Here is a 56,235-nt window from a genome sequence, read left to right on the forward strand (position 1 = left end):
CTCAGCGCCACCGCCCAATCAAAAACCTCAGATGCCCCCAGTCTCTCCCGAGCGTCTCCGCAGCTTCCACCGCGTCCCAGCACCTCAGCAGCGCCGGTGAAGGGCGTTCTAAGTATATCGCCCAAAAGCCGCAAGTGGAAAAATCAAAAAAACGCAAAAAAACGCAAAAACAGAATTTTATCTTACTAAAACAAACGGTTACGAAGAGCATCCAGCCATTCAACCCGGAAGTCGCGGACACAGACCATCGCAAATCAGCGCCATGGATATGTTATTCACACTGTTACCCACAGACTCGCCTGCGAGTCAGGCTGAATCGGCTTGCCTAAGCCGGATCAGGAATGATGTGACCGGCAGGCGCATGACCAGAAGGCCCAGAATAATAGCCAGGTAGACCAATGGCTCGATCTGAAACCCCTTCGCCAGCATCACATAATGAAGCGCGCCCAGAATTGCTGCCGGGTAGACCAGACGATGCAATTTGCGCCAACGAGGCCCCAAACGGCGAACCGCCCAGTTGTTAGACGTGATTGCAAGCGGCAGTAACAATACAAAAGCAGCCATGCCCACCGTGATATAGGGCCGCTTGATAATGTCCGCCCAGATTTGGCTGGGAATCTGAACATCCAGAACCAGCCAAATCAACAGGTGCAATGCGACATAGGAAAATGTCAGTACACCTATCGTGCGGCGGAACTTCATCAGATTTAGGCCAGCGAAGCGACGCAAGGGCGAAATCGCGAGACCCAAAATCAGAAGCTGCAGCGCCAGTTCGCCAAACTCGTGCTCGAGCGCCTCGATCGGCTCGACCCCGAGACCACCGGTCATGCCCTGATAAAACAACCAGGGCACAGGCAGTGCGCCCAGCAGATAAACAGCCCAATTGGGAAGCCGTCGCAAGAGGTCGTTGAGCCGCCGCATCATCTCAGTAGTTCTTCGCCAGATCCATGCCTTCGTAAAGGCTGGCGACCTCATCTTCATATCCGTTGAACATCAGCGTCGGGATTCGCTTGGCAAACAGACCTCCGCCGATTTGACGTTCCGAAGCCTGCGACCAGCGGGGGTGATCCACATTGGGGTTCACATTGCTGTAGAACCCATATTCCCTAGGACCTGCCATGTTCCAACTTGTCGGAGGCTGGGTATCCGTCAAGGTAATCCGCACGATCGATTTGATCGATTTGAAGCCGTATTTCCACGGTACCACCAATCGCAAAGGCGCGCCGTTCTGGTTCGGGATGTCCCTGCCGTAGATCCCAGTAGCCATAATGGTCAGCGGATGCATCGCCTCATCCAAACGCAGCCCTTCGCGATATGGCCAGTCTAGTACCGGATACGCCACACCCGGCATCTCATCGGGACGATAGGCGGTCTCAAACGCCACGTATTTCGCGCCGTCCTGAACGCCAGCCATGCCGAGTAGATCTGCCAGTTCAAACCCGTTCCAAGGTATCACCATCGACCAGGCCTCAACACAGCGGAACCGATAGATTCGCTCCTCAACAGTCATTTCAGACATGATGTCTTTGAAATCATAATCACCAGGGCGGTCGACCAGACCGTCGATGGTGACACTCCAGGGCTCGGTCACCAGTGTGTGTGCATATTTCGCCGGATCATCCTTGCGAGTCCCGAACTCATAATAATTGTTGTAGGAAGTAATCTCTTCCCATGTATTCGGTTCAAGCGCCTCGGCCGCCGCTGGCCGCGCCAGACTCGCCAGCCCGACACCCGCCAAACCGGCCATGACCTGTCGCCGGTTCAGAAACGCCGCCCTTGGGGTGACGTCCGCATGCGTCAGTTTGTTGGTCCAGCGATGCGCCATTTGGTTCTCCGTTATCCATTAACCTCGAAACTGAGGTAAGGTCTGATAGCACAGAGCCAAGGAAACAGGCGTCACGATTGAGCGAACAGATTGTAACGAAAATTAGGTACGCTTGGGCGCGAGGATAACGGTCACCCGATGTTCAAGCCGACAACACGGTTTATTTCGCATCCAAGATTGACCGCCTGATAGGTCGGAAAAGGCAGCCGGGCCGAAGTTTCGATATCGCGTCGCACCCAGTCCTGCTCCTCTAATTGCTTGAGCGAGGATGACAATGCGCGATCAGTGATCACCTGAAGATCCGACCTGAGCCCTGAAAAGCGCCGCGGTTGGCGGGTCAGCGCCAGAATAGGAACCGTCCAGCTGCGGCGCAGTAGCTTCAATTCAGTATCGTTCGGCACCAAGGCCAAGATTTCTGCCGCTACAGCCGCCGCCTGAACCCCGGCTTTGGTCAAACGGAATTCAGGTCTTAAAGGGTGGCCGTGGCCCGGGTTCCGTTCAAGCAATCCAAGGCTGACCAGATGTTCAAGACTTGCCGCAAATGCCGTCCGGCTTGCCCCGGTCGCGGCGAGCAATGGGGCCTGCCTGCCCGGAACCCCCTGGTGCAGCTGCGCAAGGATGTTCAGCGACCAGGCCCGGGAGGTAAGCTTGACAAGTAATTTTATGTCCATAATATATATTTACTTTATTTTAGGACAAAAGGAAAGTTCCATGGCCCTCGTTTCCTTAGAAAACACCATCACTCTTGCCATTTCGGTCAAAGATCGCCACGCCAGTGCGCGCTGGTATAATGACAAGCTCGGGTTTGAGTTGATCCATCATATTGATGAGGCGGGTTGGAGCGAGATGCTCACCAAAACCGAAGGCGTCACCCTTGGTTTGGGCGAGCAGGCAGAACCAGCGCCCGGAAACACCGTTCCGGTCTTTGGTGTTGCTGATATCGCAAGCGCACGCGATGCTTTGGAAGGGGCCGGAGTTCGGTTTGACGGCGAAACCGAGACGATTGAGGGGATGGTCAGCACTGCCACATTTTACGACCCGGACGGCAATGCAATGATGCTGGCGCAGGATCTGACCGGGCAGGTCTGAACGCTCTTAGTCGCAATACAAGCCACCAAAAAAAGACCCGCCTGGATGGCGGGTCTCTTCATTACCTGAGATTTAATGCACGACTGCATCATCCGGGCGCGGACGCTCGGACGTTCCCAGCCGGTCGCCGATGATCAAACCATCGGTTCCGGCGGTCACCGGAACGGTCTCACCATCCTTTATCTCACCGGCCAGCAGTGCTTCGGCCAACGGGTTCTGCAGGGCGCGTTGGATCACGCGTTTCAATGGGCGGGCACCGAAGACCGGATCATAGCCTTCATTGGCCAGCCATTCCTTCGCGCCATCGTCCAGTGCCAGCTCGATCTTGCGGGCAGCCAGACGTTTCTGCAGACGTGCCATCTGGATATCGACGATGCCATCCATATCGGCCCGTTTGAGCCGGTCGAAGATGATGGTCTCATCCAGACGGTTCAGGAACTCGGGCCGGAAATGCGCCCGGACCGCATCCATCACGTCGCGCCGCGCCTGCGCGCTGTCCGCTCCTTCAGGCAACTGGCTGAGCGCCTGAGAGCCAAGGTTCGACGTCAGGATGATCAGCGTCTGCTTGAAGTCGACGGTACGACCCTGACCATCGGTCAGGACGCCATCGTCCAGGACCTGCAGCAGCACGTTGAACACATCCGGGTGTGCCTTTTCGACCTCGTCAAACAGCACGACCTGATAGGGTCTGCGCCGCACGGCTTCGGTCAGCACACCACCTTCGTCATAGCCGACATAGCCCGGAGGGGCACCGATCAGACGGGCGACCGCGTGTTTCTCCATGAACTCGGACATGTCGATGCGCACCATCGCGTTGTCGTCGTCGAACAGGAAGTTCGCCACGGCCTTGGTCAGCTCGGTCTTGCCCACGCCGGTCGGGCCGAGGAACAGGAACGAGCCCAATGGGCGGTTCTCGTCATTCAGACCGGCACGCGCACGGCGCACGGCGTTGGCAACAGCAGTGACCGCCGCATCCTGACCGATCACGCGGGAATGCAGATCGTCTTCCATCCGCAGCAGTTTCTCACGCTCACCTTCCAGCATTTTCGAGGTCGGGATACCGGTCCAACGCTCTACGACGGAAGCGATCTGTTCAGGGCGCACCGTTTCCTCGGCCATCATGGCGTTGCTTTCGGCGTTTTCGGCTTCGGTCAGCTTTTTCTCAAGCTCAGGGATGACACCGTAGGACAGCTCACCCGCTTTGGCGAGGTTCCCTTCGCGCTTCGCGATTTCCAGATCAGCCCGCGCTTTGTCGAGCTGTTCTTTCAGATCGCGCGCACCGGCCAGCTTATCGCGTTCGGCCTGCCATTGGGCGGTCATCTCGGCGGATTTCTCCTGCAGGTCGGCCAAATCCTTTTGCAAGGTTTCCAGACGATCCTTGGAGGCCGCGTCATCTTCCAGCTTCAGCGCCTCTTCCTCGATCTGCATTTGCAGGATCTGACGATCCAGCTGATCGAGTTCCTCGGGCTTGGAATCCACCTCCATCCGCAAACGCGACGCCGCTTCATCTACAAGGTCGATGGCTTTGTCAGGCAGGAAGCGGTCAGTGATGTAGCGATGCGACAAGGTCGCCGCCGACACGAGCGCCGAGTCCGAGATGCGCACACCGTGGTGCAGCTCGTACTTTTCCTTGATACCGCGAAGGATGCTGATCGTGTCCTCAACTGTCGGCTCAGTGACCATCACCGGCTGGAACCGTCGTGCAAGGGCCGCGTCTTTCTCGACGTATTTGCGGTATTCATCCAGCGTCGTCGCGCCGATACAATGCAACTCACCCCGGGCAAGCGCAGGCTTGATCAGGTTGGCGGCATCCATCGCACCGTCGGATTTACCTGCACCTACCAGCGTGTGCATCTCGTCGATGAACAGTATGATCTCACCGGCGGCTTCGGTCACTTCGGTCAGAACAGCCTTCAGTCGTTCTTCGAACTCACCTCGATATTTAGCACCGGCGATCAGCGCACCCATGTCGAGCGCGAGAAGCTTCTTGTCCTTCAATGATTCCGGCACATCACCATTGACTATGCGCAGGGCCATGCCCTCGGCAATCGCGGTCTTACCGACGCCGGGTTCACCAATCAGTACCGGATTGTTCTTGGTGCGGCGCGACAGAACCTGCATCGAACGGCGGATTTCCTCATCCCGCCCGATGATCGGGTCGATCTTGCCTTCGGCTGCAGCCTCGGTCAGGTCGCGCGCATATTTCTTAAGCGCGTCGTAGCCTTCTTCCGCCGATGCGGTGTCAGCAGTGCGGCCCTTGCGGATATCGTTGATCGCTTCGTTCAGTTTCTGGGCCGATACAGCACCGGCCTCCAAAGCCTCTTTGGCTTTGGATTTCACCATACACAGCGCCATCAGAACGCGTTCGACCGGCACAAAGCTGTCGCCCGCCTTGGTGGCGAGCTTCTCTGCCTCGTCCAAAACCTTGGCGGTCTGGCCGTCCATATAGATCTGGCTGGCGTCGCCGCTGACCTTAGGGATTTTGCCCATGGCCGCGTCCAACGCCTCAACCACGCGGTTCGGTGCGCCGCCAGCGCGTGTGATCAGGTTGCTGGCCAGCCCCTGATCGTCGTCCATCAATGCTTTCAAGATATGTGTGGGCTCCAGCCTTTGGTGCCCCTCGCGCAGCGCAATGGTCTGCGCGGCTTGCACGAAACCCCGTGCCCGCTCGGTGAACTTGTTCAAGTCCATAGCATTCTCCTTTTCTTAAGCGCCCCGTATTGATGCGCCCGCTTGGCGGCACGCGTCGGTCTGGGCCTCACATTCAATTTGGGAAATGTCTTTTCCCATTCAAGAGGCTAGAGCATATAAAACGGCGTCATCCGCGCGGAATCGAGTAGACGGAATAACCGCCAGTTTCTCCCATCAATTCAGCGTTGTACATTTCGACCAAAGACTGCTCGGCACTGCTGCCTGTAGGGCATGAAACCAGATCTGCTGTATGATCGAGGAAGTTGCCGGTATAGGCTGTTTCCCCGGTCAATTGACACCAGTCGTCTTCCGATCGGTACCCACGCACTAACAGAAGATTGTCATTGGTTGGAGCCGGCGCGACACCGGTTTCGGGCGGATCGCTTTGAGGCGCGTCTTCGCATGCGGCCAACATCAGTGCCACGCCAAGTACTATTACCTTTTTCATCATTTCTATCCCTGTTCTGAACGTCGGTACTTTAGCACATTGCGCAAAATAGTGAGTGATCTGCGTCACCTCGGACTTCACACATGGACAGATCGCCCTGAACCCGTTAGGACGCAAACGTTTGCCAAAAAGGAGCGCCCCATGTCCGATGACCGCCTTATCGTAGCCCTCGACGTCCCAAACGCCCTGCAGGGTCTAGCCATGGCCGAGCGGCTGGGCGACTCGGTTTCGTTCTATAAGATCGGGCTGGGTATGTTGACTGGCGGCGGTCTGGCGTTGGCCAACGAGTTGAAACAGGATCACGGAAAGCGCATTTTCTTGGACATGAAGCTGTTCGATATCGGCAACACTGTAGAAAATGCAGTGCGTGGGTTGGCTCAGTTCGATCTGGACTTCTTGACGGTGCATGGTGATCCGCATGTCGTACGCGCCGCAAAGGAGGGCGCTGCAGGCAAGGACATGAAAATTCTGGCGGTAACCGTCCTAACATCACTGAACAGGGACGATCTGGATGCAAGCCTTCTGAAAGCGGGTGACGTGCAGGACCTCGTTGTAGAACGCGCGGCCAAGGCTTTCGAGGCCGGAGCTGATGGCGTGATCGCCAGCCCTCAGGAAGCCGCGCTAATCCGCGCCCTGCCCCAATCCGAAGGTCGTTTGATTGTAACCCCTGGGGTACGCCCTGCTGGTGCAGCTTTGGGCGACCAGAAGCGCGTCGCAACCCCGGCCAGTGCAATCGGCGATGGGGCCGATCATATCGTTGTGGGCCGCCCGATTTATCAGGCGGATGACCCCAAAGCCGCCGCACAAGCAGTTTTGAGCGAGTTAAATTCATTGACTCACCATTAGGCGAAAAGCCAAAAATTGCGGAAGGAACGGTGCTCAAGCAATTGACGTTAGGTCAATTTTTCGCGCCGCCGCGCCAAATCGTCCCTGTGCCCGAAAACACACATGAAAAACATGAGTTTTATGGCGTTCGGCTTGTGGCTATCGAAAAACGCCATTTTCGGCGATTCTACACACAAGACACTCCCCAACGGGCCATCTCTTCCTGAGGCTCGTTACCTCCCCCCGCAGGCGCGGGGGGTTTTCTTTCGAAGTCCCGTTCAAAGCTGCGCCGTTTCCGACAAATAATCCCGAAGGCGATCTGCAAAATTTGGAATGGCCAACGGATTCGACAGATAATCCTGCGGACAAATCAGCCTCCACCCCTGCCCTTCGTCCCCAAAACGGATCAGACCAACATCTTCCGGCGGGCGCAGGGCGACGTAGAACCAGCTTTGACCATATTGCCGTGACCAGACAAGATCGGTTGCGCACAGGCGCAGTCCAACCTCTTCATCTGTTTCACGCAACGCGCATTCGATCGGTGTTTCACCTGGCTCTTTCCCGCCGCCTGGAAAATCGAGATGACCTGGAAACGGAATATCTGATCGATCATCTCTTAGAATGACCAGCAGCTTGTGCCCCAGAAACAACGCTATTTTTGCCCCGGTGAAGTCCATCGGTCCTCTTTTTATCCTTATCCATTCGCGATACCTTTTAACCTATCGAATGTCTTGACCAATCCGCCGCTGGCCGGAAAGAAACTACATCATGCCCGCCATCTGTCGCGACTGCCTGAAGGAAATTAAGCAAGGGCCGCGCTGCCCAACTTGCAGCAGCCCGAGGGTCAAATCGCACCCAGAGCTGTTTGACCTGACGATCGCGCATATGGATTGCGATGCTTTTTATGCTTCGGTCGAAAAGCGCGACAATCCCGAACTTGCCGACAAGCCTGTGATCATTGGCGGCGGCAAGCGCGGGGTGGTTTCGACTGCCTGTTACGTGGCCCGCGTTCGCGGGGTTCGTTCAGCCATGCCAATGTTCAAGGCGCTTCAACTATGCCCCGAAGCGGTGGTGATCAAACCACGTATGTCGGTCTATGCCAGCGTCTCGCGCGAGATACGCACCATGATGGACGAGTTGACACCTGATGTTGAACCACTGTCGCTGGATGAGGCGTTCATGGACCTATCCGGCACCGAGCGGCTGCATGGTGCACCGCCAGCGGTCATGCTTGCACGTCTGGTCAAGAGGATGAAAGATGAGCTGGGCCTGACGGGATCGATTGGCTTGAGCCATAACAAGTTTCTGGCCAAGGTGGCCTCGGATCTCGACAAGCCTCGGGGTTTTTCAGTGATCGGCCAGGCCGAGACGGCTGATTTCCTGCATGACCGGCCGGTGCGATTAATCTGGGGAATTGGTCCGGCGGCGCAGGAATCACTGGATCGCGCAGGGATTCGCACATTTTCTGATCTTCTGCGCTGGGATCAGGAGGCGCTGACAGCGCGGTTCGGATCAATGGGCTACCGTCTGTGGCATCTGGCGCGAGGGCAGGACAAACGGCGCGTATCGGCCCATGAGCCGATGAAGTCGATCAGTAATGAGACCACTTTTTTCGAGGATACCGCCAGTCTTGAAATTCTGGACGGGCATCTGTGGCGTATGTCTGAAAAGGTAGCCGACCGGGCCAAAGCCAAGGGATTGGCTGGGCGAGTGGTGACGCTGAAGCTGAAACAGGCCAACCACAAGATCATCACCCGGCGGATATCGCTACGCGATGCGACTCAGATAGCGGATCGGATTTATCGCACCGCTCGTGGGCTATTTGATCAGGTTGGCGATCAGGGTCCCTATCGCCTTTTGGGATGCGGCCTGTCTGACCTGTGCTCAGAGGATCAGGCCGATATCTCGGGCGACCTTCTGGATCCCGGTGCAGAACGCCGATCACAGGCCGAACGTGCGACGGACGAAATCCGGCGCCGTTTCGGCAGTGATGCAATCGTAAAAGGTCGTGCGCTGCGCTAGGTCTATTCGGCGGCAAGTGACATTGGATCGGACCCGATACTGGTGATCTGCGCGGTGACCTGCCGCAACACATCACGCAACGCCTCAAAGTTGCCGTTCGGCTGGATCGTTTCCTCGTTCATATAAAGTGAACGATCGATCTCGATTTGAACCGCATGCTGATGGCGGGCAGGTCGACCATAGGTCTGGGTGACGTAGGCCCCTGCAAAAGGCGTGTTGCGCGCCACATTCAGACCCGCGTCGGCAAAAGCGGCCTCGATCTGATCAACGATCACACCGGAAGCGGCCGCACCGAACCGATCGCCCAAAACGATTTCCGGTCGGGCCCGGCGCGAGCCGCCGGCCAGCGCCACCGCCTCGTGCGGCATCGAGTGGCAATCAATCAGAATGGCCTGCCCAAACAACTGATGCGATTCCGCCAGCAGAGATTTCAGACGAGTATGGTATGGACGCCAATAGGTATCGATCCGCAGGCGCGCCTCATCCATAGTCAGCTTGCCGCTGTAGATCGCCCTGCCGTTGGCGACCACGCGGGGAATCACCCCGAGGCCCGAGGTAACCCGCGGATTATGTCCGTGACGACGCGCACCCTGTATCAAAGCGGGGTCCAATTCATCCGAATTGCGATTCAGGTCCAGATAGGCGCGCGGCATGGCCGCGGCGAGCAGCGGTGCACCGAATTCAGCGACTGAGGAAAAAAGCTGATCGACATACGCATCCTCGGAGGACCGAATCATATTGCGGTTCAAAACAGACCGCTTCAACAAAGACTCGGGATAGGTCCGACCGCTATGGGGCGAGGCAAATACCACGCAGGACGTACGCGTTGCGGGCATATCCAGAATATAGGCTGCATTGGTGGCGGCGTCGGGCATGGGCTCTCCGTTGTTCGCACTCAACATAGACCGTAAAATAGTTCTGCCAAACCCCTTGATCCCCCCAACGACTCCTTTTATAGACCCCGCTACCGGCGCGGGGTTCCGCGCCCCATTTCGTTATGGGGCAGGTCACGCAACGGTTTCATGGGCGGTTAGCTCAGCGGTAGAGCACTTCGTTGACATCGAAGGGGTCACAAGTTCGATCCTTGTACCGCCCACCATGAATTCATTGCTCTGGTCTTTCCGGGGCACCCGATTAACCCAGGCGCTGGCCACGTCTTTGATGAAGGCGCCGCAGATTGGAGACAGACCCATGAAGGTCAAGAACTCGCTCCGCTCGCTCAAAAACCGGCACCGTGATTGCCGGGTTGTGCGTCGCAAAGGCCGCGTCTACGTGATCAACAAGACGCAGCGCAAGTTCAAAGCTCGCCAGGGCTAAGAACTGCACGAACTTAATTCAAAAACCGCGCTTTCGAGCGCGGTTTTTTTATGCCCTGCTTCTAACGCCCTTTCATGTCGGCGGAAGCGCCGGAAATCGCTCCGAAAGTCCGGTTCTGAGATTTAGTATTGTTATGAGACGGTCTCGTGCTACGCTTTCCCTGTTTTTTATGACGGGAGGTCGGGTTGGCTAACGATGATCTGGATACGCTATTAGGAACAACCCTGACCGAGATGGTGGCCGATATAGGCCGAAGCGTGGCCCAAGCCGCCGAACAGCTTAGTCTGGATCAGTTGAACGCGCTGAAGAACTATCCTCAGGAACTGCGCGAGATGGGCATTCCGCCAGTCTTTTACCACATGCAGGATGTCGATGTAGAATTGAAGGTCGTCATGGAGATGACCAGTACCACAGAAGAAGGCAAACGCGGGATCATTGGCGCGTTTCTGTGTGGGCCAAAACTGACGCAGACAGATACGCTCGATGCAAGCAGCGCGTCGACCATGCGGATGCGGTTCGCGCCGGGACCGGTGGATGAAGGTGGTTCTGGTGGAGGGGTCGATGGCGACTAAAAAGGACAAGACCCCCAAAAAACAGCCTATAGATGTGCGCGTCACCGAACTGCCCGAGGCGTTCACCACACTGCTTCAGTCATTGGAAAACCGCCTGACCGCGCTGGAGGCGCGCGAGGTCGTGTTGCTGGAGACGATCCAGGACCTGCAAGACCAGATCGACGATCTGGAAGAAGGAGGCAGTGGCATGCTGATGGGCTCGGGTTCTCCGGTGGTGAACCCAATGGCCGGAGGCCAGAGCGGAATGGAGGTTGAAGACAAAGATACGCAGATCGTGGATGCACAGGTTTTTTCGCAGGCCCTGGGCGAACAGATCCTTGCAGGATCCGACGGCAGCGACGATTTCACCATCGACAATGTCCAGGTCGAAGCCTTTGTTGGGCTTGGTCGGGATGGCAATAAAGCCCAGTTCGCTACAAACGCGAAGAAACAGGCGGTCAGCCAGAACGCAGCGAAGGTCTCGTTCTCGGTCAAAAGACGGTCCGCAACGAAGATTATTGATAGAGACTGAATTCACAAAGGAGATTGGAAATGAGTATCGGGCAGGAACTGCTAAACGTCCCTTTCGCGGAAATGGTTCAGAAACTGGCGATTTCCGTGGCAGAGTCGCAAACTGAATTGGATAGACATTCGACTGATATCGCCAAATACATGGCGGATCAGAAGATCCAGCTTCCCGATCTATCCAACCCCGATGGTCCCCCAAAGGAATTCAGCCTCGTGTCGATGGGTTTCCTGCCCGCGTTCTATGCGGTGCAAGAGGCCGAGATCGAGGTAAAGATGGCGATCTCGATGACCAAACAGACCGAGAAATCAGGCAGCGCATCGGTCAAAGGTGGCTGGGGCCCCGTGGCGGCGCAGGTCAACGCAAGTTATTCCTCGCGCTATGCCTATAATCAGGAAGGCGCAAGTAGGCTGTCAATCAAGCTGGCCCCAGCTGATCCGCCGGTCATGCTGCAGAAATACATGGAAGCGGTAACACAGGCGATGCTGACCAAAGAACCGGTGCTCAGCGACGATCCGGACCCCGAGCCGGCACCGTCACCCGTCCCACCGCAACCCGAAAGAAAACAAAGTAGGCGGCGTCAATCCTGAAGGGGCCGTCCGGCAAGGTAAGTTCAGCGACGTTTTGACCAACTAATTTTGTCGGATTTCCTTGCATCCCACCGAGAATCGTTTAATTGACCAAATCAGTCGGGTTAATCCCCGTCACGATTTTCAATGTTGGGACAAATGATGCTGAAATCCTCTACCTGCTTTGCCGCCACCCTGACGGCCCTGATCGCCACCTCTGCCGCAGCCGAGGGCGAGCTGAACCTGTATTCCTCGCGCCACTACGACACCGACGAACGCCTGTATTCCGACTTCGAAGAGGCCACCGGCATCACCATCAACCGCATCGAAGGCAAGGCCGACGAACTGATCGCGCGGATGGAAGCCGAAGGCGCAAACTCGCCCGCTGATATCTTGCTGACGGTCGACACTTCGCGTCTGGCGCGCGCCAAAAACGCAGGCATCCTGCAACCAGTCGAAAGTACGGTATTGGAGGAGCGTATCCCTTCGAACCTACAGGACGAAGACAATCAGTGGTACGGCTTTTCGCAGCGCGCGCGGATCATCTTCTTTGACAAAGCTGATGTCGCTAACCCGCCTGCAACTTATCTGGATCTGGCAAAGCCTGAGTATCAGGGGCTGGTTTGCATTCGCTCGTCCAGCAATACCTATAATCAGACGCTTTTGGCATCGATCATCACCAATCACGGTGTGGAAGAAGCCAGGAAATGGGCCGAAGGTATCGTTGCCAATATGGCACGCAAACCTCAGGGCGGTGACACCGACCAACTGCGCGGCATCGTATCGGGTGAGTGCGAGATTGCAGTTTCGAACTCATACTATTTCGCCCGCGCCATACGCAAAGACGTCAAAGACCTGAGCGCGGATATCGAGATGATCGGCGTGCAATTCCCGGCACAGGACGCCGAAGGCGCGCATATGAACCTTTCGGGTGCGGGCGTCGCAGCTAACGCGCCGAACAAAGAGAACGCGATTAAGTTCCTAGAGTATCTCGCAAGCGATCAGGCACAGGTCTACTTCTCGAACGGAAACGATGAATTCCCCGCTGTCGAAGGCGTTGCGCTGGCTGAGAACGTGGCCGCTTTGGGGGAATTCAAAGCGGATAAGGTGAACCTATCAGAAGTCGCCAAAAACATCCCCGAGGCACAGAAGATCTTTAACGAAGTTGGCTGGAAGTAATCCAGTCCGATACCCGAGCAGCAAAAGGGCGCAGATTTCTGCGCCCTTTTTCTATTGTGTTTGAAGTAAAGCAAGGCAATAATCCCATATTCGTAACTGATTCCCATATGTGAGCCATGCTCGATACACTATCAAACCGCCTCGCTAAGCGTCTGAACGAGCTGCGCAAGGGTCATGGCTGGTCGCTTGAGCAGCTGGCAGACCAAAGTGGGATCAGCCGGGCGACACTGTCGCGAATGGAAAACGGTGATGTCAGCCCTACCGCTGAAACGCTTGGCCGTTTATGCGCGGCATACGGCCTGCCCATGTCACGCCTGCTGATGATGGTCGAAGACAGTTTCGATCCCAAAGTACCTTTCGAGAAGCAGCCTGAATGGCATGACCCCGAAAGCGGGTTTACCCGCCGTTCGGTTTCACCACCGGCGACTGGCCTCAGTGGGGAAGTAATGGAAGGTCATTTGCCCCCAGGTACTGTCATCACCTACGATACTCCGCCCAAGCCGGGACAGGAGCACCACCTGATCCTACTTGATGGAGGGCTAACGTTGACAGTGGACGGGATTGCCCATGCGCTCAGCGGCGGCGACTGCCTTCGCTATCACCTGTCGGGGCCAACGCAGTTCGAAACCGGACCCAAACGCGGTGCGCGCTATCTGTTGGTGCTGATATGATTACGCGATTGCCACAGGAATATTTCGACGAAGCGCTTGAGGATCTGACCGATATCCTGCACCGCTGTGTCCATACCGGTGCCAGTATCGGGTTCATCCTTCCTTTTTCGCGGGACGATGCCCGCGCCTATTGGCGGGACAGGGTGCAGCCCGAACTCCGCGCGGAGACACTCGATTTGTTTGTCGCATATGGTGACGGACGCATTCTGGGCACGGTGCAACTGATCCCCGCCGCAATGCCAAACCAGCCACATCGCGCGGATGTGGCAAAGCTGCTGGTTCATCCGCAGGCTCGCCGTCGCGGTTTGGGTCGGTCGCTGATGGAGGCACTGCATGAGCGTGCTCGGGAATTGAAACGCACGATGCTGGTGCTGGACACCCGTAGCAGCGATCCTTCACGCTTGCTGTATCAGTCGATGGGTTTTCAGATTGCCGGAGAGATCCCGAACTATTGCCGAAACCCGTTTGAGGATCGGCTGGAGCCGACCACTTACATGTTCAAGGACGTCACCTAGCTGTCCGTCGCGCGCACATTCGCGACAGAGCATTCGGCGATCCCCGAAGGTCCCGACATAGGTCGGCACCAATGGCCTACAGCCGCGCGCCATCGACAGCAAAGGGCGCTCGTTGACCAAAGAATTTGATACCTCAAGCGCATCGGGATCAATCTAGAATCGAAGGAACTCCAGAGCTTCTCCGGCTGGCAGCTTCTCAGTTTCTGCCGGAATAATTACCAGACCATCGGCCTGTGCAAGAAGGGCAACGCGCCCGCTGTAAGACTCGGCCATCAGGCGCAATCGCGGTGCGCCATTAGGTGTACATCCGTCGATGCTTACCGGGCGGTACTCACGCCGCCCCGCGCGGCGTTGAAGAGGTTCTGCCAAAACCGCCTGCTCGGGGGTGCGTTCGTTCCGATGCAGACCGGCACGGCGTTCCATCATCCGCGCACCAATGATCTGCCACGTCACAAAGGCCGAAACCGGATTTCCCGGCAGGCCCACATAAAGCGCATCACCCCGACAACCGAACATGATCGGCTTGCCGGGTTTCATCGCCACTTTCATCACCTCGGTTTCGCCACCGATTTCACTGAACAGGCGCGGCATGTGGTCTTCGTCCCCGACCGAAACACCGCCCGTGGTGATGATCAGGTCCGAGCTATTACAGGCATCCCTCAAGACCTGCTTCAGCAGCACCGGATCATCTTCGACCGGGCCTCGGTCGGCTAGTTCGATCCAGGGTTTATCCAGCAAAGCCAAAAGCATGTAGCGGTTCGAGTTGTAGATCTGTCCGGGGCCAAGCGCTTCACCCGGCTGGCGCAGCTCGCTACCGGTCGAGAAGATCGTGACCTTGAGCTTGCGAAAAACCTTCACCTCGCCATAACCAGCCGAGGCCAACGCGGCGGCCTCACGCGCGGAAATTTCACACCCGCGCCGCAGGATCGGGGCACCAGCTTTCAAATCCTCGCCCGCGCGACGGATATGCTGACCGGATTTTGGACGGCGGTTGAACCGGATGCGATCGGACTGAAACTCACAGTCTTCCTGCATTAATACCGCATCGAACTCAGACGGCACCGGCGCTCCTGTGAATATACGCAAGGCACCGCCATCCGGCGCATCGTGTGCGCCGCTATCGCCGGCGGCTATGCGACCGCCAACTAGCAGTTCGAACACAGGCCCCTCGCCCAGATCGGCGCTGCGAACGGCATAGCCGTCCATAGCCGAGTTATCGAAGGCGGGCATGTCTACCTTGCTGTCGCAATTCTCAGCCAGTATCCGGCCAATAGCCTGCACCAGCGGTAGTGTTTCGGTATCCGTGATGGGGTTGGCCACGGACAAACCGCGCCTCAGGGCGTCATCTACGGTCAGGTACATATGAGCATGGTGGTCGCAGGCACATCCATCAGCCATTTTGGGCCTCCACATACGCAAAGAGCTCTTCGAAACCGACCCGCTCGGCCTCTCCAAGTTTAGGTAGATAGGCCTTGGCTTCTTCGAGATTCGAGCTTGGATCACCAACTACCAGCAGCATGACCATTCCGTGACGCCCATGAACGCGGCAACGGATGCCGTAGACTCCCTCTTTCTCGAAAGTCAGATCCAGTTCGGGTTTGCCCCGAATCTCGAAGACGCGCGCGCCCACGGGTATCATTCGAGGAATGGCAGTGACCGTGTGCCGCCCGGTCGAGCCTTTGAAACGCACAGTCGCCCCAGCGGGAACCTGCAGGAATTTGGGTTCGAACCGAAATGCATGCGCCGGAGTGTCGGCGTTCAGGTCGATGACCTGATGAACTACGGCAACCTCGGGGATCTCCTCGGCCAGTGCGACACTACCAAAAGCCATTGCCCCCGTTAGAATCGCCGCGCATAGTTTCAGCGAAATCGCCATCTATCCCTCCGGTTTCAGACCGCCCGCTAGGGGTCTCCCAACAGGTCGGCCAAAGCGCTGATCAACACCGGCCACTGGGCGCGGCGATTCTCGTCGCGCAATCCGGCCAACAATTCGCGCCCAATGGACACCAAGGCAGGGGTGCTGTCATTGACATAGGTCACGATCCGTTGCTCAGGATTGGCCAGAAGGAAGGGTACGATGGCCGCACCTGCCTGATCCGGGGCCGTTTCAGACAAAAGCCGCATCGCCGCCTGCCGTACCGGGGCCGAGACATCGTCCAGCAAGCTGCGCGCCACATCGGCCGTCCCGTCCCAGCGGGTCAGAATCTGCATGGCGTCGATACGAAAGGCAGTATCTCCGGTTTTCAGCATAGCCCGCAATTTGCCCCGCAGCGCATCCTGCGGTGGCAGGTCAGCCTGTTGCAGCAGGTTCAGCGCCTGCAGGGACAGATTGGCATCGGTATGCGAAAGCCCCTGTGTGATCAGCTCGATCAAATGCGACTGGTTCAGTTCGGACCCGTTGCGCGCGACCGACAAGCCCAGTGCCGCCAGCGCCTGCGCAGCGATCTCGGTCTCGGGGTCCTGCGCGATCTGCGCCAGCATGATCTGCATACCTGTGACGTCGCCCAGCAGGCGGATGGCCGAAATGCGGGTCTCACGCTCCAAGGCTTCGGCATTGTCATCCAACGCCACGCGGCGGCGTTTGGGATGGCGGGTGGCCTTGACCAACAATGCCTGCTCGCGTGGCGTCAGGGGGTGCAGGTCATCATCCTCGGCCTCTTTCTTCATCTCTTCCGCGATAGCGTCATGGCCAAGGATCGCGCCGAGGCTGGAGGTAGGGCCGTTTTCACCACCGTCGGATACATCCAGCCCTGCCTCTTCCAGCGCGGCGATGTCGGTTTGCGGGGCCTCTTCCTCGTGCGCGTCTTCGACCACGCTCATCGGGGCGAGCGCGAAGGACAGCAGCAATTCGCGGCCCTGCTGCTGGTTCACATGCGGGCGGTCGGTGTCAGTAACAATCATCGCCAGCGAGGCCACGGCCTTCAGCCGCACCGACCGGAAGGGCGCGCGGCAGGCGCGTTGCAGCCATTCTGCCGCCTCGCGCAGGGGCGAGGTCGCCAGCGCGTCGACGATGGCCCATTGGATACGCTCGGCCTCGAAGTCGTCCGCCTCGACCGAGAACAGCGCGTTCAGCCGATCTGCCACCAGTTGCGGGGCCAACGCCGCCAGCAGGCCCAGCGCCTGCGCCGAGACCTCAGGCTGTTGTCCGGTTGCGAGGAAATCCAGCACCTGCCAGCGCAGGTCGTCTTGATCAACGATAGGCTGGCTGCGGTCCAGCCGGTCGATCAGCGCCAGTTTCACCTTGGCGCCGGGGTCGCGCATCATGCGGTCCAGCAGTTCGGGTTCGGAAAGGCCGGACTGGTTCAGCGCTGCGATGCGGATATCCTCGACCGCATCTGTCAGGGCCTGTTCGACCAGCGCCGGGTCGTTCGGCATCAGCGCCTCATATGCGATCAGACGCACGGCCCCGTCCTTGTCGGTGGTGGCTTTGCGCAAGATGGCTTCGGCCTCGGGTCCTCCGATGGTGGCCAGCGTGCACAGAGCGCGGTGACGCAGACGGCGGTTCGAGGATTGAGCGAACACACCCAAGGTCGGCACGGATGGCGTACCGATCTGGCCCAGCGCTTCGCAGGCCACATCCCCCAGTTCTTGCCCGTCTTCGTCCATCAGGGCCATGACAATGGGTTCAATCGCAGCCGCATCGCCCATGCGACCTAACGCTTTGATCGCCGCGATCTGAGTATCCAGCCAGTCATCCCATTCATCTTGATGCAGCTCGTCCTCGTCCCACGTGATATCCTCGCCGCGACCAGTGACAAGCGTGCGCAGGTAAGGCGCCGCGTCTTCGGATTTCAACTCGGCCAGAGCGGTGACGCAGGCCAGTTTCACCTCACCGCAGGGATCATGGATCAAGTTTTCCAGCAGTTGCGGCGCGGCCTCCTGCACGCCCAGCGCGCCCAGCGCTTGGGCTGCGTCTTGCCGGACGTCTTCGTCATCATCCAACAGCGCCTCGATCAAGGCCGGGCTGTTACTGGCCCCAATGGCGGCCAGGGCCTGAATGGCGCGCAGGCGGATCACGTCATAATCAGATTTTGCATAGTCGGAGAACAGGCTGGTGGCCTCGTCACGCAGGGCGGTATCGGAATGCATGTTCATATCAGGTCTGCCATGTTTTGCGTTGGGACGGGTTGGGTAAAGTGGAAGACAGGTTTCCCAACCGAAGCCTGCCTTCCAGGTGGTCCCTTCTGCAGCGGGACCGGACCCGAGGGGCGGCATGGCGTCCGCCCCCCGGAAAAGCGTCAGGCGATATCGCGCGGCGCGAAGGACATCGTGCGGAACGAGGTCTTGTAGGGGCTCGGCCCCAGCTTGCGGACCTTGGCAACGCCCATCTTGTAGTTGTAGTTGCCGCTGATCCAGTCGACGATCCGGCCTTCTAGCGCGTTGGCGGGCTGCTGCATGTGCAGGAAGTCCATGTAAACGACGCTTTTCTTAATAGCGGGCGTAACCATGGCCACGGCGGTGATCGCCGCTTTGGTCAGTTCGATATGCCCGTTCTCCATCAGTTTCGAGAACTGGAAGTCGTCGCCTTCCACACCGAGCAGCGTGTGCTTGTTACCCGGAACGCGCTCCGAATAAACCATCACATAGTCGCCGCTTTCGATGCCACGCTCAGCCGCATCGTCGGGGTGAATCTCGACCCAGTTTTCCGGCCAGCGCTGCACGATATAGGGGCGGCGGCGGTCGTCGAAACCGGACTGCCAGCGTTCGTTGATCCGACCGGATGTGGCCCACAACTCGCCTTCGTCCTTGTTGGGTTTCAGCCATTCCCAGTAATCCGAGAACAGGTCCCACGGCGATTTCTGGATGTTGCACTTGCCGGTCTGGCTGTTGAAGTGCGTCAGCTTCTTGTTGAACACATCCGCACCAGCCGCACCGGTATCAGGCAGCGTGCGGGTTGTGTCATGCAGACGCTTGGTTTCAATCAGCGTGACACCGTCGGCATCCAGCATGACCGGGCATTGCACGCCATCGGTGCCGAACTCACGGACCTTCTGGTGCAGACCTTTGCCCTCTTTCTTGGCCAGACGGTAGACCGCGTGGAAGTCCTTGCGCGACCCGCGCGTAAAGCGCACGGCCTCTTCGGCAACCTCGTTCGAGTTCTGCCAGTCGAACCCGTCAAAGCCCATCCGCTGTGCCAGTTGCGCAATGATCCACCAGTCGGGCTTGGCCGCACCGGGCGCATCATAGAACTTCTGATACAGGCGCAGGCGGCGTTCGCCGTTGGCGCGCAGAAAGTCCTCTTCGCCCCAGGTCGCTGCGGGGAACACGATGTCGGCATAGCGGTTGCCGATCGGATCCTGCAGATAGATGTCCTGGTCGATGACCACCATACCGCCGCTGTCGGCGCGGGCCTTCAGCGCATCGATCATTTCTTGTTTGTCGAAGCTGGCGATCTGATGCGGGTTGCGGACGGTCAGTTCCTCGAACTTGTCAGCTAACTGTTGTGAACCACACATCGCCTGAATCCATGTGGTGCCGATCACATGGGCCATACGGGTATGACCTGCGATCAGATACCGGTCGGTATCCATGGCGCGGCGACGGCGACCCGGCAGTTTCTCGGGCGATTTGTTGCGCGGGTATTTCCCGCCCTTCACGCCGCCCCGCTGGTGACCACCGGCCCGGCCAATCACCTGACCCGGACGACCACCACAGCCGCAGATGATGCCCAGAGCCGAGATCGCCTGCGTGTTGCCGGTGTTGTTCGACCAGTAGAACCCTTTCTCGATCATGACCGAGGTCTTGGGCCGGGTGCCATCCGCCTTGGGCTTGGCAAGCCATTCGGCGGCAGTATAGATTTTCTGCACGTCGATCTCGGCCATGGCTGCAGCGGTTTCAGGCGCGAATTCGTCCTGCGACAGCAGCCATTCTTTCCAATCCTCAAAGCCTTTGGTCTGGAACTTGCCCCAGGTCGTGCGCCACTGCCATGGCGTGTTGCGCGTACCCTGACCGAAGCCGGACGAGCTTTCCCATTTGTTGTTGACCCATTTCTTGATCCAGTCGCTGTCTTCCCAGCCATTTTCCACGATGACCCGGGCAATGGCGTTGACGACCAGCAGGTCGGTGCCGGGCAGAACGTCGATATGCAGGCCACCCATCTTTTCGGCATGGGCCACACCGGCAGACCGGCGCGGAATCAGATAGATCTCTTTCTGACCGTTCTGCATCCCCTTCATCATCCACTGAGTATAGAGGATGGTCTTGGTCTCATAGGGGTCGGTACCGCAGACGAGCAGCGTTTCCGCATCCCGCCAGTCCTCATACGACGGGCCGAAATTGTCGAAACCCGCATCCCGGAAACCGGGGGTCGAGGTCACGTCGGACGGCGTGTCGTGGAAGGTGAAATTTGCGGTGTTGATATGGCGCAGCGCGTATTTCGAGATCGCATAGGTGTTCTCGATATACTGATAGCTGAAGGTTTTTACGCCATAGGCATTGGTACCGTGCTTGGCGATCACGTGGTTGCCCACCTCAGCCGCCACATCCAGCGCAAGATCCCACGGAACCGGCATCAGCGTGCCATAGATCCGCATTAGCGGTGTCTTCAGACGGTCACGCGTCGGGGTCTGTGGGTTATAGCATTTCTGCGCGATACATCCGCCCCGCAAGGAACTGTCGCCGTCGGTGTTGACGTATTGCGTGTCCTTGTCAGGGATGATCACCACGTGGTGCGGCTGACCTTTGTGCAGTACGATATTGTGCTGGTTCGGCGCGACCCAGGCACCCAACGGTGCAACGGGGAAATCCTCGCCAAAGGCGTTCTCGTCCGCAGTTGGGCCACCGGGTTTGGCCGTCACGGGCCAGCGGTAGACTTTGTAACCACAAGCCACGATGCAGTAGTCGCAGGCGGTCGAGATGACCTCGGCCCCTTTGGGCGGCAGCGGGACGTTGGTTTCGGGTACGTAATACGGGGTTGCCATGATTCCGCTTCCCTTATGCAATGAGGTTGTCGTAACGGCCGTAGATCAGGCCGAACATGCCAACGGCGTAGATATCGTCACCATCCAGTTCCAAAAGGACCTGTGGCAACGATTGGTAGGCCTGCCCCGAGACGAGGATGCCGTGCCGTGTCACGTCATAGGTGGACAGGTGCAACGGGCACGGGCCCAGCACCTTATGTTCAGGCTTGTAGCTGTCATACATCGACCCGCCCTGATGGGTGCAGGTGAGGTTGAAGGCCACAACATCCTTTTGCGGACCAATGCCGCCGCCGCTTTCCACGCCAGTTTTCACAAGGATCGAGTCCGAATAGTCGCCCTCGTCCGGGTAGTAGAACTCGACCGGCACATCCTGTTCCAACTCGGAAAGTTTGCCGATCAGCTTGCGCGGATAGGTCGATACCAAAGCGGGCACCTGTTCCGCCTGGCCATGGCGGGTGGGCATGGTCACCATCACGGCAAAGGTGGTGGCACCCGAGGCGAACAGGAACTGGCGGCGGTTCACGGTGCAGGCCTTTTTGGCCTCGCCCGAACAGCTGCATCCGGTTGCGTTATGATCTTTCATGACGCTTACTCCTCTGCTGCCGCGGGAAGCGGCTGGTAATCCGGCAGATCAGGTTCTTCGACCAGAATCTCGTCACCGGACAGGGATTTCAGGAAGGCCACCAGATCCGCTTTTTCCTGATCATTCAGGCCAAGGGGTTGGATCAGCGGAGATTTATTGGCCGAGAACTCATTCTCGCCGCCGCCCTGGTTGTAGAACTCGACCACATCCTCAAGCGTCTCCAACATGCCGTTGTGCATGTAGGGTTCGGTATAGAGGGTGTAGCGCAGGCTTGGCGTGCGGAACTTACCCTTGTCGGCCTTTTCCTTGGTACGGAAATAGAAGCCGGGGTCGTCCTTGGTGTGGCGGTACATCTCTTCGGTCGAGCCTTTGGCAAAAAGCTCATACCGGAAGGTCACTTGCGCCAGACCATCGTCCTGCCAACCGTCATAGGCGGGCACACCGGTGTTGTAGTATTTTTCATCCGACAGCAACGCACCGTTATGGCATTCGGAACACTGCGCCTTGCCGGTGAACAATTCCAGCCCGCGTTTCTGCTCGTCGGTCAGCGCCGCGTCATCCCCACGCAGATAATTGTCGAAGGGTGTGTCGGTCTGAACTATGGTCCGTTCAAACGCGGCGATGGCCCGCCATGCATTGCTGATACGCGGCCACTGATCGCCGAAGACATCGTTGAAGCGTTCGACATATTCGGGGACGAAGGCCAGGCGCGCCTCCATCATGTCGGCCTCACCGTTGCCGGCGACCGCACCGCCTGCGGCGGATTTGGCCTGGCTCTCAAGGCTTTTGCTTGAACCCGCCCAGAACAGCTTTCCGTAATAGGCCGAATTCACGATGGTCTGGCTATTGCGCCAGTGGGTCGTGCCCGGATAGCCGAACGAGATCGGTGCCTCGACGTCCCAGCCGACATCTGGCATGTGGCAGGCCGAACAGGGCGTCGACGGATTCCCGCCAAGACGGGCATCAAAGAACAGCATCTTGCCCAGTTCGATCTTGGCGTCGGTTTGCGGGTTGTCCAGCGGGATCGGCGGCTCGCCCAGCGCCACCAGCGGCGAGTCTGCATCGGGGTCTGCGCCACCGATGCCGGCCTCAATCTCCATGCTGGTTTCCGCAATCGCCTGTGCACCTAGGACGGCAAACAGGGCAGCGGTGGCGATTGTGCCTGAAAGGTAAGACTTTAGGTCTTTCATGGGTCCACTCCTCAGTTTGTCGCGTCTTGCCAGTTTTCGATCGGCGCATAATCCGTATCGATGTCCTCGGCGACGAAGTCCGGGCCGGTCAGCGGCTCACCAGACAGCGCCTTAAGGAAGGCCACCAGCTGTGCTTGTTCGGTCTCGCTGAGGCCAAGCGGCTTGATGCGCGGATCCTTGTTTTCATCTTCGCCACCACCGGCGTTGTAGAAGGCCACCACATCCTCGAGCGTCGCAATCGAGCCGTTATGCATAAATGGCGCGGTATAGATCAGCTCACGCAGCGTGGGGGTTATGAACGTGCCGAATGTATCGGCGGTGTGAGTGCGGATATACGCACCGGGGTCGGCGCGCAGGTTCATGTAATTCTCGACGCCGAGGAACTTCATCATGGTCACAAAGGTGATGTGACGTTCCGGGGTCGCCCAGATATCGGGGTTGTCGCCCACGCCGATATTGTGCGGCAGATCATCCGTGAACCGCTCGCCCGAGTGGCAGGAATTGCAGCCGCTGGCATTGAACAGCTCATAGCCCGCCTTGGCTTCTTCCGACATCTCGCCTGTATCGAACGGCGCGCCGCGCGAAATCAACGTTTTCAGATATTCCGGGATGGCGTTACGGACCCCGCCGTTCGACGGCTCGCCAAATCCGGCGGCTTCGAACATCTCGACATAAACCGGATCTTGCTTGATGCGTTCCTGCATCAAACGCATATCCATGTTCATCGAGTATGTCTCGGTGATGCTTTCGCGGGTCGCGTCGTTGAGGTTGGTGCCAATGCGCCCGTCATGGAACCACGCGGCGCGCTTGGCGCTGTTAATCAGCGTCGGCACGTTGCGGAAATGTAGGCTGCCGGCATAGGCATCCGATAGGGCCTGCCCGTCGGTAAAGCCGTTTTCCGGCTGGTGGCAGCTGGCGCAGGACAGTTCGGTGTCGCCAGACAGGCGCGGGTCAAAAAACAAACGTTTGCCAAGTGCCGCCTTGGCTTGGTCGAACTCAATGGCTTCTACCGGGCCCGGCTGTTCCGCCTGGGCATGGTGAACCGGGAACGCAACACCAACCGACAGCAATGAAACTGTCGACAGTGCCGAGAACCACGTTCTGGCTTTGGTCATCATTTAAAAAGCCCTCATTATCCGCAAATCTGATCGCTCCGGTTAACCGGAGATCGACGAGGCGAATATTAGAGGGTCATGTATCGCGATGCCTTGATCGAGATTAAATCCGCAGAGAATTGGCGACGTGATCGTCGCTTATCTGAACCAAGGCCGCGACTGTCAGACGTCGATATCCAAAGCAAGCGCATGGATACGGGGGACTATATCCCCCAATGCCGTATGTACTGCGCGATGGCGAGCAACGCGGGATTGCCCCTCGAAAGCCGCAGAACGAATAAGGACGTTGAAATGACTCTCACCGCCCTCCTGATATCCAGCGTGACCACGATGGCTCTCGCTGTCGTCAACCACCTCCAGCTCACGCGGGTTAAATGCTGCCTGCAATCGTTCACGGATTTCGTCGGTCACGCTCATTTTTATGCTCAGCGGCAAATAAATTGCCGTCCCCCTCTTCTACTTTCGGCTGCTTAGATTAAACTGCTGCCTCCGAGTCGAAAAGATGCCTTCGTGAGGTTGTGCAGATGGTAAAGTCAGATCCCTTCGGATTCGATATGTCCGTGTCGAGCGCTAAGAAAAAGAAGCCGCGCGGCCGTCGGGGTATGTCAGGTGCGTCCGAAACTTCGGTGCGAATCTGTGATCATGAGGGCTGTGAAGAACCCGGTAAGTTTCGCGCGCCCAAAGCTCCGGACGTGCTGGATGATTTTTTCTGGTTCTGCCAGCAACATGTGCGCGAATATAACCAGAAGTGGAATTTCTTCGACGGCACCACCGAGGCCGAACTGAACGCGCAGCGTTCGAAGGACAAAGTGTGGGAGCGTGAGACCAAACCGATGGGCGATCCCGAGGCCCGTGCCTGGGCACGTCTGGGGATCGAGGACCCGCATCAGGTTCTAGGCGAAAACGCCACCAAAAATCCCGGCCGCGCCAATTCCGGCGGTCGACGCCTGCCGCCGACTGAGCGCCGCGCGATTGAGATCCTCGAAGCGCAAGATAGCTGGTCGAAGGCAGAGATTCGCAAAGCCTACAAGAAGCTGATCAAGGTGCTGCACCCGGATATGAACGGTGGTGACCGATCTCAGGAAGAGCAGTTGCAAGAGGTCGTCTGGGCCTGGGATCAGATCAAGGACAGCCGCAGCTTCAAGTAGTATTCAACGGATACGGGTCAGCAGCGTTCCATCTCACGAATAGTGCTTGTTGCGGGACATCTTTCCGATTCCAGGGTTCATACTGTTCGTGGGATCGATCGACTTGTAGAAAGCTGCCAGATCGGGTTTGGCTGCATAGAGATGGCCAACATTATGTTCCGCCGGGTATTCAGCGCCGCGTTTGTCCAGCAACTTTAGCATTGCGGCCTTCAACGCGTTCGGGTCTGCGCCTTTCTTGACGATGTAATCCTGATGCAGAACATGACACATGAAGTGGCCATAGTAGAGTTTGCCGACCAGTTGATCCGCGATCTCAACTGGCAAGTCTTCGAACCAGTCGACGTCATTGCGGCGCAGCGCGATATCTAGGGCGATGATATCTTCCACTTCGGCTGCATGAACCTTCATATAACGAATGGCTGCACCTGCGGCAGCAAAACGATGTAGCCCAGCGATCTTTGCCTCACGCAGGTCGCATTCAAAGAAATCCAGCTTGTCTTCGGCAGTCATGTCATTGAGTAGATCGCGCGCTTCATCGATACCGCCATCGCGCATTTTGAGTATCAGGTGATGCGGATACCGATCCCGATAGGCCCGCATCCGGCGCGGCAGGATATCGGGCCAAAGTCGCATCGCGAACTGCATGAAACGATCGGTAAAATTGCCGAGAACCGGTATGCCTTCCAAACGCGCGTCCACCGCGCCCTTCAGCGCAAAGAAAGTGGGCAAACGGTCGGTTCCCAACTTGTCAATCATCACCATGGTGTCTTTGCCATAGCGGTCAGAGATATCGAATACCTCCTCATGCATGTATTCAGCGCTGACCGGCAGGGTTTTGAAGTCGGACAGGATGCGACGGCGCAATTCCGTGAATGCCTCGGTGTCGTGCGCCCCGACGTAGAAAGTACGTTCTGCTTCGTTCTTGGCATATGTATCCAGCCGAACCGCAAAAACCGCCAGTTTACCCGCGCAGCCCGCTGCTTCGTATAGACGCGACTTATCAGCGTTAAAGCGTGCTGGCGTTTCAGCATCTACATTACGCACCCGACGGGCGTAATCGGTGTCAGAGGCTTTGCGATTGTCGGTCTCGATATCAGTTGCTGAGAAATCACCGTTCTGCAGTCGGGTCAGGATTTCTTCGGGTGTATCACCCAATTGCATGCCTAGATGATTGACCAACTCAAGCTCGCCGTCCTGAGTGATCCGCGCGTACAGTGACAGCTCGGTATAGGAGGGGCCGCGCTCGACCAGCGAACCGCCCGAGTTGTTGCACACCCCGCCAACGACTGAGGCACCGATGCACGAAGATCCGATCACCGAATGCGGCTGGCGGCCAATCGGGTCCAGCAGCTTTTCCAGCGCAAACAGTGTGCTGCCCGGAAAGCTGATGACCTGCTTGCCATCATTGATCAGATGCAGATCGTCCATCCGCCGCGTGTTGATCAACACTACATCACGATCGTAGCTACCCTTGGGCGTAGACCCTTCGGTCAGGCCGGTATTGGCGGCTTGCATGATGACAATTTTGTCAGCGGCAACACAGGCCTGCAGCACCTGCCATTGTTCCAGCAGCGTAGCGGGCTGAACCACCGCGAGCGCGTCCCCTTCACCCGATCTGAACCCTCGGCGAAAGCGGCGGGTGCTGCGCGACGAAGTCAAAACGCGCCGCCGCCCACAAATGGCCTGAAGACGCTTGATCAGATCGGCATCGTTCATCCCGCTACCCTCCGTTAATACGCGACCGAGGGCAACCACGTGGCCAATTGCGGCCACAAGAAGACAAAGAACAGGCCGGTCAGCTGCAGGATCACGAATGGGATAATCCCTTTGTAGATGTCAGTCAGCTTGATCTCGGGCGGGCAGACCCCTTTCAGATAGAAAAGCGCAAATCCAACCGGAGGTGTCAGGAAAGAGGTTTGCAACGTCACCGCCACAAGGATTACGAACCACACCAGCGCAGGTTCATCGATGACACCGAAGCCGTCGATATCCAGGCCCAGCCCGTTCACGATGGGGCGCATCAAGGGCAGAACGATGAGCGTGATCTCGATCCAGTCCAGCACGAAGCCCAGCAGGAAGACGATGAACAGGATCATGAAGACAGTGCCATTTGGGCCGAGCCCGGTACCGTGGATCATATCCTCGATCAGCGCGTCGCCGCCCAGTTCGCGCAAGACATAGGAGAACACCGTCGCACCAAGGAAGATCGCGAAAATATAGGCGGTGGTGTTGAACGTTGCTTTCAGCACATTCACCAGCTTGGCCAGCGTCAGCTTGCGATATCCCAGCGCCAGCAGAGTGGCTCCCAACGCGCCCACGCCCGAGGCTTCGGTCGGTGTGGTCAAACCCGCGAAGATCGAGCCCAGCACGGCGAGGATAAGGGCCAGCGTCGGCAGGACTGCAATCAGCACGTCCTTGACTGCGTTCCAGTCAGGACGGGTTGCGCCTTCGGGTACTGGGGCCACGTCGCGTTTGATTAGGGCGATGACAAAAATATAGGTCAGGTAGAGCGCGCCAATGATCACGCCGGGGAACACTGCAGCCATAAATAGGTCGCCGACCGATAGCGCCATCTGGTCCGCCATGATGACAAGCATGATCGACGGCGGGATGAGGATGCCCAGCGTGCCTGAAGCGCTGACCACACCGGCGGCCAATGAGGGGCTGTATTTCTGCTCCATCATCGACGGCAGCGAAAGCACGCCCAACAGAACCACAGACGCCCCAATGATCCCGGTCGAGGCGGCCAGAATGATGCCGATCATCGTTACCGTGATCGCCAGCCCGCCGCGCACTGTGCCGAACAGGCGCTGCATCGAGGTCATTAGGCGCTCGGCCACACCGGATTCGTCCAACATCAGGCCCATGAAGATGAACATTGGCAGCGCCACCAGAACCGCATTTGACATGGTGGCATAGACCCGGTTCACCACCGCGCCCAGCGTCAGATAGTCCAGACCGGTCAGCGTTTCCTCAAGCCCGGTCCAGTTCATCATGCCATTGTCGAACAGATAGGCCAGACCGCAATAGGCAACGCCAACCCCGGCCAGCGTCCATGCCACCGGGAAGCCGGTGAAAAGCAGCGCGATGAAGGTCAGGAACATCGCGATGACCAGTTTTTCCTCAGTCGTTTCCACCAGGAAGGTCAGCGCGGTCGCCACCACAGCAAAGCCCAACAGCGCCCAGACGATCAGACGCAGGCCCTTGCCTTGCCGTTCCTCGTCGAGATTGACGATCAGGGCGTGCACATCGTGGATCAGCCGCGCCGCCGCAGCCAATGCCAGCAATACAAAACTGGCCGGGATCACACCTTTCAAAGCCCAACGCGCAGGTAGACCGGTAGGGCTGTCCGAGGATTCATTGACGCGCCAGCTTTCGTAAAAATAGTCATACCCCTGATCGATCATTAAATAGATGAACGGCACCAATAGGGTGAAGATTCCGATGATCTCGATAATCCGCCGCGCGCGCTGGCTGAGCTGCATGTGCAGCAGGTCCACCCGCACATGGCTGTCGGTGACCAGCGCATAAGAAATGCCGATCATCGTCACCAACCCATAGAAATGCCACTGAATCTCATCCAGCTTGGGATAGTTCTGGTTCAGCAGATAGCGCATCGCCACTTGCGAAACGATGGCCGCAACCAGCAGCAAGTTGGCCCACATGACCACATGACCCACCGCCTTGACGCCGTTGTCGATGGCAACGGCCAGTTTCTGGCGATCGGGCTCCCCATGCTCAAGGATGCTTTCATAGACTTCAATCGGGTCGTCCTGATGACGCTGTGTCTCGGCCATGGTCTCCTCCTCAAGAGTTTGGCGGTGGGGACGTGAATGCGCCCGGAATGCTTGGGAAAATGAAGAAAATCAGAGTTGTACGAGGGCGGCGGAAGGAAGCCGCCCCCGGATAATCGCAAGTGGCAAATTTACTTGCGGGGGAGGAATGCGTTCTCTTTCCAGACCGCATAACCGTCACGGAATTCGTTCATGTCGGCCAGAACCTTGGCAAAGAATTCGTCGTTGGCGGCCTGTTCTGCGGCAACCTCTTCCCAGGTCGCGCGGAAGGTCGACAGCATCTCGTCGTTCCACTGCTTGATCTGAACACCATTGTTTTCAACGTTGTCCAGCAGCGCAGCGTGTTGGATCGCCTCACCTTCGGCAAAGCTGTCAGCCATCGAAGCCTTACAGGCATTTTCGATGATCGCTTTGTGCTGATCGCTGGCTTCGTTCCAGACGTCCTTGTTGATCATCAGTTCAAACACCGTCGCTTGCTGGTGCCAGCCGGGGAAATAGTTGTACTTGACCAACTTGTGGAAACCGAGGCGTGCGTCGATGGCAGGCATCGAGAATTCGGTCGCGTCGATCGCGCCTTTTTCCAGTGCCGGGAAGATTTCGCCGCCGGGCAGCAGTGACGTCGCCACACCCAGCTTCTGCATCACTTCACCGCCCAGACCGAAAAAGCGCATCTTCAGGCCGTTCAGGTCTTCGGGGCTGTTGATCTCATTCGCGAACCAGCCCGAGGTTTCGGGAGCGATAATGGCGCAGGGAATGACATGGACGTTGAAACCGGCCTGATCATACATCTCCTGATACAAGCTCATGCCGTTGCCATAGTACAGCCACGCCATGTATTCACCCGCCTCAGGGCCAAACGGAACGGCCGAGAACAACGGTGCAGCCGGGATCTTACCCGCCCAGTAGCCGGCGGTGGTATAGCCCGAATTGATCTTGCCTGAAGACACCGCATCCAGAATTTCAAACGGCGGGACCAGCTTGCCCGGTTCGTAAACCTTCATCTTCAGCGTGCCGCCGGACATCAGGTCCAGCTGTTCGGCCACGCGCGGGATCGGCGAGCCGAGGCCCGGTAGAGCGGTTGAAAACGCGATTGGGGTTTTCAGCAGCATCTTATCCGCCGCGTGGGCAACCGGGGCTGCCAGCAGCGAGGCCGCAACGGCAAGCGATGTCAGGGTGGTCTTCATGGGTTCTCCTCCAAGGTAAAGATCAGCCGGTGGTCTGGCTGTCACTCTCGCCGCGAGCACGGCTTAAGTGGTAAATATTGTTTACCTTATAATTTAGTCAACAATTTTATTTACCAATTTGGCTACGCCGCGGTGGTGTGGCTCATAACCAAGATTGACCTTTCATAACCCGAAATTTTCGAATAATTTTGCGACACTCAATAAAAACAAACGCTTATATGCGCGGCGAGCGTCCGTATTTTTGGGTAGTTTTTCTTGCAATGCCGGAAGCTAGTGGTAAATATTATAAACAACCTCGACGATCTTTAATCTAACTACCGGACAGGAATTATGAGCACGAACAGCCTCTTTGATCCCGTTGGTCACGAATCAATTGCCGATGCGGTCGTCGCACAAATCGAGACAATGATTGTTGATGGAATCCTGAAAGAGGGTCGCAAAATCCCGTCTGAACGGGAGCTTGCGGAAGCCCTAGGCGTTTCACGCCCCAAGCTGCGCGAAGCACTCCAAACCCTCGAAAATCGCGGCTTGGTGACCGTGCGACATGGCGAGGGCACCTTTATCGCCCCACTGACCGGTCGTGCCATGTCGCCCGCCCTTCTGTCTCTCTATGCCCGGCACGGCAGTGCTTTCTACGATTATCTTGAATACCGGCGCGAGCAAGAGGCCTTTGCCAGCCGCCTCGCCGCACAGCGCGCTACACAATCCGACAAGGAACGGATTGCTGAAATCATCGATGAAATGCAGCGAGCCTGGGAGAATGATGATCAGGATGCCAGTGAAGAGGCTGATTTTCGACTGCACGCCGCCGTTGTCGATGCGAGCCAAAACACGACCCTTATCCACATGATGGCATCCATCTATGACCTCACGCGCCAAGGCGTGTTCTACAACCGCCGCTTCCTGCGCTCGATGGACGGCACGGGTGAAGCGTTGCTTGAGCAGCACAAGGCAATCGCGCAGGCCATCATCGACGGCGACCCGGACCGCGCAGAAACCGCCGCACGCACGCATATGGATTTCGTCGAGGATTCATTTCGCGTAGGACAAGAACAACAAGCTCGCGAGATCCGCGCAGCAAAACGGCGGCAGTTTTCGGATTGAGGTCAAAAACAGAGGCGTATTTTTTTGTTCTACGGAAAAGTCTCCCGCACGACGTACTAAGTCTTGGCTTTGCCTTTCTCGACCGGTTCTCGCCTCAGGCACTTTTCCAAGTCTACTTCCAATGCACTGAGGTTTATGTCTCCAGCTCGCAGAGCGTCCACCTCATTGGCTCCCTGCCTCGTCAAACCAAGGTTTTTGAGCAACGTGTTCCAATCCGGTACGTCCCGCTTCAATCCCGCGCGCAGCAAAACCTCAATTTTTCGAATGTACCAAAGGGTCAGAGAAGACACACGAATGTCGGGTGGAGTGTCCACAGGTACATGGGCGGCAATCGCAGCGCTTGCGCACGCCATTGACTCGGATGCCACGTAGAAAGCCTGCGCCGCGCTGTTAGGGTTTACGTATTTAACGCCTTCATTGATCAAAGCTCCACCGGCCAAGACCAAGGCCAGGTCTTTCCCTGAGATCGAGGCCGCACTTCCAAGCGCGGCACCGCCTGCTACAGTGATCAGTGCCGCCGCTGTCAGGTCCCGATTGCGCGCTGCTTCGTCGCCCAGCCTTTTGTAGGCATCTGAAAGTTGCAGCGCATAATACGACGTACGAATAGGACCGCGTTCAAGCAACAGGCTTGTGGACTGAAATGTTTTTGGTGCCGTTTCAAACGCACCCCCGATCCCTACAGCGTGCTGGATAACGTCTCCCGATGTATTCGACAGCACGGTTTGCTCGGCATTAAAGGCCCTGTTCTCGTAGGCACAACCGGTGATCAAAGTCAGCGGCACCAAGGCCGGAATCAGGCGATTGAAAACGGACTTCATCAAATTTCCCCATGAAAACACGCAATTGAATAAGTGAAACTATACAATCACAGGGTGTTTCAGGCAAATTCGGCCGCACATGTCATCGCCAACTCACAATGCCACAACCCGTTTCAAACACCCGGCGCGACGCGCATGGATGGCTTATAAATCCCGAATCCAGAATTGAAGCGGCTTTTGGGTTTCGCAATCGTCGCCTCGATCCTTCCACGAGAATTGCGCCACGACGCCAGGAAGCGGCGCATAACCCCGCGCGCGCCAGAAGGCATCCAACGGGCGGTAATGATCTGGTCGCATGGGGTGGTCGTCAGGGCGTACTACACTGCAGAAGGCGCTTTTGGTGAATCCCATCGCATGGGCGTGGGCTTCGCGCAGATCAAAGAACGTATGGCCTGCGCCCTGTCCGCGATACTCCGGCAGCAGAACCGATTCTGCGCAATAGAAGATGTCGCCCAGCGACAGGCCCGAGCCTTCGAACGCGGCCGCGAAATCGTCGGCGTGATCCGTCAAGGGCGCACCCGTCGAAGCACCTACCATAGTATCACCGTCGAACGCTCCGACAACGATGGCCCTGGCGCTATCGACGTAAGACTGCAGGTATTTCCGCTCATACTTCAGATCGCCATCATAGAGATATGGCCAGGCGTGAAATACGTCGATCCGCAGACGCGCGACTTCATCCAACGCGTCGACCAATGTCGATCCGGTCATTGCGCGGACCTGCGAAATCTCAGCCATTCGAGACCTGTTTGGTCCAGTCCGCAAGGTTGTAGAACGTGGTCACGCGGGTGATCTTGCCGTCGTTAAGGTCAAAAAACGAACCCGCAGGCAAGCGGTAAGTCTGACCATACGCTTCTGGCAGACCTTCATCAGTTTCCAGATAGGTTCCGTTGACGATGAACTCAGCCGCGGCACGGGTACCGCCTTCGGCCTCGAAGATCACGATATCCGTCAGGTTCTCGCGGTAGCAGCGGTTCATATGCGCGCAGAAGGCGGCAAATTTCTCTTTGCCGACGCGAATCTGACCTTCGTTGACATGATGGGCCACGTCATCCGACAGGCAGGCCAACATGCCATCCACGTCACCGGCATTGAAGGCATCAAAGTAAGTTTTCACGATCGGGTTCATGGTCACTCCGTCGGTTCACCCCAGCGGTCTTTCAGATGCGCGATGATCTGATCTCGGGTTTGTCGATAATGACGTAGCTTGTCCTCGCGGGTTTCACCTAGTCCGGTAGGGTCCATAATTGGCCAATAATCGACATCGAGGTGAAAAAAACGCGTCAGTTCCAGCGCTTTTCGCTGGCTGGCGGGTGACAGGGCCACGATCAGATCAAATGAACTGAGGTCATCGCCCCATTGCTCCATTTCGTCAAAAGAACGCGAGCGGTGACGGGACAGCTCAACGCCAATCTCCTGACAGGCTGCGATGCAGAACCCATCGATCTCAAGATCGTTATGCACACCAGCGGATTGCACATAGGTGCCGGTGCCGTAAAACTTCTTCATGATGCCTTCGGCCATGGGTGACCGAACCGAATTGTGGTCGCAACAGAACAGAATGGACTGCGGCAGAGGCGTCACCCGTTAGCCTCCAAAATGAAGGACGCAGATGAGCGTAAAGAGGCGGCGGGCAGTATCAGTATCAACCTCAGCTTTGCCTTCCAGCCTTTCCTGTAACACGCGGCTGCCTTCGTTGTGGATGCCGCGCCGAGCCATATCGATCGTTTCGATCTGGCTGGGCGGCAGTGTTTTCACCGCATCGAAATAGCTCTCGCAGATCTGAAAATAGTCTTTTACGACCTGCCGGAATGGACCAAGCGACAGATGAAACTCAGCCGCCTTCTCGCTGGCTTCGGTGGCGATATCGAAAACCAGTCGCTTATCACGGATTGATAGCTGCACATGGTAGGGCCCGTCGGGGATCATCCGATCGTCGCGCGCTGGCAGCGTGAACGAGTTATCTTCAAGCAAATCATATATGGCGACCTTCCGCTCCTGCTCGATCTCCGGTGTCGGCGGGGGCAGATTTCGGTCGTCCAGTTCGATATGCGAAATACGGGTCATCTTAACGGTCACAATCCTTGCGTCTGCACAGACCTATAACAACGATTTTCATTGAGCAACGTACAGAAGCGCCATGCGTGCCAAGTCATTGCGTCACTTCAGCCATTCAGCCGATTAAGGCGCGCCGAAACGGACAGGCCATGCGCTTCGAGGCTTTCGGATTGCGCGAGCGTTTCAGCCGCCGGGCCGATGGCGCGCAAAGCTTCGGGTGTCATCTGGCTGAGCGTTGTGCGTTTGAGAAAATCCATCACGCTAAGGCCAGACGAAAAGCGCGCCGAACGCGCTGTGGGCAGCACGTGATTGGGGCCGCCGACATAATCGCCAATGGCTTCGGGCGTGTACTGGCCAAGGAAAATGGCACCGGCATGGATCGTTTGCTGGCTTAACGCCACCGGGTCGGCCACGCAGAGTTCCAGATGTTCAGGCGCGATGCGGTTGGACAGCGCGGCAGCCTCGTCCAGGTCGCGCACAGTGATTACGGCACCAAAGTCGCGCCAGCTGGCCCGGGCGATGGCGCGGCGTTGCAGGGTCTCAAGACGTTTTTCCACCGCTTGCGTCACGGCTTGACCAAATTCTGCGTCATCCGTGATCAAAATGGATTGGGCGCTTTCGTCATGCTCGGCCTGGCTGAGCAGGTCCAGCGCGATCCAGTCGGGGTCGTTGTCCTTGTCTGCAATGACCAGAATTTCCGAGGGGCCCGCGATCATGTCGATGCCGACCTTGCCGAATACACGGCGTTTCGCGGCGGCCACGAAGGCGTTGCCCGGTCCGGTGATCTTATCGACCGGCGCAATGGTTTCGGTGCCATAAGCCAGCGCGGCCACAGCTTGCGCGCCGCCGATGCGATAAATCTCATCCACGCCCGACAGTTGTGCCGCCAGCAGGACCAGCGGGTTTGCCTGACCCTCAGGTGTGGGGACGACAATGGCCAACCGGTCTACGCCCGCCACCTTCGCAGGTATTGCGTTCATAAGAACTGACGACGGGTAGGACGCCAATCCGCCCGGCACATAAAGCCCTGCAGCCGACACCGCCGACCAGCGCCAGCCGAGTGTTGCGCCTGCCTCATCGGTCCACTGATGATCCTCGGGCATCTGCTTTTCGTGATATGCACGAATGCGTTCTGCAGCCAGTTCCAACGCGGCCCCGTCCTGGCGCGTGACCTGCGCAACGGCCTCGGCGATCTCATTGGATGAAAAGGCCATGGTCTCGGGCGTCAGCTCCAGCCGGTCGAATTTCGCGGTAAGTTCGATCACCGAAGCATCACCACGGGTCCGCACATCATCGATGATCTGCGCCACGACCGCATCCACATCGGGGCTGTCCTCGCGCTTGGCGGACAACAGCGCCTGAAATGCAGGTTCGAAATCGGCGGAGGTCGTATCGAGGAAAGCGGGCATGTGAGAGACTCCGGAAGCGTTTCAACGGGTCTTATCGCCCGGGCCGGGTGGCCTCAACCCTTAGGCCGCTGGGTGCAGCGATTTGCGCATCGGGAATTGGGGGATGCCGTGCCATTCCGTCGGGTCGCCGACATCATGCCAGCCGTGCGCCAGATAGAACGAATGTGCCGTTTTGGTCGCGTGCAGATGCGCCTCAGAGGCGCCACGTGCTTGCAGTTCCTCTTCCAACCGGTGCAGCAGCGCTGCTCCGAGCCCGCGCCCTGCGTGATCGGGATCGACATAGAGCAGAGATATCTCACCCTCGCCACTTAGACCGCCCACTGCAGTAACCACTCCCATTTGCGTAGCGACCCTAAGGATTGCTCCACTATCGATCCAGTTTCGGACCGAAGCCGGATCCTTATTGGCAGACCAGCGGGAAAGGTTTTCGGGATTATCCAGATGATCCGCCCGACAGAGGTTACGGATCGATCGGATCAGAACACGGCTGATGTCGAATACATCAAACACGGTTGCCCGCCGCAACGCGATGCCGCGTGGCGGATTCGGGAAGGCCTGAGCGATGCCACGTTTATTCTTCACTCGGGGTGATGGGGCGCTTGTCCAGAAGGCGCCTTGTAGGGACGCGTCACATCCTTGAGCGTTGCATCGATGGCCTCAACCGACAGGCGGATCGCGCCGTCGCCTGCCAAGGTCAACAGGATTTGCCCCGCACCATCCTCGCTTGGCTCGAATTCGACCGAGAGCAGAGACAGGATCATGTCCTTGTCGCTGCGGTCGATGCCCTGACTGGCTACCGACAGAACCGAGCCGAACATCAAAACGGCCTGCACCCGCTCGTAGGCGCGACCGCGCCGGGCAGCGGCATCCTTGTCTTCCCAACGAAAGCGATTGAGCAGCAGCGCAAAGCGGCGCTGGCCGGGTTGCCATGTCATCTCGGTCACCGGGAAAACCGCATCCTGCGTCAGGGTCGCAATCACCCGCAGGTCATCGGCATCCTCGGCTCCAAGGTTCAGCGGTGCCTCGCGGCCATCTTTGAAACTTGCGTCTGTCATTGACCCTTAATCCGTTCGATCTTTGCGCCCACGCCTTCCAGCTTGCGCACCACATGTTCATATCCGCGGTCCAGATGATAGACCCGGCTGACAACAGTCTCACCTTCCGCCGCCATTCCGGCAAGGATCAGCGAGACTGAGGCCCTCAGGTCTGTCGCCATCACCGGAGCACCTTTCAATCGTTCGACCCCGGTTACGGTGGCCGTGCCACCATGGACTTCGATATTCGCGCCCATGCGCACCAGTTCGGGCGCATGCATAAAGCGATTCTCGAAAATACGCTCTTCAAGCACGGACACACCTTCGGCAGTGCACATCAGCGCCATCATCTGCGCCTGCAGATCGGTCGGGAAACCTGGAAAGGGTTCGGTGACCACATCGACCGAGGTCACACGCCCGTTCTTACGAGAAACTTTCAGCCCCTTGTCGGTTTCAGAAACACTGATCCCCGCCGCATCCAGCTTGGCAGCGAAGGATTCGACCAGCGACATGCGCCCGCCCAGCAGCTCAACCTCGCCCCCGCAGATCGCCGGGGCCAGCATATAGGTGCCAAGTTCAATCCGGTCGGTCACCACCTGATGGGTCGCGCCGTGCAGACGATCGACACCCTGAATTTCGATGGTCGAGGTCCCCTCACCCGAAATCTGAGCGCCCATCTTGCGCAAGCATTCGACCAGATCGACAATCTCGGGCTCGCGCGCGGCGTTTTTCAGCACCGTGGTGCCCTTGGCCAGCGTGGCGGCCATGACGATGTTCTCGGTCGCGCCAACCGAGGCAAAGCGCATCTCATGCACAGCACCTTTCAGCCCGCCCGACGCCTTCGCGTGCAGATAGCCATCTTTAAGCTCGATCTCGGCGCCCAGCGCCTCAAGCCCTTCGACATGCAAATCCATCGGGCGCGCGCCAATTGCACATCCACCAGGTAGCGACACCACGGCCTGCCCCAGCCGCGCCAGCATCGGCCCCAACACCAGGTTCGAAGCGCGCATTTTTCGCACGATGTCATAATCCGCCGTGTGGCTGTTCAGGTCATGGCTGGACATCGCAATGACCTGACCATCCTGCAGCGAAGACACCTCGGCACCCAGCGACCGCAGCAGCGCCGTCATGGTCTTGATGTCACTCAAACGCGGCGCATTGGTCAACGTCAGCGGTTCTTCGCTGAGCAAGGTCGCGGGCATCAGCGTCAGACACGCATTCTTGGCCCCCGCAATGGGAATCTGCCCGTTCAGCGGGCCATTGCCCGTTACCAGAATCGAATCCATTTGCTCTTATCCCTCGTCCTTGCCGGCTTTGTCCCCGGAGGTGGCTCGCGCCTTGGCCTGAGCCTTGCGCCGCGCCATATTCGCTTTTAGCGCCGCCTTTAGACGGTCTTCGCGCGTTTCCCCGGACTTGCCGTGTTTTTTAGGTGAATTTTTGTCTGCCATTGCCTTTCTCTACAGGAGTAGAAAAAAACCGTCCAGACACCCTTGCGCCGCGTTTCGTTTGAGTCTAATCACCCGCCCACAGCGCTGCTGTAGCTCAGAGGTAGAGCACTCCCTTGGTAAGGGAGAGGTCGAGAGTTCAATTCTCTCCAGCAGCACCATCTTAACGTCCGACATAATGCTTCAAATGGTGCACGATCACGTGGCGTCTCAGCCACTGGCATTTTCATTGAATTGAGTTGAAGTTGACGCGCGCAAGCGCCTGATGACAGCGGGCGGTTGCATCACAACCGCCCGTGCCTAGGTTTATTCCGCAGGTGCTGTGGTCTGCTTTTGCCTCAGACCATCGCGATAAAGCGCCTTGGCGAGCGCTATGCACATCAGGCCCATGACCATCGTAAAGGGTAGCGCACCGATGATCATCGCATTTCGCAAGGCGTCCATCGGATTGTTTTCACCCGCAGCCAGGATCAGAGCGCCAATCACCGCTGTCAGGATAAGGCCCCAGACGATCTTGTGCTTGTTACCGATGTTCTGATCTCCGCCAGACATGATGGTGTTCATCACCAGAATGCCCGAGTCCGCCGACGTGACCAGGAAGGTCATGATCAGGACGACGCACATCACGGTGATGCCAGACAACAGCCCACCGGTGATCATCTCTTGCAAGGTGACAAACAGCTTGGCGGTGTTCGACGCCCCGATGATGGCGCCTTCGGCGGTGCCATTCAGTTCGAGATCGATCGCGGTGCCACCCAGAATGGTCATCCACGCAAAGCAGACCAGCGCAGGGGCAAAGACACAACCGATGATGAACTCACGCACCGAGCGTCCCTTGGAAATGCGCGCCAGGAACAGGCCGACGAAAGGCGAAAACGCGATCCACCAGGCCCAGTAGAACGTGGTCCAGCCCGCTTGCCAGCCAAACTGCCGACCCGGATCACCTGCGGCGTAGACCGAAGCCAGAACAGAGTCCGGCAGCGCGGCGGCGTCGCCTTCCAGGCCAGATTTGAACCCGTCAAACGATCCCCAAGGATTGGTCGCACCGGCATAAAGCGCATCGGCAAACGGCGCTGCTTCACTCGGCAGGGCAGCATCAAACGCCGCCGCCGATTGCGGATTGAAAGCACCAAAGCTGAGCGAAATGAAGTGCTGGATGTAATCGACAAATGCAGTTGCGTAAGTCGTCATCGCGAACAGGAACGACCCAAAGACAACAAAGACCAGCAACAGGATCAGCGACAACACCAGGTTCAGGTTAGACAGGTACTTGACGCCACGACCAACACCAGAGACAGCCGAGATGATCGAGAGGCCCATGATCACAATGAGGCCAGCCAGCAGACCAACAGTACTGGGGGCTGGTGCGTCACCGGTCAGATCCATCATCCATTCCATACCCGAAATGGCGTATAGGCCGTCGATGAACTGCGAAACCCCGTACCCGATGGTAACTGAAACACCCAGAATGGTTGCTACCACGCCCAGCACATCCACGACGTGGCCCAGGAAGCCGTTCATCAGCTTGCCGAACAGAGGTGTCAGCGCGGTGCGAATAGTCAGGGGCATGTTGCGCGTGTAGGCGTAATAGGCCAGCGACAGGCCGGTCACCACATAGATCGCCCAGGCGTGAAACCCGTAATGCAGGAAAGTGTAGCGATATCCCGACTGCAATGCGTCTTCGCTATTGCCGACGACATCGCCCGCGATGACAACCGGGTTCGATCCCCACAGCCCTAAAGGCTCAGCGGTAGCGAACACCATGAGACCGACGCCCAAGCCCGCGCCAAACATCATCGAAAACCATGAGAAATCCGAGAATTCTGGTTTTTCGCCCTCTGGGCCCATAAGCCGCTTACCGGTTTGCGGCAGCGCCGCCACGACAAACAGGAAAAAGACAAAAAAGCCGACAATAATGATATAGAAGGCGTTAAAATCTTCCAGCAGACGCGAGTTCAGGCTTCCAAGAACTCCGTTTGCATTTGCGGGCCAGACAAGCGCCCAGATAACCAGCGCGACCATGATTGACTTGCTCAGCAAGGCAATCTCAACACTGTGCCCTTCATAAAACCCGCCCGAAGATCGCTTGATCTCCAGATCGGTAAAAGGTTCCTTCATAGACATGTGTTTCCTCCCTATTCGCACGTGTCCTGATTTCCAGAAAGATCTTCATGAGCGTCCCGGAGCTTCGCCATCGAGCCCTACGTCAGCAGAGCTTCTATTTTGTCGAGGGTCGCTACACTGACAGCCACACCATCGTTCTTGGCCACCAAACGCTTTGCCTGGCGGCCGTCACCGGGCAAATGTGCGCCGTTCTGAGATCGGATCGCTTCGACAAGATCGACAATTCTGGAAGAAAATGCGTCATCCGCAGTCGCAGAAGCGTCAATTGCGATAAAGAATTGGCCTGTTTTCGGAGGCCCACCGGCGGTTCCCGAAAAAGGTGAGGCGTGTATCCCAAGCGTGGCACCGGTCAGCGCTGCAGCCAAAACCTCGGTCATCAGGGCAACGCCAACCCCCTTGTACCCACCCGATGGGGCCATGGAACCCTTAAGCCCAACATTCGGGTCGGTCGTAGGGTTGCCATCTGCGTCCAACGCCCAGCCAACCGGGATTGGTTTGCCTTCGCGCGCGTGTTTCATGACCTCGCTTTTGGCGATGGTGCTGGCGCTTTGATCGATCAGTAATGCGGGTTGGCCGTCGTTTCCAGGGACCGCGATTGAAAATGGGTTGGTTCCGACCACCGGTTTGGCACCCCCGGACGGCGCGATGGAGGCGGGCGCGTTGGTGAACCCAAGTCCCACAAAACCAGCCTGTGCCAGCCGGTAGGTGTGATACCCCAGCACGCCGCAGTTATAGCTGTTGCGGATCGCCAGCACCGCAACGCCCTGCGTGCGCGCCGCAGCGATCAATGCCTCGAACCCCGCGTCGATCGCCGTGTGGGCGAACCCGGTCGCGGCGTCGACCGTCACTACGCCGGGGCGCGGCTGGGACAGCTGAGGGGTGGCCTGCCCATCTACCTTGCCGCACTGAACATGTTCGCAATAGATCGGGATATAGGCCAGACCATGGCTCGCCACCCCGTCCGCCTCGGTTGCGGCGGTTGCAATTGCCAATGGGCGCGCGTTTTCTTCGCTGGTGCCCGCGGACACCAACGCACGAAAAGAAAGATCCTCGATTTCAGCAAGGCTAAGGGTACGGGTTTCGATCATGTCGCTCTCTCATTCAGTCATTGTCGGACAGGCCAGCGCCGGCACCCAACAGTCGGGATTCTTCGGTAGCAGGCGCGTAGGTGCGATGGGCAAATCGGTTGAGGGTGTCCCAGCAAACCGGGTCCGAGGATGCGCGGGTCACGTGCGGTCGAGGGGTGGTAAGTTGGCCGCCCAGCGTGATCTGGGTGTGATCAGAAAACGATGGCCAATCCTGCCCCGCCTCCAGACGACCGCCATCCGTTGCGGCCCTGAACAGATCGCACGTATGCGTGATCACGTTATTCTGGGCGCGTGCCGCCGAGGCTACGAAGGGCAGCAGAAAAACAGGTACTGCGAGCTTCTGGATACGTATGGGACCTGCGTGCAGCAGGTCAGACCGATCAGAAAGCAACGCGCCCGTAATGATCGGGCAAAGCACGCCTTGCCCCGCCCAAACCGGTTGCATCGCAACCGGGCGGTGATTTTTGAGTGAGGCTGCCAGACCTTGCTCCAACAATTGCGCCAGGGATTTCGTGCCATCAATCCCGTGCGCGCATAACCAACGCGTGGCTTTGCCCGCCTCTTCCGCCAGACCCCATGGATATCCGGCTCCGCGCGCGGCGCGTTTTGCCGTGGCTTCGACCTCATTCAGCGATACGTTCACGATCCTAGCTCCGGATAGACCCACAGATCGGCAGTCTTGCTGCTTAACTCTTCGGGATAAGGCGCGCCAGCGTACATGCAGATACGTACCCAGCGGTCTGAACGAGGATCGAAATGCGTGGCGCCAAAGAACGAGAGTTTGGCACGCAGCATGTCGATCGGCAGAACATCCGCGCTGATCGTGTTGTCGCGAATTTCGCCGTAAGGCGCGACGCGGCTCATTTGCGCGCGACGGATCGTGTGGCGGTGTTCAGGGTGTTCAAGTAGGAACTCGGCGATGGGTGCACCATCCGCCCATTCCGAAAGCGCGCTTTCGGCCAGCGCCGCGTCGCGCGCCGGGGCAAGCGGCTGTTCGTAGTCTGCAATCGGTTCGTCAAACCGCTCACCCAGCCGGGGCTCGAGCTTTTCCTCGGACACATACCAAGCGCGCGCGCAGTGTTCGGGCGCGTTCCAGTCCAGATCCATTGCCCAGCCAAAGCTGGCGCGGATCAGGTCGCGCACCGCGCCAACGGTCATCGTGCCATCAATCACATGCGCCGCACCGTTGCTGTCTGCCATACAGCTGGTCAGCCCATCGACCAGTTCACCGTAGGGTTCAAGGATCAGCGAGGCCAACAACTCCTGCCCTTCTTCGCTGAGCGTAGCCTGAGACCACAATATCAAGCGGTCCCACGGCTGATTGCCCGTCAGATCGGTCTTGTCGAGATAGTCCGATATTGCGCACAAGTCAGCATTCAGCGCCGCGAGCTTTTCGATCTGGATTGGATGCTCGGACTTCCACCACGAGATCGACAATTTGCTACGGGCGAAGATGTTGCGAAACTTGGCCGCTTCTGCCTCTGTTGCGGTCTCAATGGACCGAACCCGCGAGATCGCCTCTTCCCGGACCATGATCCAGTTGTTGAACAGGATCGGGTGATTGACGATGAAAGGTGCCATACCTAGCCCGGTCGAATTGCCTATACCCAGCCAACGCGCGATTTCCGGGCTCAACTCTGCGGTCTGGTCGCCACCCCTGGCGCGGGCCATATGTTCCACCAGATCGCGCACGAAGGTCCGCGTCAGGTAGACCGAAAGCATCTCGGCCTGAAATGGCGCGCTGACTTCGCCTCGGTCTGCAATCCTCTCACGATCTGCCGCGCCGAACTTGCCCGAGCCATACACGGCGGTTGTCCGCATCAGGTAACCGACCTTGTAAATCTGTTCGAGGTCGGGCTGCTGACCGGTGGCAAGACGATCCACGACATGTGCCCACAGACGCACCGAGCGGTTGGCCCGTGACAAGGACAGCTCGCTTTCGCTTACACGCCCGGCCTCTTGCAGAGGTACGTTTTGCGAAAGCCGCTCAATGTCTTCCGGGTCAGGAATTCCGTCAAACAACGCAAAGGTCGCGTCCCATGCCTCGGCGATCACACGATCCGAGCGTTGCTCGGGTGGCAGATCATGGGCAAACGCCACCAACGAATAAGCGCGTTCCGGACCTTGTGCAGTGTAGACCGCGTGACCGACGCCCTTTTCATCAATCTGGAAGACTGGGCGGGTGAACGTCCAGTTTTCGGCAGCCATCCGACGGGTCAATTGCCGCATGAAACTTAGACGGCATTGATGCAACGATCCTAGACGGGACAGGCGCATCACAGTGGCCGGGTCGCGGCGTGCGATATGCGGGTTTTGGTCCATCATGTGCCTTGTGGCTCAAAATTATCGGCAAAGAAGCGGTACCAGTTGCCGCCCATGATCCCCGCGACCTCGTCGGAGTTCATGCCAGTGGCGCGCAAGCCGGACTCGATGTTGCCGAAGTCGCGATTGTCCCGAAACCAGCCCGGCATTGGCGGGAAACCGGGGGCCGAGGCCGAACCCTCGCCATAGTCGATCTGTTTTGTCCAGCGCCCCACGCGCATCCATTCAACCACACTGTCGGGCTGATCTTGACACAGGTCGGTGCCAATCCCCAGATGCTGGACGCCATATGTATCTGCCGTGCGGGCGATCATCTCGCAGAAACTCTCCAACGTGCAGTCGGACTTGTCCTTCAGGTGATGAGGATAGACCGAAAAGCCCAGCATCCCACCATTTTCCGTCACCGCCCGGATCACCGCATCGCGCTTGTTGCGCAAAGCAGGTGACCATTCGTGCGGATTGGCATGGGTGATGGCAATGGGGCGCTCGGACAATTCCGCCGCTTCGATGGTCGACCGATCCGCCGAATGGCTCATATCGACAACAAGGCCCACGCGGTTCATCTCTTTGATCACCTGCTTGCCCATGCGGGTGATGCCGGTGTCTTCGGCCTCATAACAGCCGGTCGCCAGCAGCGACTGGTTGTTATAGGTCAGCTGCATGAAGCGGGCGCCAAGATCATGCAGAACCTCAACCAGACCAATATCGTCTTCGATCGGGGATGGGTTCTGAAACCCGAAGAACACAACCGTCCGCCCCGTTTCGCGCGCGATGTCGATGTCGCTGGCCCAACGGCCTTTCATGATCAGGTCCGGGTATTGCTCGAACCAGCGATTCCACTTCTCAAAGTTCAGAACGGTTTCACGGAAATTCTCATGATAAGCGATGGTGACGTGGATCGCATCCACGCCGCCTTCGCGCAGTTGGCGGAAAATCTTCTCCGACCAGTTGGCATATTGCAGCGCGTCGATACGCATCAGACGGGGCCTGCGCTGATATAGGCGGTCTTGACGGTGGTATAGAACTCTGCCGCTGCTTTGCCTTGTTCGCGCGGCCCGTACGAGCTGTCGCCGCGACCGCCAAAGGGTACGTGATAATCGGTGCCTGCCGTAGGTAGATTCACCGTCACCACACCAGTTCGCGCATTGCGGCGGAAATGGGTGGCACGGGCCAGCGATTTAGTCACGATGCCCGAGGTCAGGCCGAAATTGGTGTCGTTCACCACACTCAGCGCCTCGTCATAGCTGCCGACCTTGATCACGCTGGTCAGCGGCGCGAACATTTCCTCGCGGTTTATGCGCATGTCGTTGGTGGTGTTCAGGAACACGCCCGGCGACATGTAGAAGCCCTCATGCGGCATCTCTAGGCGCTGTCCACCGCAGGCCAGTTCGGCCCCTTCAGATTTACCCAGATCGACATAGGCGAGGTTCTCGCCTAGTTGCTGCTGGCTTACGACGGGACCCATCTGAGTGCCCTGCTCCAGCGCGTGACCAACCTTCATCGCCTGCGCACCTGCGACGAGCTTTTCGACAAAGGCATCATGGATGCCCGCGTGAACCACCAGCCGCGACGAGGCGGTGCATTTTTGACCGGTGCCGCCGAATGCACCACCCAGCGCCAGCGTCACCGCCAGATCCAGATCGGCGTCGTCCATCACGGCCAGCGCGTTTTTCGACCCCATCTCCATCTGTACCTTGGTCAGGTTCTGGATCGCCGCCGCCGCGATGCCCTTGCCGACCGGAACCGAACCGGTGAAGGAAATCGCGTTGACCTTGGGGCTTTCGACCAGACGTTGGCCAATCGAACGGCCCGAGCCCATCACCAGGCTGAACAGACCCTTGGGAATGTCCTGACGTTCGATGATCTCGGTCAGGGCCACAGCCGAGGCAGGCGTGATGTTGGCCGGTTTCCACACAACAGCGTTGCCATAGCACAGCGCGGGCGCAATCTTCCACGAAGCGGTCGCGGTGGGAAAGTTCCACGGGCTGATAATGGCGACAACACCCACCGCTTCGCGGCGCACGTCAATCTCGATGTCGGGGCGAACGGAGTCGGCGTTTTCCCCAATCTGACGAAGACATTCAGCGGCGTAGTAGGTAAAGAACTGACCCGCTCGATAGACCTCGCCCTTACCTTCGGCCAGCGGTTTGCCCTCTTCCCGGCTGAGCAACGTGCCCAGTTCCTCGGCGCGGGTCATCAGCTCGTTACCGATGGCGTTCAGAACTGCCTGCTTACGTTCCAGCCCATAGGCAGCCCATTCAGCTTGCGCGACACGTGCCTGATCCAGCGTCGCTTCAAGTTGGTCGCTGCTGGCTTGCGCGAACATACCAACCAGGTCAGTCAGATCAGAAGGGTTGCGGTTTTCGATTTCGCTTTCGCCTGCCAGCCATTCGCCAGCGATCAGGTTCAGTTTGGTCACAATGCGCCCCAGAGTCAGAATTCGTTTGTCACAGGATGGATTTTCCGATGCACATCAGTCAAACTCAAATAACTTAAACAAACTTCAAGGAAACTGAATTTGGCAATCAAGATTGAAATGCTGCGTTGCTTTTGCACGGTGGCCCAGACCGGGAACCTGTCCGAGGCCGCCGACCGCCTTGGTCGAACGCAATCAGCCGTCTCGATGACATTGAAGCAGCTCGAAGACCATCTGGGCAAAAAGCTGTTCGAAGGCGAGCGCAAGAACCAGCTTTCCCCGCTGGGTGAGCAGGTACTCGATCTGGGCTTGCGGCAAGTGCGCCAATTCGATCAGACCGTCCAGAATATCGAGGCCGCCGCGCTGGCTGAACGGGGATTGATCCGGATCGTATCCGTCCCGTCGGTTGGCGCGTTGATCTTTCCACCACTATTGCACCACATGAGCAGCGAATCCCCCGGGGTGAAGATCGAGCTGCGCGACACCGACACGCAGCAGGTGTTGGATGCTATCGCTCAGGATCAGGCAGATATCGGAATCGCATCCGGGTATCACGCCCTGAACGGCATCCGAACCATTCCGCTATTTCAGGACTCCTTTGGATTGGTCGCTGCCTCGGATCATCCTCTGATCACACGCGCAGAACCGCTGAATATCCCCGACATCGCCACCGCGCCCTTTGTCCGAAACACGTTGTGCGATCTGATTCAAACGCCGGCTTTCCATACGGCAATCAAAAACGCCGAGATCACAATTCACAACACGCATTCATTGATCACGCTGGTGCGATCGGGCGAGTGGATCACAGTGCTTCCTCAAACCGTTGCCGAATTCTTGCCGGAGGCGGTATCTTACCGCCCGATCACGGACCTTCACGACAAAAGGCAAGTGTATCTCTATGTCCGCGAGCGTTCGCGCTTCCAATATCTGACCGAGCAGTGTTGCGCGTTCATCCTGTCCCGTGATTTCGCGTGAGGGAGGGGGTCGATTAGACCTTTCGCCTTCAACCGCCCCTGAGACGCTGCATCAGATAAACCTCAGCACCTTCCGGAATCGGCTCGGACAGTCCGGTCGCGATGATGCGCCCGTCCAACGCCACCGAGACCCCCGCATCGATCGGTGCCTGCAGCCGGGGATGTATACGCACCAGTTCCTGCAGCAATTCGCCCGTGGTGGCGGCCTCAACCTCGACCACCTCGCGACCCCCGGTCAAAGACCGGAGGCTGGACCAGAGGTGGACCTCAACCATTGTCCTTGAGCGCGGCAAGAATGCGCGGCGGGGACATTGGCAGTTGCTTCAGGCGTACACCGGCCGCGTTGGAGACCGCGTTGGCGATGGCGGCCAAGGGCGGCACGATGCCGGTCTCTCCCACACCACGCACACCGAACGGGTGGCCGGGGTTGGGCACTTCGACAATCACCGTGTCGATCATCGGCAGATCGCTGGCGACCGGGATGCGGTAATCGAGGAAAATCGAGTTCTGCAAGCGGCCATCCTCACCATAGATATATTCCTCGTTCAGCGCCCAACCGATGCCCTGCGCAGCTCCGCCCTGATACTGGCCTTCGACATAGGTCGGGTGGATCGCCTTGCCCGCGTCCTGAATGACCGTGTAGCGGGTGATGCTGGTCTTGCCGGTTTCCGGGTCGACCTCGGCATCCACGATATGGGTGCCAAAGGATACACCCGCGCCTTCCGGCGTGGCCTCGAAATGGCCCGAGATCGGGCCGCCGGTCGCGCCCATATGGGCGGTGATATCGGCCAGCGGGCGCGGATCGAAGTCACCGGCATTGGGGCCTGAGGGCACGGCACAGCCGTTCTCCCATTTCACCGCATCAACCGGGATTCCCCAACTGGCCGCTGCGCGGGCGCATAGCTGCTCGACCGCGTGGCGCGCCGCCTTGATTGTCGCCAGACCCGAGGCATAGGTCACGCGGCTGCCGTGGCTCACATCATTGTAACCCAGCGTTGCCGTATCGGCGACGGTGACGCGAATGTTCTCGTAGGGAATGCCCAGAACCTCGGCCGCCATCAGCGCCATTGACGCGCGTGATCCGCCGATATCCGGCGTACCGACCATGACTTGGGCCGAGCCGTCCTCGGACAGTGCTAGAGATACCGAGGTCTCACCACCATGGTTGAACCAGAACCCACAGGAAATGCCGCGCCCTTGCCCCGGCTTCAAAGGGGCCGAGTAATGCGGATGCGCCTTGGCGGCCTCAAGCGTTTCGACAAGACCTATACGCTCATAGGTCGGGCCATAGCTGGCTTTGGTGCCTTCATGCGCGGCGTTTTTTAGGCGCACATCCACCGGGTCGAGGCCGAGTTGATTGCACAGCTCATCCAGAACGGATTCGACCGCAAACGCACCCATCGGAGCGCCCGGCGCGCGATAGGCGGCCTGTTTCGGGCGGTTGGCCATCACGTCATAGCCGACCTGGCGAACGTTGGTCAGGTTGTAGGGCGCAAAGGCACACATGGCGGTCATGTCGCCGGGTGCACCCGGGAAGGCACCACCCTGCAGGCGGAAGATGCCTTCGGCTGCTGTGATGGTGCCGTCCTTTTTCATGCCGATCTTGATATCCATCGACGCCGATGAAGTCGGGCCGGTCGCACGGAACACCTCGGACCGGGTCATCACGATCTTTACGGGGCGGTTGGCCTTGCGGCTGAGCGCCAACGCAACCGGTTCGATGAACACAGTGGTCTTACCACCAAAGCCGCCGCCGATCTCAGACGCGGTCACACGCAGTTGTGAGGTTTCGATGCCCAGCAACGCCGCGCAGGTTTTCTGTGCGATCCAATGGCCCTGGGTGGTGCACCAAAGCTCACCTTTGCCGTCAGTACCCAGAGACCCCATGCAGGCATGAGGTTCAATGTAACCCTGATGGGTTGCCTCGGTAACGAAGCTGTCCTCAATTACCAGATCCGCCTCGGCAAATCCCGCTTCGACATCTCCGTGGCCGCTTTCGTGATAGCGCACCACGTTGGGGTGCATCCCCTCAGGCACCGAGTAGTCCGCCGCACCTTCGCGGATGACAGGCGCGTCGGGGGCCATCGCCTTGTCCACATCTGTGACATGGGGCAAAACTTCATATTCAACCTCGATCAACTTCAGCGCATCGCGCGCCGCCAAGGCTGATGTCGCTGCAACTGCTGCAATCGCGTGGCCGTCATATAGAGCCTTTTCGCCCGCCATGACATTTTCCAGCACGTTCCAGAATTCCCCTTCCAGCCCCGGCTTGAAGGGGACATCGGCGAAATCGGCGCGGGTAACAACGGCTTTGACGTCTTTGTGGGCCTCGGCCTTTGAAGCATCAATCTTGACGATCCGCGCATGGGCATGGGGTGAACGCAGGATGGCGCCATGTAACATGCCGGGGGCTGAGATATCCGCACCGAACTTGGCGCGGCCCGTCACCTTGTCAAGACCGTCAGGGCGATCTGGTCGGGTGCCGACAAACGTGAAGTCAGATTTGCGATCGTCCAGTGCCATTACGAAGCCTCCCGCATCTCAGCCGCCGTATCCATCACGGCGCGAATAATCTTGTCATAGCCAGTGCAGCGGCAGAGATTGCCTGCCAGCCAGTACCGGGTTTCCTCTTCGGTGGGATTGGGGTTCTTTTCCAGCAGCGACTTGGCCGCCACCAGAATGCCCGGGGTACAGATGCCGCATTGCAGGGCGGCATACTCGATCATCTTCTTTTGCAGCGGATGCAGGACGTCGCCGTCCGCGATCCCTTCAACCGTTTCGATCTGCTTACCTTCAGCCTCGACGCCCAACATCAGGCATGAACACACAAGACGGCCATCGACGCTGACCGAACAAGCACCGCAATCGCCGGTGCCGCAGCCCTCTTTCGCGCCGGTCAGGTTCAGCTTGTCGCGCAGACAGTCCAGCAGGGTTTCGCGTGGGTCGCAGAGGTATTCAACCGCGTCCCCATTTACGGTAGTGGATACGTGGAACTTACTCATACGTCTTCTCCCTTTGCGCGGGCATAGGCGATTTTTGCGGCGCGCTTGGCCAGAACGCCAGCAACTTCGGTGCGGAATGCAATAGTGCCGCGTTTGTCATCAATGGGGTTGCAGGCAGCCGAGGCCGCTGCAGCGAGCGCGTTCAGCGCCGCGTCATCCAACGCGCTGCCAATCAGCGCTTTGGCGCAGTCTTCAACCAGCAAGACGGTTGGTGCGACAGCCCCCAGTGAGACGCGCGCCTCGGTGATGGTATCGCCATCCAGTCGTAAGTTTACGCCCACACCAACCACCGCGATATCCATCTCGGTGCGCGGGATAAAGCGCAGATAGGCGTCACCGGCGTTGTCGCCACGCGCTGGAATGTTGACCGCCGAGATCAGTTCGCCTTTGGCCAGTGAGGTCTTGCCGGGTCCCGTCGGGATGTCTTCGACCGCCACCTCTCGTGTGCCGTCCGGGCCCGTCACGGTGACTGTAACGCCTGCCGCAACCATCGCTGGCACCGAGTCCGCCGCCGGAGAGCCATTGCACAGATTCCCGGTCAGCGTCGCACGCCCCTGTACCTGAGTCGATCCAATCAGATCCATCGCCTCGACCACACCCGGCCAATCGCGGCCCAACGCGGCGTGCTCGCTCATCTCGGCGCCGGTCGCGGCGACGCCCAGCGTCCAGCTGCCATCGGCATTGCGGGTAATTTCGCTAACGCCATCGATCTTCTTGATGTCGATCAGCGTATCGGGCGTCACCAATTCCGAGCGCAACTGCACCAGCACATCGGTGCCGCCTGCCAGAAACCGAGTGATGCCCGTTGCATTTGCGGCCAGAGCCGACGCCTCGGCAAAGCTGGCGGGGCTGTGATAATCCATGAAAGTACCTCGCACCTGTTGATCAGGATAGACTGGGGTTCGCCGGGGACGTTAGTGCAGCAAGTCGGCGGCGTCCATGGCTGGAACGACCAATTTTTGGGATTCAAAATGTCGTTTTATCGAGAGCAATCACAGATCGATCTCGATCACCCCGTCTGCCCGGGCCGCCCGGCTTTGGCACAGTATGATCGCACCTTCGCGTTGTTTGTTGGACAAAACGAAATCGCGGTGTTCGATCTCACCTGAAATCACGTCACATTTGCAGACCCCGCAGATCCCATCAGCGCATTTCACATCCACGTGAAAGCCCGCCTCATTAAGTACCTGCGCCGCATCTTTGTCAGCGGGTACAGTCAACTCCCGACCCGATTTCGCCAATTTCAGAGTGAACGGATGGTTCTCATATTCGGGCTGTTCCGGCACCGAGAAATATTCGAGATGCCGTGCACCTTCCGGAAACCCCTGCCGTTCGGCTGCGTGAATGACGCCGTCCATATAGCGGTCAGGGCCGCAGGTATAAACGTGCCATCCGTCCTGATATCCGCCCAGAACAGCCTCCAGATCGGCCCGTGTGCCCTCGTCCGAGAAGTGATAGTGCACGTGATCGGCCCATGGCACAGCCGCCAGATCATCCAGATATCCGGCACCTGCTCGTGTGCTGGCGGAATAGTGTAACTCGAACGGTTTGCCCATCGCATACAGTCGGTGGGCAAAAGCAATCATCGGCGTGATGCCAATACCACCGCCCATCAGGAAGGTTTTGGTTGCAGTCTCGTCCAGATCAAAATGGTTTATCGGCTTTGAGATGAAGACCTTGCGCCCTTCGTTGAAGATGCGATGCAGCAAGGCCGAGCCGCCGCGCCCCTCATCCTCGCGCAGCACGCCGATCTGATAAGTGTTGCGGTCGGAGGGATCGCCCGACATCGAGTACTGCCGCAGGAATTCGGGCGAAACCAGCACGTCCAGATGCGCGCCCGCAGTCCATTTCGGCAAGGGCGCACCGTCGAGGGTTGAGAACTCGTACTTGGTGACATCCGAGGTCATCTTGTCGACCTTGGTTAGTTCCACCCGCATCACCGGGGCGTCCCCTGCGACCTGATAACGGTGGATCACAGACATATCGCCTGCCGTTTTGCGCGCTTTGTAGTCTTCAGCTGTGACCATCGCCTCATAGGCGGCAATTCCGGCTTCCCGGTCCATGTTGAAGGGATAGGGCCATGGGTGCGGAGCGAGCGGAGCGGGGTAGACCGCAAGCGTCTGATCCTCGTACTTCAAATCGAGGTCTTTTTGTAGGTCCCGCCGGTTCAATGGGTGCTGCGACGGGCGATAGGCCCCGTCAGGTTCCAGCTCGATATCCCACCACCATTTCTTGATGTTATTTAGACCACCATTGCCGACCGCATCATCCAGTTTGGCCAATGCAGGCGCGGCCTGCGGAATATTCATCGAGGCCCATCGGAACGGGCGTTCCTTGAATATACCTTCGAGATTCCATGGGCAGGTCTTCATGCATCGTCCGCACATCGCCCCCCCGGGCGTGGTGATACGGTAAGTGGCGCATTTCTGGCTGTCGGATTTCCAGATTTCATAGCCGTTGAACATCAGCTTTGGCCCGGCAGTGATCGCGCCCGAAGGGCATTCCCGAGCGCATTTGTTGCAGCTTTCGCAAAACGTCTGAAGGCCGAAATCGATGGGCTTGTCATGCGTCATCGGCATGTCGGTTGTCACGACACCGGATTTCAGGCGCGGGCCAAGATAGGGGTTCAGGATCACCTCACCGATCCGACTGACCTCGCCCAACCCCGACAACAGCAGCAGCGGCGGTTGCAGCACCTCGCCATCCATCACCGTATGCGCCTTGGCCTTGTAGCCGAGATTTCGGATTTGCTGCGCGATCACGCCCCCCAGCAGTGAAAACCGCAGGTAGGCGCGCATGGATTGGGCCACGCTGATCCAGTCATCCCCGCTGGCGCCTTCCATCGTCTCATAGCCCTGGTCGATGATCATGCTGATCGCCTGATCATGGGGCGGAACGATTTCTTCTCCGGTGGCGTCATGGGAATACCAGCTCCACTCGGGGCACCGGCTGAGCCCGACCGCATCGACCCCAAGGAAATAGGTTGCAGCCTTGATATTCGCGGCATTTCTTTCGGTATCTATGGGCTGTACAGCCTCGGCGCTGTCACCGTCCTGCAGCAAAACAAATGCGCCCAGCGCGCGGCGTTGGGCGAAGCTGGGGGCGGATTTGCGCACGTAATGCCCGCCCTTTGTCGCATCCTGCAGCGATTTTCCCATGTCGCCGAACTGAGCCCGCGCAAACATGTCTGCGCGTTTGGGCACCCGGGCTACGTTTTGCTCGTCGATATAGGTGGTCGGTGTGTCGACTCGTTTGAGGTTTTCAAAAGGATGTGCCCCGTCCACATAGCGCCGCTTGGCATAGGCATCCCGGTTCAGAGCGTTCTTGGCGAAGCCTGCACCCAGCCACCATGCAGGTCCTTGCGTGCGGAACCACGGTTGTTCGGCCAGCGGTCGCAAGGGTCGGTCATGCGCGATCTCCATTTCGGTGGTCACAGCGGCCAATCCGAACCGCTTACCCAACCAAGGCACCACAACCGCACCATCCTCAACCGAGGCCAGACCCGCAGCAACTGCCAGCTTGCCCAGATCAACCTCAGAGGACATCGCCGTATGCGCCCGCGCATCGAAACCCAGGAGGCGGATGTAGTTGGCAATGACCACAGCATTCTCGGTGGCAAGCAAACAGGCGCGGTGATCCTGCGCATCCATGATCCAATCGGACCCGGGCTCAGAGGGGTCCGGATCGCGGTTGAACTCATAGAGAAACACGAGCGTATGGCGATGACGGTCCATCGGGCGTGGCGCGGCCTCCATGCTTTCTTTTAGATCCGCCATGATCACATCGATGCCCGAGGCCAGCGTTTTGGTTTGCCGCGTCCTAAGCGCATGTGCCAGCCGGTCGATATCCGGGTTGCGCCGAGGCTCAGCCAACATCGCCTCCGCGGGTAGCGGCCCGCAGCCCATCATCGACGCATCGTTGAAATAGCCAAACGCTTTCAGATGATTGGCACGATCTGCTGGGTTGGCAGGAATTTCCGATGCGACGGGGTTCACAAATCCATCCCGAATTGCATCCATCATCGCCTGAAACTCGCCCATCGCATTCACGATGCTTTCGGGCTGCTCGGGCTTGCGAAAGCTAAGCGCACACATCGGTTCGACCTGCGCCAGATCAGGCATCCGATCCAGCCGCGCCAGCCGTTCCAGCGGGAACGGACCCATGTGAACAGGCCTGTTCTTGTCCGAGAAAAAGCGGATCCCCATCGCGCGCCTCCAGTTAGCTGCCCTTTCCCCTACCCCGGCATGGACACCAAATCCATTCATGAATAATCATAAATGATATGAGCAGAATTGATTTCACAGATCTGGACGGCAAGGTCCTACGGGTGTTCCTGACGATACTCGAAGAAAGCTCGGTGTCGAAAGCTGCCGACCGGTTAGGGGTGACGCAATCGGCCATCAGCCATACGCTGGGCAAGTTGCGGCAAGTGCTGGGCGATCCACTATTTGTCCGATCCGGTCAGGGGCTGACCCCGACCGAACGCGCTTTGTCGTTGAAAGAGCCGGTGCAACAGGTGCTGGACAACATGCGCGCCCTGACCGAAGGTCGCCCGTTTGATCCGCTGTCCGAACAGATGGACATTCAGATCGCCACCAACGACATGCCGCGCGAGTTGATCTTTCCCGAACTTCTGCGGGCGACACGCGCCGAAGGCGTCAGGTTGCGGCTGGAGTTCATCCCGTCGGGTGTTCCCGACCCGGACTTGCTGCGCAGCGACCGGTGTCAATTGATGCTCACCCCGCTGCCACCGGACGGGCCGGATATCTTTCAGAAGCGGCTGATCACCAGCCCGTTGTTGGTATTCTATGATGCCGCTCACCGTGATCCGCCTGAGGATTGGCAATCCTATTGCAACAGCGACCATGTCGAGGTGCGCTTTGCAGACGGCCGCAATGCCCGCGCCGTGATGCGCGGCGTGGATCAGAGCCAGATCAGACCGCCCGTCGTAACCCTGCCGCATTTCAACGCGATCCCGCCATTCGTGAAAGGCAGCGACCTGATCTCGACCGATACGGAGTTGATGAAATGCGGGCCGCTTGCCACGCTGGACAGTGCGCCACTGCCGTTCAAATGCGAAGCAGTGTCAATCTATATGGTCTGGCACCAACGCTCGGCCAACGACCCGGCACATCGTTGGTTACGCGACCGGATCGACGCGATTGCGGCCTCGCTTCAGACCTGAGATAGCAACCAGTCGCGCATCTGTTTCACCAGCTCCGGTTGGCGCGGTTTCTGCGGGGTGACGATGAAAAAGCTCAAATCGTCAACCAGCACCTCAGAGAGCGGCTGCACCAACCGACCCGAAGCCAGTTCCGCAGACACAAGTGGCGCATTGGCCAGCGCAAAGCCTTGCCCCGAGACAGCGGCGTCTATCGCCAGACTTGTCTGGCTGAAACTCATCATCCGCGGCTTCCCCTCGACCCCGGCGCGTTCAAGAAACAACGGCCACAGCCCATGGGAATCGCTGAGCAAAACGTGTTGCATCAGGTCGTCTGGACCTGAAATTTGCGATGCGAGGTCCGGACTGCCCACGACAACGAATTCGGTCGAGAACAAAGGTGTTGCTTGCAGATCTCGAGCAACCGGTGAACGGCTCTGGCGTACTGCAATATCGATTCCATCAGACTGGAAATCCGCCAACCGCTCGCGCGCGTCAACCTGCACCGAGATATCGGGATGGCGGGTCACAAAATCATTCAGACGCGGCACCAGCCATTTTGAGGCAAAGCTGGGCGTGACCGAGATCGTGATCTGCCGCTGATCAGCCAGCTCATCGACAGCCTCTTCAATCAGCCGAAACGCCCGACGCAGCGGCGCGTGGAACCGACGCCCCGCTTCGGTCAAGCGCAACCCACGTGGTAGTCGTTCAAAGAGTGCAGTGCCCAGCCGCGCCTCCAACCCCCGCACCTGCTGCGCAACGGCCCCTTGGGTTACGCCGATTTCTTCCGCAGCCAAGCGAAAGTTCAAGTGGCGTGCCGAGGCCTCAAAGGCGCGCATCGCATTGAGAGGTGGAAGAGCGGGCATAACTAGACTGTAGATTTTCTACAGCCTATGCGCAATAGAACTGATTGGTCAAAGTGAACGCTGCCAGCCATCTTTATACCAAACATCGCAAAGGAGCGTGAAGATGGAAAAAGTAGCTTTGATCACCGCAGGCGGCAGCGGCATGGGCGCGGATTCCGCGCGCAGACTGGCGGCTGATGGCTTCAAAATCGGCATCCTGTCCTCGTCGGGCAAGGGCGAGGCGCTGGCACATGAATTGGGTGGTGTGGGCAT

General features: G+C 58.3%; 56 protein-coding genes and 2 tRNA genes (1 of these 58 only partly in view). 18 read left to right on the plus strand and 40 right to left on the minus strand.

Going from position 1 to position 56,235, the window contains the following annotated elements:
* Positions 1-189, plus strand: a 189-nt coding sequence (locus tag ACR0KC_RS18950; protein ID WP_480796369.1) for a hypothetical protein, incomplete at its 5' end; no start/stop codon positions are given.
* A 117-nt stretch (positions 190-306) separates the two neighbouring features.
* Here ACR0KC_RS18950 and msrQ read toward each other — a convergent pair.
* The 3 genes from msrQ to ACR0KC_RS18965 form a co-directional block, all read right to left on the minus strand.
* Positions 307-921, minus strand: a complete 615-nt coding sequence (msrQ, locus tag ACR0KC_RS18955; protein ID WP_480707400.1) for a protein-methionine-sulfoxide reductase heme-binding subunit MsrQ — start codon at positions 919-921, stop codon at positions 307-309.
* A 4-nt stretch (positions 922-925) separates the two neighbouring features.
* Positions 926-1,825, minus strand: coding sequence for a protein-methionine-sulfoxide reductase catalytic subunit MsrP (gene msrP / locus ACR0KC_RS18960; protein ID WP_170398526.1), 900 nt, complete (start codon positions 1,823-1,825; stop codon positions 926-928).
* Positions 1,826-1,956: 131 nt separating this feature from the next.
* Positions 1,957-2,496, minus strand: a complete 540-nt coding sequence (locus tag ACR0KC_RS18965) for a winged helix-turn-helix transcriptional regulator (protein ID WP_170398523.1) — start codon at positions 2,494-2,496, stop codon at positions 1,957-1,959.
* 40 nt (positions 2,497-2,536) lie between these two features.
* On the opposite strand from ACR0KC_RS18965, the gene ACR0KC_RS18970 reads away from it, so the two are divergent.
* Positions 2,537-2,914, plus strand: coding sequence for a VOC family protein (locus ACR0KC_RS18970; RefSeq protein WP_170398520.1), 378 nt, complete (start codon positions 2,537-2,539; stop codon positions 2,912-2,914).
* Between the two features lie 72 nt (positions 2,915-2,986).
* Here the strand turns inward: ACR0KC_RS18970 and clpB are convergent, their stop codons facing one another.
* The gene (gene clpB, locus ACR0KC_RS18975; RefSeq protein ID WP_170733878.1) at positions 2,987-5,605 is read right to left on the minus strand and encodes an ATP-dependent chaperone ClpB; all 2,619 of its coding nucleotides are present in this window, start codon (positions 5,603-5,605) and stop codon (positions 2,987-2,989) included.
* Positions 5,606-5,732: 127 nt separating this feature from the next.
* Positions 5,733-6,053, minus strand: coding sequence for a hypothetical protein (locus ACR0KC_RS18980; RefSeq protein ID WP_170636920.1), 321 nt, complete (start codon positions 6,051-6,053; stop codon positions 5,733-5,735).
* A 141-nt stretch (positions 6,054-6,194) separates the two neighbouring features.
* On the opposite strand from ACR0KC_RS18980, the gene pyrF reads away from it, so the two are divergent.
* The gene (gene pyrF / locus ACR0KC_RS18985) at positions 6,195-6,899 is read left to right on the plus strand and encodes an orotidine-5'-phosphate decarboxylase (protein ID WP_170514647.1); all 705 of its coding nucleotides are present in this window, start codon (positions 6,195-6,197) and stop codon (positions 6,897-6,899) included.
* 257 nt (positions 6,900-7,156) lie between these two features.
* Here the strand turns inward: pyrF and ACR0KC_RS18990 are convergent, their stop codons facing one another.
* Entirely contained in the window at positions 7,157-7,555 is a 399-nt protein-coding gene (locus tag ACR0KC_RS18990) for an NUDIX hydrolase (protein WP_170398509.1), read from the minus strand.
* Positions 7,556-7,646: 91 nt separating this feature from the next.
* Between ACR0KC_RS18990 and ACR0KC_RS18995 the strand changes: the two genes are divergently transcribed.
* The gene (locus ACR0KC_RS18995; RefSeq protein ID WP_170737008.1) at positions 7,647-8,900 is read left to right on the plus strand and encodes a DNA polymerase IV; all 1,254 of its coding nucleotides are present in this window, start codon (positions 7,647-7,649) and stop codon (positions 8,898-8,900) included.
* A gap of 2 nt (positions 8,901-8,902) precedes the next feature.
* On the opposite strand, the gene ACR0KC_RS19000 is transcribed toward ACR0KC_RS18995, so the two are convergent.
* Positions 8,903-9,775 carry an N-formylglutamate amidohydrolase gene (locus tag ACR0KC_RS19000; RefSeq protein ID WP_170425714.1) on the minus strand — a complete coding sequence of 291 codons (873 nt, stop codon included), beginning with the start codon at positions 9,773-9,775 and terminating at the stop codon, positions 8,903-8,905.
* A gap of 149 nt (positions 9,776-9,924) precedes the next feature.
* Between ACR0KC_RS19000 and ACR0KC_RS19005 the strand changes: the two genes are divergently transcribed.
* The 8 genes from ACR0KC_RS19005 (at position 9,925) to ACR0KC_RS19040 (ending at position 14,228) form a co-directional block, all read left to right on the plus strand.
* A tRNA-Val gene (locus ACR0KC_RS19005) sits at positions 9,925-9,999 on the plus strand.
* 92 nt (positions 10,000-10,091) lie between these two features.
* Entirely contained in the window at positions 10,092-10,217 is a 126-nt protein-coding gene (ykgO, locus tag ACR0KC_RS19010; protein WP_005648635.1) for a type B 50S ribosomal protein L36, read from the plus strand.
* A 185-nt stretch (positions 10,218-10,402) separates the two neighbouring features.
* A complete protein-coding gene (locus tag ACR0KC_RS19015; protein WP_170398504.1) occupies positions 10,403-10,789 on the plus strand; it encodes a hypothetical protein in 387 nt (128 codons plus the stop codon).
* Complete coding sequence (locus tag ACR0KC_RS19020; protein WP_480707402.1) at positions 10,779-11,300, plus strand: hypothetical protein; 522 nt, start codon at positions 10,779-10,781, stop codon at positions 11,298-11,300. Before ACR0KC_RS19015 ends, ACR0KC_RS19020 begins: the two co-directional genes overlap by 11 nt.
* 20 nt (positions 11,301-11,320) lie before the next feature.
* Positions 11,321-11,884 (plus strand): hypothetical protein, encoded by a 564-nt coding sequence (locus tag ACR0KC_RS19025; RefSeq protein WP_170398500.1) that lies wholly within the window; start codon positions 11,321-11,323, stop codon positions 11,882-11,884.
* A 141-nt stretch (positions 11,885-12,025) separates the two neighbouring features.
* Positions 12,026-13,042: a Fe(3+) ABC transporter substrate-binding protein gene (locus ACR0KC_RS19030; RefSeq protein ID WP_170566792.1), complete on the plus strand. Its 1,017-nt coding sequence runs from the start codon at positions 12,026-12,028 to the stop codon at positions 13,040-13,042.
* Between the two features lie 116 nt (positions 13,043-13,158).
* Positions 13,159-13,713, plus strand: a complete 555-nt coding sequence (locus ACR0KC_RS19035) for a helix-turn-helix transcriptional regulator (RefSeq protein WP_170802552.1) — start codon at positions 13,159-13,161, stop codon at positions 13,711-13,713.
* Positions 13,710-14,228, plus strand: coding sequence for a GNAT family N-acetyltransferase (locus ACR0KC_RS19040; RefSeq protein ID WP_170425708.1), 519 nt, complete (start codon positions 13,710-13,712; stop codon positions 14,226-14,228). The genes ACR0KC_RS19035 and ACR0KC_RS19040 overlap by 4 nt, the downstream gene beginning before the upstream one ends.
* Positions 14,229-14,381: 153 nt before the next feature.
* Here the strand turns inward: ACR0KC_RS19040 and ACR0KC_RS19045 are convergent, their stop codons facing one another.
* From ACR0KC_RS19045 to ACR0KC_RS19080, 8 genes are all read right to left on the minus strand, one after another.
* On the minus strand, positions 14,382-15,626 hold the full coding sequence (locus tag ACR0KC_RS19045) for a molybdopterin molybdotransferase MoeA (RefSeq protein WP_480707403.1): 1,245 nt from the start codon (positions 15,624-15,626) through the stop codon (positions 14,382-14,384).
* The gene (locus ACR0KC_RS19050) at positions 15,619-16,104 is read right to left on the minus strand and encodes a plastocyanin/azurin family copper-binding protein (RefSeq protein WP_480707404.1); all 486 of its coding nucleotides are present in this window, start codon (positions 16,102-16,104) and stop codon (positions 15,619-15,621) included. Before ACR0KC_RS19050 ends, ACR0KC_RS19045 begins: the two co-directional genes overlap by 8 nt.
* Before the next feature lie 26 nt (positions 16,105-16,130).
* The gene (locus tag ACR0KC_RS19055) at positions 16,131-18,323 is read right to left on the minus strand and encodes a HEAT repeat domain-containing protein (RefSeq protein WP_480772133.1); all 2,193 of its coding nucleotides are present in this window, start codon (positions 18,321-18,323) and stop codon (positions 16,131-16,133) included.
* Between the two features lie 143 nt (positions 18,324-18,466).
* On the minus strand, positions 18,467-21,148 hold the full coding sequence (locus ACR0KC_RS19060) for an arsenate reductase (azurin) large subunit (protein ID WP_480772134.1): 2,682 nt from the start codon (positions 21,146-21,148) through the stop codon (positions 18,467-18,469).
* A 13-nt stretch (positions 21,149-21,161) separates the two neighbouring features.
* The gene (locus ACR0KC_RS19065; protein ID WP_170425700.1) at positions 21,162-21,731 is read right to left on the minus strand and encodes an arsenate reductase (azurin) small subunit; all 570 of its coding nucleotides are present in this window, start codon (positions 21,729-21,731) and stop codon (positions 21,162-21,164) included.
* A gap of 5 nt (positions 21,732-21,736) precedes the next feature.
* Entirely contained in the window at positions 21,737-22,921 is a 1,185-nt protein-coding gene (locus ACR0KC_RS19070) for a cytochrome-c peroxidase (protein ID WP_480707406.1), read from the minus strand.
* An 11-nt stretch (positions 22,922-22,932) separates the two neighbouring features.
* Positions 22,933-24,039, minus strand: a complete 1,107-nt coding sequence (locus tag ACR0KC_RS19075; RefSeq protein ID WP_480772135.1) for a cytochrome-c peroxidase — start codon at positions 24,037-24,039, stop codon at positions 22,933-22,935.
* A 159-nt stretch (positions 24,040-24,198) separates the two neighbouring features.
* Complete coding sequence (locus tag ACR0KC_RS19080) at positions 24,199-24,453, minus strand: BolA family protein (protein WP_170398480.1); 255 nt, start codon at positions 24,451-24,453, stop codon at positions 24,199-24,201.
* Positions 24,454-24,560: 107 nt separating this feature from the next.
* Here ACR0KC_RS19080 and ACR0KC_RS19085 point away from each other — a divergent pair, with 107 nt between their 5' ends.
* Positions 24,561-25,184, plus strand: a complete 624-nt coding sequence (locus tag ACR0KC_RS19085) for a DnaJ domain-containing protein (RefSeq protein WP_170398478.1) — start codon at positions 24,561-24,563, stop codon at positions 25,182-25,184.
* A gap of 33 nt (positions 25,185-25,217) precedes the next feature.
* On the opposite strand, the gene dld is transcribed toward ACR0KC_RS19085, so the two are convergent.
* The 3 genes from dld to ACR0KC_RS19100 form a co-directional block, all read right to left on the minus strand.
* The gene (dld, locus tag ACR0KC_RS19090; protein WP_170595211.1) at positions 25,218-26,900 is read right to left on the minus strand and encodes a D-lactate dehydrogenase; all 1,683 of its coding nucleotides are present in this window, start codon (positions 26,898-26,900) and stop codon (positions 25,218-25,220) included.
* 14 nt (positions 26,901-26,914) lie between these two features.
* Positions 26,915-28,981, minus strand: coding sequence for a TRAP transporter large permease subunit (locus ACR0KC_RS19095; RefSeq protein ID WP_170514610.1), 2,067 nt, complete (start codon positions 28,979-28,981; stop codon positions 26,915-26,917).
* A gap of 128 nt (positions 28,982-29,109) precedes the next feature.
* Complete coding sequence (locus tag ACR0KC_RS19100) at positions 29,110-30,162, minus strand: TRAP transporter substrate-binding protein (protein ID WP_170398473.1); 1,053 nt, start codon at positions 30,160-30,162, stop codon at positions 29,110-29,112.
* 330 nt (positions 30,163-30,492) lie between these two features.
* On the opposite strand from ACR0KC_RS19100, the gene ACR0KC_RS19105 reads away from it, so the two are divergent.
* A complete protein-coding gene (locus ACR0KC_RS19105) occupies positions 30,493-31,266 on the plus strand; it encodes a FadR/GntR family transcriptional regulator (protein WP_480707408.1) in 774 nt (257 codons plus the stop codon).
* A gap of 56 nt (positions 31,267-31,322) precedes the next feature.
* On the opposite strand, the gene ACR0KC_RS19110 is transcribed toward ACR0KC_RS19105, so the two are convergent.
* The 10 genes from ACR0KC_RS19110 to ACR0KC_RS19155 form a co-directional block, all read right to left on the minus strand.
* Entirely contained in the window at positions 31,323-32,084 is a 762-nt protein-coding gene (locus ACR0KC_RS19110; protein WP_170513804.1) for a hypothetical protein, read from the minus strand.
* Between the two features lie 144 nt (positions 32,085-32,228).
* The gene (locus ACR0KC_RS19115; RefSeq protein WP_480772136.1) at positions 32,229-32,822 is read right to left on the minus strand and encodes a GNAT family N-acetyltransferase; all 594 of its coding nucleotides are present in this window, start codon (positions 32,820-32,822) and stop codon (positions 32,229-32,231) included.
* The gene (locus ACR0KC_RS19120) at positions 32,815-33,213 is read right to left on the minus strand and encodes a ketosteroid isomerase-related protein (protein WP_480707409.1); all 399 of its coding nucleotides are present in this window, start codon (positions 33,211-33,213) and stop codon (positions 32,815-32,817) included. Before ACR0KC_RS19120 ends, ACR0KC_RS19115 begins: the two co-directional genes overlap by 8 nt.
* A gap of 2 nt (positions 33,214-33,215) precedes the next feature.
* Positions 33,216-33,668, minus strand: coding sequence for an arsenate-mycothiol transferase ArsC (locus ACR0KC_RS19125; protein WP_170398460.1), 453 nt, complete (start codon positions 33,666-33,668; stop codon positions 33,216-33,218).
* Between the two features lie 3 nt (positions 33,669-33,671).
* Positions 33,672-34,151: a UPF0262 family protein gene (locus ACR0KC_RS19130; RefSeq protein ID WP_170398457.1), complete on the minus strand. Its 480-nt coding sequence runs from the start codon at positions 34,149-34,151 to the stop codon at positions 33,672-33,674.
* A gap of 98 nt (positions 34,152-34,249) precedes the next feature.
* A complete protein-coding gene (gene hisD / locus ACR0KC_RS19135; RefSeq protein WP_480772137.1) occupies positions 34,250-35,551 on the minus strand; it encodes a histidinol dehydrogenase in 1,302 nt (433 codons plus the stop codon).
* Between the two features lie 60 nt (positions 35,552-35,611).
* Positions 35,612-36,133, minus strand: a complete 522-nt coding sequence (locus ACR0KC_RS19140; RefSeq protein ID WP_480791463.1) for a GNAT family N-acetyltransferase — start codon at positions 36,131-36,133, stop codon at positions 35,612-35,614.
* Positions 36,130-36,606, minus strand: coding sequence for a DUF2948 family protein (locus tag ACR0KC_RS19145; protein WP_170398450.1), 477 nt, complete (start codon positions 36,604-36,606; stop codon positions 36,130-36,132). The genes ACR0KC_RS19140 and ACR0KC_RS19145 overlap by 4 nt, the downstream gene beginning before the upstream one ends.
* Positions 36,603-37,871, minus strand: coding sequence for a UDP-N-acetylglucosamine 1-carboxyvinyltransferase (murA, locus tag ACR0KC_RS19150; RefSeq protein WP_170398447.1), 1,269 nt, complete (start codon positions 37,869-37,871; stop codon positions 36,603-36,605). Before murA ends, ACR0KC_RS19145 begins: the two co-directional genes overlap by 4 nt.
* A gap of 6 nt (positions 37,872-37,877) precedes the next feature.
* Positions 37,878-38,033, minus strand: coding sequence for a hypothetical protein (locus ACR0KC_RS19155; RefSeq protein WP_170425679.1), 156 nt, complete (start codon positions 38,031-38,033; stop codon positions 37,878-37,880).
* Between the two features lie 83 nt (positions 38,034-38,116).
* Here ACR0KC_RS19155 and ACR0KC_RS19160 point away from each other — a divergent pair.
* Positions 38,117-38,191, plus strand: a tRNA-Thr gene (locus ACR0KC_RS19160).
* A 145-nt stretch (positions 38,192-38,336) separates the two neighbouring features.
* Here the strand turns inward: ACR0KC_RS19160 and ACR0KC_RS19165 are convergent.
* The 6 genes from ACR0KC_RS19165 to ACR0KC_RS19190 all read right to left on the minus strand — a co-directional run bounded on the left by ACR0KC_RS19165 (position 38,337) and on the right by ACR0KC_RS19190 (position 45,983).
* A complete protein-coding gene (locus ACR0KC_RS19165; protein ID WP_170625441.1) occupies positions 38,337-40,154 on the minus strand; it encodes a BCCT family transporter in 1,818 nt (605 codons plus the stop codon).
* Between the two features lie 77 nt (positions 40,155-40,231).
* Entirely contained in the window at positions 40,232-41,242 is a 1,011-nt protein-coding gene (locus tag ACR0KC_RS19170) for an Ldh family oxidoreductase (RefSeq protein WP_170566737.1), read from the minus strand.
* Between the two features lie 13 nt (positions 41,243-41,255).
* Complete coding sequence (locus tag ACR0KC_RS19175; protein ID WP_480772139.1) at positions 41,256-41,885, minus strand: DUF3726 domain-containing protein; 630 nt, start codon at positions 41,883-41,885, stop codon at positions 41,256-41,258.
* Entirely contained in the window at positions 41,882-43,564 is a 1,683-nt protein-coding gene (locus ACR0KC_RS19180; RefSeq protein WP_480772185.1) for a hypothetical protein, read from the minus strand. The genes ACR0KC_RS19175 and ACR0KC_RS19180 overlap by 4 nt, the downstream gene beginning before the upstream one ends.
* Complete coding sequence (locus ACR0KC_RS19185; RefSeq protein ID WP_480707414.1) at positions 43,564-44,541, minus strand: membrane dipeptidase; 978 nt, start codon at positions 44,539-44,541, stop codon at positions 43,564-43,566. The genes ACR0KC_RS19180 and ACR0KC_RS19185 overlap by 1 nt, the downstream gene beginning before the upstream one ends.
* Positions 44,541-45,983, minus strand: coding sequence for an aldehyde dehydrogenase family protein (locus ACR0KC_RS19190; RefSeq protein WP_480707415.1), 1,443 nt, complete (start codon positions 45,981-45,983; stop codon positions 44,541-44,543). Before ACR0KC_RS19190 ends, ACR0KC_RS19185 begins: the two co-directional genes overlap by 1 nt.
* Positions 45,984-46,082: 99 nt before the next feature.
* Here ACR0KC_RS19190 and ACR0KC_RS19195 point away from each other — a divergent pair, with 99 nt between their 5' ends.
* Complete coding sequence (locus ACR0KC_RS19195) at positions 46,083-46,955, plus strand: LysR family transcriptional regulator (protein ID WP_480772140.1); 873 nt, start codon at positions 46,083-46,085, stop codon at positions 46,953-46,955.
* A 28-nt stretch (positions 46,956-46,983) separates the two neighbouring features.
* On the opposite strand, the gene ACR0KC_RS19200 is transcribed toward ACR0KC_RS19195, so the two are convergent.
* From ACR0KC_RS19200 to ACR0KC_RS19220, 5 genes are all read right to left on the minus strand, one after another.
* Positions 46,984-47,229 carry a MoaD/ThiS family protein gene (locus tag ACR0KC_RS19200; RefSeq protein ID WP_170408213.1) on the minus strand — a complete coding sequence of 82 codons (246 nt, stop codon included), beginning with the start codon at positions 47,227-47,229 and terminating at the stop codon, positions 46,984-46,986.
* Positions 47,222-49,477 (minus strand): xanthine dehydrogenase family protein molybdopterin-binding subunit, encoded by a 2,256-nt coding sequence (locus ACR0KC_RS19205; protein ID WP_170408212.1) that lies wholly within the window; start codon positions 49,475-49,477, stop codon positions 47,222-47,224. The genes ACR0KC_RS19200 and ACR0KC_RS19205 overlap by 8 nt, the downstream gene beginning before the upstream one ends.
* Positions 49,477-49,956, minus strand: coding sequence for a (2Fe-2S)-binding protein (locus ACR0KC_RS19210; RefSeq protein WP_170408211.1), 480 nt, complete (start codon positions 49,954-49,956; stop codon positions 49,477-49,479). Before ACR0KC_RS19210 ends, ACR0KC_RS19205 begins: the two co-directional genes overlap by 1 nt.
* A complete protein-coding gene (locus ACR0KC_RS19215) occupies positions 49,953-50,819 on the minus strand; it encodes an FAD binding domain-containing protein (RefSeq protein ID WP_480772141.1) in 867 nt (288 codons plus the stop codon). Before ACR0KC_RS19215 ends, ACR0KC_RS19210 begins: the two co-directional genes overlap by 4 nt.
* A gap of 129 nt (positions 50,820-50,948) precedes the next feature.
* Positions 50,949-54,161: a reductive dehalogenase gene (locus ACR0KC_RS19220; RefSeq protein ID WP_480791462.1), complete on the minus strand. Its 3,213-nt coding sequence runs from the start codon at positions 54,159-54,161 to the stop codon at positions 50,949-50,951.
* A 77-nt stretch (positions 54,162-54,238) separates the two neighbouring features.
* Here ACR0KC_RS19220 and ACR0KC_RS19225 point away from each other — a divergent pair, with 77 nt between their 5' ends.
* The gene (locus ACR0KC_RS19225) at positions 54,239-55,141 is read left to right on the plus strand and encodes a LysR family transcriptional regulator (protein ID WP_170398397.1); all 903 of its coding nucleotides are present in this window, start codon (positions 54,239-54,241) and stop codon (positions 55,139-55,141) included.
* Here the strand turns inward: ACR0KC_RS19225 and ACR0KC_RS19230 are convergent.
* Positions 55,132-55,983, minus strand: a complete 852-nt coding sequence (locus tag ACR0KC_RS19230) for a LysR substrate-binding domain-containing protein (RefSeq protein ID WP_170398394.1) — start codon at positions 55,981-55,983, stop codon at positions 55,132-55,134. The genes ACR0KC_RS19225 and ACR0KC_RS19230 overlap by 10 nt on opposite strands.
* 103 nt (positions 55,984-56,086) lie before the next feature.
* Here ACR0KC_RS19230 and ACR0KC_RS19235 point away from each other — a divergent pair, with 103 nt between their 5' ends.
* A protein-coding gene (locus tag ACR0KC_RS19235) for an SDR family oxidoreductase (RefSeq protein WP_480772143.1) crosses the window boundary here: on the plus strand, positions 56,087-56,235 show its 5' portion. 553 nt of this gene lie beyond the right edge of the window; the window shows 149 of its 702 coding nt (coding positions 1-149); it begins with the start codon at positions 56,087-56,089; the stop codon falls past the right edge of the window.

The organism is Ruegeria sp. CF3 (genome assembly GCF_056537365.1).

Excerpts from the sequence above, each read along its gene's own strand:
- msrQ (WP_480707400.1), bottom strand. The coding sequence starts at position 921 with ATGCGGCGGCTCAACGACCTCTTGCGACGGCTTCCCAATTGGGCTGTT.
- msrP (WP_170398526.1), bottom strand. The coding sequence starts at position 1,825 with ATGGCGCATCGCTGGACCAACAAACTGACGCATGCGGACGTCACCCCA.
- ACR0KC_RS18965 (WP_170398523.1), bottom strand. The coding sequence starts at position 2,496 with ATGGACATAAAATTACTTGTCAAGCTTACCTCCCGGGCCTGGTCGCTG.
- ACR0KC_RS18970 (WP_170398520.1), top strand. The coding sequence starts at position 2,537 with ATGGCCCTCGTTTCCTTAGAAAACACCATCACTCTTGCCATTTCGGTC.
- clpB (WP_170733878.1), bottom strand. The coding sequence starts at position 5,605 with ATGGACTTGAACAAGTTCACCGAGCGGGCACGGGGTTTCGTGCAAGCC.
- ACR0KC_RS18980 (WP_170636920.1), bottom strand. The coding sequence starts at position 6,053 with ATGAAAAAGGTAATAGTACTTGGCGTGGCACTGATGTTGGCCGCATGC.
- pyrF (WP_170514647.1), top strand. The coding sequence starts at position 6,195 with ATGTCCGATGACCGCCTTATCGTAGCCCTCGACGTCCCAAACGCCCTG.
- ACR0KC_RS18990 (WP_170398509.1), bottom strand. The coding sequence starts at position 7,555 with ATGGACTTCACCGGGGCAAAAATAGCGTTGTTTCTGGGGCACAAGCTG.
- ACR0KC_RS18995 (WP_170737008.1), top strand. The coding sequence starts at position 7,647 with ATGCCCGCCATCTGTCGCGACTGCCTGAAGGAAATTAAGCAAGGGCCG.
- ACR0KC_RS19000 (WP_170425714.1), bottom strand. The coding sequence starts at position 9,775 with ATGCCCGACGCCGCCACCAATGCAGCCTATATTCTGGATATGCCCGCA.
- ykgO (WP_005648635.1), top strand. The coding sequence starts at position 10,092 with ATGAAGGTCAAGAACTCGCTCCGCTCGCTCAAAAACCGGCACCGTGAT.
- ACR0KC_RS19020 (WP_480707402.1), top strand. The coding sequence starts at position 10,779 with ATGGCGACTAAAAAGGACAAGACCCCCAAAAAACAGCCTATAGATGTG.
- ACR0KC_RS19025 (WP_170398500.1), top strand. The coding sequence starts at position 11,321 with ATGAGTATCGGGCAGGAACTGCTAAACGTCCCTTTCGCGGAAATGGTT.
- ACR0KC_RS19030 (WP_170566792.1), top strand. The coding sequence starts at position 12,026 with ATGCTGAAATCCTCTACCTGCTTTGCCGCCACCCTGACGGCCCTGATC.
- ACR0KC_RS19035 (WP_170802552.1), top strand. The coding sequence starts at position 13,159 with ATGCTCGATACACTATCAAACCGCCTCGCTAAGCGTCTGAACGAGCTG.
- ACR0KC_RS19040 (WP_170425708.1), top strand. The coding sequence starts at position 13,710 with ATGATTACGCGATTGCCACAGGAATATTTCGACGAAGCGCTTGAGGAT.
- ACR0KC_RS19045 (WP_480707403.1), bottom strand. The coding sequence starts at position 15,626 with ATGGCTGATGGATGTGCCTGCGACCACCATGCTCATATGTACCTGACC.
- ACR0KC_RS19050 (WP_480707404.1), bottom strand. The coding sequence starts at position 16,104 with ATGGCGATTTCGCTGAAACTATGCGCGGCGATTCTAACGGGGGCAATG.
- ACR0KC_RS19055 (WP_480772133.1), bottom strand. The coding sequence starts at position 18,323 with ATGAACATGCATTCCGATACCGCCCTGCGTGACGAGGCCACCAGCCTG.
- ACR0KC_RS19060 (WP_480772134.1), bottom strand. The coding sequence starts at position 21,148 with ATGGCAACCCCGTATTACGTACCCGAAACCAACGTCCCGCTGCCGCCC.
- ACR0KC_RS19065 (WP_170425700.1), bottom strand. The coding sequence starts at position 21,731 with ATGAAAGATCATAACGCAACCGGATGCAGCTGTTCGGGCGAGGCCAAA.
- ACR0KC_RS19070 (WP_480707406.1), bottom strand. The coding sequence starts at position 22,921 with ATGAAAGACCTAAAGTCTTACCTTTCAGGCACAATCGCCACCGCTGCC.
- ACR0KC_RS19075 (WP_480772135.1), bottom strand. The coding sequence starts at position 24,039 with ATGATGACCAAAGCCAGAACGTGGTTCTCGGCACTGTCGACAGTTTCA.
- ACR0KC_RS19080 (WP_170398480.1), bottom strand. The coding sequence starts at position 24,453 with ATGAGCGTGACCGACGAAATCCGTGAACGATTGCAGGCAGCATTTAAC.
- ACR0KC_RS19085 (WP_170398478.1), top strand. The coding sequence starts at position 24,561 with ATGGTAAAGTCAGATCCCTTCGGATTCGATATGTCCGTGTCGAGCGCT.
- dld (WP_170595211.1), bottom strand. The coding sequence starts at position 26,900 with ATGAACGATGCCGATCTGATCAAGCGTCTTCAGGCCATTTGTGGGCGG.
- ACR0KC_RS19095 (WP_170514610.1), bottom strand. The coding sequence starts at position 28,981 with ATGGCCGAGACACAGCGTCATCAGGACGACCCGATTGAAGTCTATGAA.
- ACR0KC_RS19100 (WP_170398473.1), bottom strand. The coding sequence starts at position 30,162 with ATGAAGACCACCCTGACATCGCTTGCCGTTGCGGCCTCGCTGCTGGCA.
- ACR0KC_RS19105 (WP_480707408.1), top strand. The coding sequence starts at position 30,493 with ATGAGCACGAACAGCCTCTTTGATCCCGTTGGTCACGAATCAATTGCC.
- ACR0KC_RS19110 (WP_170513804.1), bottom strand. The coding sequence starts at position 32,084 with ATGAAGTCCGTTTTCAATCGCCTGATTCCGGCCTTGGTGCCGCTGACT.
- ACR0KC_RS19115 (WP_480772136.1), bottom strand. The coding sequence starts at position 32,822 with ATGGCTGAGATTTCGCAGGTCCGCGCAATGACCGGATCGACATTGGTC.
- ACR0KC_RS19120 (WP_480707409.1), bottom strand. The coding sequence starts at position 33,213 with ATGAACCCGATCGTGAAAACTTACTTTGATGCCTTCAATGCCGGTGAC.
- ACR0KC_RS19130 (WP_170398457.1), bottom strand. The coding sequence starts at position 34,151 with ATGACCCGTATTTCGCATATCGAACTGGACGACCGAAATCTGCCCCCG.
- hisD (WP_480772137.1), bottom strand. The coding sequence starts at position 35,551 with ATGCCCGCTTTCCTCGATACGACCTCCGCCGATTTCGAACCTGCATTT.
- ACR0KC_RS19145 (WP_170398450.1), bottom strand. The coding sequence starts at position 36,606 with ATGACAGACGCAAGTTTCAAAGATGGCCGCGAGGCACCGCTGAACCTT.
- murA (WP_170398447.1), bottom strand. The coding sequence starts at position 37,871 with ATGGATTCGATTCTGGTAACGGGCAATGGCCCGCTGAACGGGCAGATT.
- ACR0KC_RS19155 (WP_170425679.1), bottom strand. The coding sequence starts at position 38,033 with ATGGCAGACAAAAATTCACCTAAAAAACACGGCAAGTCCGGGGAAACG.
- ACR0KC_RS19165 (WP_170625441.1), bottom strand. The coding sequence starts at position 40,154 with ATGTCTATGAAGGAACCTTTTACCGATCTGGAGATCAAGCGATCTTCG.
- ACR0KC_RS19170 (WP_170566737.1), bottom strand. The coding sequence starts at position 41,242 with ATGATCGAAACCCGTACCCTTAGCCTTGCTGAAATCGAGGATCTTTCT.
- ACR0KC_RS19180 (WP_480772185.1), bottom strand. The coding sequence starts at position 43,564 with ATGGACCAAAACCCGCATATCGCACGCCGCGACCCGGCCACTGTGATG.
- ACR0KC_RS19185 (WP_480707414.1), bottom strand. The coding sequence starts at position 44,541 with ATGCGTATCGACGCGCTGCAATATGCCAACTGGTCGGAGAAGATTTTC.
- ACR0KC_RS19200 (WP_170408213.1), bottom strand. The coding sequence starts at position 47,229 with ATGGTTGAGGTCCACCTCTGGTCCAGCCTCCGGTCTTTGACCGGGGGT.
- ACR0KC_RS19205 (WP_170408212.1), bottom strand. The coding sequence starts at position 49,477 with ATGGCACTGGACGATCGCAAATCTGACTTCACGTTTGTCGGCACCCGA.
- ACR0KC_RS19210 (WP_170408211.1), bottom strand. The coding sequence starts at position 49,956 with ATGAGTAAGTTCCACGTATCCACTACCGTAAATGGGGACGCGGTTGAA.
- ACR0KC_RS19215 (WP_480772141.1), bottom strand. The coding sequence starts at position 50,819 with ATGGATTATCACAGCCCCGCCAGCTTTGCCGAGGCGTCGGCTCTGGCC.
- ACR0KC_RS19220 (WP_480791462.1), bottom strand. The coding sequence starts at position 54,161 with ATGGGGATCCGCTTTTTCTCGGACAAGAACAGGCCTGTTCACATGGGT.
- ACR0KC_RS19225 (WP_170398397.1), top strand. The coding sequence starts at position 54,239 with ATGAGCAGAATTGATTTCACAGATCTGGACGGCAAGGTCCTACGGGTG.
- ACR0KC_RS19230 (WP_170398394.1), bottom strand. The coding sequence starts at position 55,983 with ATGCCCGCTCTTCCACCTCTCAATGCGATGCGCGCCTTTGAGGCCTCG.